The organism is Bacillus sp. CDB3 (assembly GCF_002081505.1).
Lineage (GTDB): Bacteria > Bacillota > Bacilli > Bacillales > Bacillaceae_G > Bacillus_A > Bacillus_A cereus_AT.
Genome location: NZ_ALBR01000014.1, coordinates 1 through 57,221, shown reverse-complemented (window position 1 = coordinate 57,221; position 57,221 = coordinate 1). Strand labels below are relative to the sequence as shown.

The window sequence follows — 57,221 nt, the reverse complement described above, 5'->3', positions numbered from 1 at the left end:
TTGTTTTCCAACCCGTCCCAGGGTCTTCGTTGTGTTTCCAACCACCATCGCCTGGTTCATTGTGCCAACCTACACCAGGATCAGCAACTTTATGGCCACCAGGGTCCTTCGTAAATCCCCCCATGTTCTCCCCTCCTTTATTTAATATACAAATATTGTAGCTCACTTCTTTTATATCTGTAAATTAAAGAAAAGAGCTATGTAAGATAGCTCTTTTCAATCAAATCCTTTTAAACGGTTACTAAGTTTTTTCTTTCATTCACCTCAAAATTAAATCTACTTTTTATCATTTTATTAATTTGTGCTGTTGAGTTAGCAAAGCCTAAACTTGCCTTTATGAAAGAAAATTCATAGTCATTTAATAATTCGATAAATGCAGTATTAACAAAAGATGAATTTAATGCCGTTACTCCTTCAAAAGATACAACAACTTTCTCATTTTGTTTAAAACTGTGTCTTATTAAATCTTGAATGATTTGCCCGTCGTCATTCGAATAGCAACGTCCTACATGATCTAATACATTTATTAGTCCCATCCGAAATCCTCCTCATCTGATATAATATTTTCTATATTATCGGCCTTTAATATTATTTGAATTAAAGTGCCTGGATAATATGATGGTGATACCTCATATTCTACGTCAATGTCAGTGTTTCCTGCTTTACAAGTTAGTATACCATGGTTAGAGTGGATATAGACTTCTCCCCCATTGTCTCTCACGACGTTATCTACCAACGTAGCTAAACCTACACCTCTGTTTCTTGGAGTGCTTCTTGTAGAGAACCCTGCTTCAATTGCCATTTCTAAAGCTTCCCCATCATTTATTAGCGGATATTCCTGTTTAATATTATGTGGAATACCAACACCAAAATCTGATATAGCGATATGTACTGTATTTTCATTACCCTTATTCGGATAATGTTGTGCAAAGATACAACCTGTATTCTCTTGTGCATGGTCTCGAATGTTGTTAAAAATTTCTTCTAATGAAATTCTAATATTGTCAACAGATTCAACAGTAACATCTAGCCTGTGTGACAACCAATAAGAAAACCTTTTTCGTAGGAATTGATAACTATGCTCATATGCAACTAAAGTTAGCGGGATAGTTGTGGGTCTCAAATCGGCATCTACTCTTAATTTCTCTCCGAAATATTGTTCAAAAAATAAAGAGTCATCCAAATACTTAACAGCATCCCTATCACTTAATCTCGGTAATATCTTTTCACATGTAACACCACTTTTATTTAACCATTGAAATAAATTACCGAGTATGGTCACACCAGCTGGTTCAATAAATGTTAGTTGTCGGAAATTAAACACAATCTCTTCATCTTTAGGTTTTAAATCATGGTCAATTACTTCTTCTAACAATTTATACATCGACTGACGATTAAATCCTTTTGGAACCATTACTTCCATACTTCTAAACCCACCCATCTTTTATATCCTATACATGGCAATATGTACTTTATGTCTTTCTCTATTATAGCTTTTTTGTCGAATATTGGAACAAATAAATGAAACAGTTTGCTTAATAAACATCAAATTATACCTTTTACAAAAAATACGCTAACATGCTATCATTCTTATACCACTACCACATATCACAGCTTGTATCTAGAAAATGATTATGACGAGGTGAAAATCATGGCATACTTTCGTAAACGTGGTGAGAAGTGGTCTTTTACTATGGATGTCGGCAAAGACCCACTCACAGGTAAACGGAAACAAATCACTAAAGGTGGTTTCAAGACAAAGAAAGCTGCCCAAGAAGAAGCAGCTAAAGTAACAAATGATTTAGCAAATGGGGATTATGAGAATAGTGATATTCGCTTTTCTCAACTCGTAGAAATCTGGATGCAAGAAAAAGAGTCTTCATGTAGGCCATCAACATTGTATCAATACAAACGCATTCTACGCTCACGTGTTACGCCTGAATTTGGAGTTAAGAGGTTATCAGATATAAAACCTCTGACAGTGCATAATTTTCATCAGAAGCTGCTTAAAGAGGGGCTAACTACAAAATATATTTCATCAGTTGATGTTATGTTAAAACAAATCCTCGATAAAGGCGTAGAGTTAGAAATGATTAACTCCAATCCTGCAAAAAAAGCAAAGCGGCCAAAAGTGAAAAAGAAAGCACAAGCTAGTTGGACAATTGAACAAGCAATGAAGTTTATGGAGTACGCAAAAATAAAAGGCAGTTATTATATTGCATTTGTTTTAGCACTGCATACAGGCATGCGTATCGGTGAGGTATTAGCTTTACAGTGGGATGATATTAATTTCGAGAATAAAGCTATTCATGTGCAACGAACGTTAACACTCGTGGATGGCAAATATGAATTAGGTGAAACAAAAACAGAAGCATCTAATCGTGTGATACCGATGACAGAAGAGTTAACGGAAGAATTGATGGAGTATCAAAATCATAAAAAAGAGAATTCCTTCGATTTATTAATTTGCACAAGAAATAAAAAAATCGTACATCCATATACGATACGTTACCAAATGAAAGCTTTGTGCGAAGCAATAGACGTACCGTATATTAGATTCCACGATATCCGAAGAACGTTTACAACTATTTTAATCGATTCTGGTGCAAATGCAAAGGTTGTTTCGAAATTACTTGGTCATACAAATGTTTCTACAACTTTAAATATTTATACTGATGTTTATGAAGAGCGGCAAATTGAAGTAACTGAAATGCTAGGAAATGTATTAAAAAGTGGTCGAAGTGGTCAAAATGTGGTCAGTGATGAAACTAAAGAAGGTTAACCCCCGTGGTACAAGTGATATAATGCATTTATAGTGTAAGTTTTTTCTTTACACTATAATGAAGTCATCATAGGAAATAATATATAGATTATCACGTTTTCCAAAAAGATGCTACATCGAAAGGAGAGATTACCATAAAAGCCAGTGGTATTGTTGTTGAATATAACCCTTTTCATAACGGTCATGCTTATCATGTGCAACAAACAAAAAAGTTAACACAGTCTGATATTATTATCGCCGTTATGAGTGGTCCTTTTTTGCAGCGTGGTGAGCCAGCACTCATCTCCAAATGGTATCGTACTAAAATGGCCTTAACAAACGGCGTGGACCTTATTGTAGAGCTTCCGTATGCATTTGCAACACAAAAGGCTGAAACATTCGCAAATGGCGCAATTTCCATTTTAAACGCCCTTCGTGTTTCTGAAATTTGTTTCGGTAGTGAAGATGGGCACACTGAAAATTTTTATAATACTATTTCTGTACAAAAAAATGAAGAAGAGACTTTTAATCGTCTTGTAAAACAATTTATGAACGAGGGGAATAGTTACGCAAAAGCAACATCTGAAGCCTTTCTACACATTTTACCATCCGAAAAAAACATCGATATGTCACAACCAAATAACATTTTAGGCTTCCAATACATAAAAGCGATTCTCTCACAAAATAGTTCTATGCAATCGCAAACTATAAAAAGATTTGCCTCTCATTATCATGATGAAACGTTTAATGACCAACATATTGCAAGTGCAACGAGTATTCGTAAACAACTTTTTAGCGAGAATGGTTCATTTACAGCAATTGAGCCTTTTATCCCGAAAGCAACCGCTTCTCTTTTAGCAAATTATAAACAAAACTACGGGTTATTACATAATTGGGAACAATATTTTTCATTTTTTAAATACAAACTCATGACGATGTCTCCAGAGGACTTACGACATATATATGAAATAGAAGAAGGTTTAGAGCATCGTATTTTATCAAAAATACAGGACAGTTCATCTTTCTATTCATTCATGGAAGCATTAAAAACAAAACGTTATACATGGACTAGATTACAAAGAGCTTGTACACATATTTTAACTAATACAACAAAAGAAGAAATACATAAAGCAAATATAGAACAGCATGCACCGTATATTCGTCTACTTGGCATGTCACAAAAAGGACAAACTTACCTTTCAAAGAACAAGAAAAAAATAGAGCTTCCAATCCTTACCCATACAAAAACATTTAACCATCCTACTTTAGATATAGAGCGAAAAGCAAATTCTGTATATTTCTCCATAATACAAGAACCATTACGGACACAAGTACTAAAACAAGACGTAACACACCATCCAATTCGTTACAATGAAACAACTACAACATTTCTATAAGAAAAACCTCTCTATTTCAGAGAGGTTTATTTTTTCCTACCCATTTTTTCCAAATAAGTTAACGCATCATCCAGTGTATCCACCGGTACAATTTTCATCTTTGTTTTAATATCTTTCGCAGCCTCAAGAGCGTCTTTATAATTCGATTTCTCCGCACCCTTTTCATTTGGCGCAAAGAACACTTCAGCTCCCGCATCACTAGCAGCTACTACTTTTTGCTGAATACCACCAATGGGACCAATTTCTCCCTTTTCATTGATTGTACCTGTTCCAGCTATTTCATGTCCGTTTGTTAAATCTTCTTCAACGAGCTGATTATAAATTTCTAAGGTAAACATTAAACCCGCTGATGGCCCCCCTATTTCATGGGAATCAATTTTCACTTTCGGATCTACCACTAACTCTCTTTCTGTAACGATAGAGACACCTATTCCAACGCGGCCATTTCCATTAGGAATTGTCTTTACATTTAAATTTTCTTTAAACTGTTTTCCGCCTCTCTTGTATTCAATATTTACTGTATCTCCCTCTTTTTTCCCTGTCATATACTCAATAAATTGTTCCGTCTTTTCGAATGTTTTTCCGTCGACAGCTATGATAATATCTCCAAGCTTAAGCTTCCCTTCTGACGGCATTCCCTTTGCCACACCAGCAACTAGTACCCCTTTATTTTCAAAAGATACGGAACGATTTGCACGTTTATATGCATTATAAATTGCGGCGTTTTGTGAATCTTTCATTGCATAATTTTGACGAAATTGATATTCTTCATCACTCTCACCTTTTTGCAATATTTCTTCCGCCTTCGAAACGTGTGTATATTTATTAAATTGCGCGGCTATTAAATTCACAACATTTGCAGGCCCCATTGAGACTGTGACAAGCATAAAATCACCCGACTCTTTAGTTCCACCATCAACTTGCACGTACGGCGCTAATTTCGCGGCCATACCTGGTTTTGTCACAAAGTATGGCAAACGCACATAAACAAGTAGCATCGCCAATATAACCCCTATTAAAATTGCATATATAAACCGAAAACGCTTAAACATTATGTTTCTCCTTCCACTGCTCAATTAGTAAATAAATGTTTGAAATATGTTTTTCTGCTTCCACTTCTCCGACCCTAATAATGTCTTCAATATGTGTAAAAGCACGCGAACTAAATTGTTCTACTGCTGGCTGCATCATTAAATCTGATGCTATTTGCCGATTCATCACAAGTTCATGTTGCATGATTTCAATACTCTGCATAATTACATCATAAATCGATGTAATCTCTCCATTCACCTTAATTGGAGATACATCAACAGCAATAACAATATCAGCCCCTAAATCTTTTACAACTGACACGGGAATACGGTCAATTACCCCTCCATCCACTAATAAGCGGCCAGCTATTTTCTCTGGAACAAACACCCCTGGCACAGATATACTTGCTCGAACTGCCTCCGCAATCGGACCGCTTGTAAAAACAACTTTTTCCCCCTTCAAAATGTCAGTAGCCACAACAGCCGTCGGGATATCTAACTCTTCTAAATTTTTATTATATGTAAACATTTTAATCATATCTTTGATACGTTTTCCAGCAATAAATCCCATTTTAGGAACTGTCAAATCCAAATAATATTTCCTTTTAAAAACAGCGGCCAATCTATACAGCCTTTCAACGTCACAACTCGCTGCATAAAATGTACCAATTAATGCTCCTATACTACTACCTGCTACCATATGAATAGGGATGCCAGCTTCCCTCAACACTTTTATTACCCCTATATGAGCAAAACCTTTTGCACCTCCGGATCCAAGTGCTAAACCGATTTTTGGTTCCTTCATTTTTCTCACCCTTTAATTTTTTTCATTCCTTTTTCATACTTATGGTCTAAATTCACCACATATCCACGTATACTGAAATGAACGTTTTTGGGACAAAGGGGGATTTTCTTACATGTACGAAAAATGGAAAACTGCTTTTCTTACCATATCAATGCTGTTTTTAACCTTTTCTCTTGTACTCCACCCCCAAGCTGCTTTGCAAGCTTCAATTCGAGGGTTAAATATATGGTGGGAAGTTGTATTCCCTTCACTACTACCGTTTTTCATCATTGCGGAACTTCTAATCAGTATTGGTATTGTAAAATTTATCGGTGTTATATTAGAACCACTAATGCGTCCATTGTTTCGTGTTCCAGGGGTAGGCGGGTTTGTTTGGGCAATGGGAATGGCTTCAGGATTCCCCGCTGGCGCCAAATTAAGTGCTAGACTACGCAAGAGCAATCAACTAACACAAATTGAAGCGGAACGACTCGTATCTTTCACAAATTCTTCTAATCCGCTTTTTATTTTCGGAGCGGTTTCTATTGGTTTTTTCAATAATCCGAAATTAGGGCTCGTATTAGCAGCAGCACATTATATAAGTAACTTTATCGTCGGGTTACTGATGCGCTTTTATGGTAGTAACGATACTTACATAAAAGAAAAACATACGAATCAAAAACGTGCCTTTCAAAATCCTTTTTCCATTCTCCACCAAACACGTATGCAAGAAAAAAGGCCAATCGGAAAACTACTTGGTGACGCTATCGTTTCTTCTATTCAAACACTGCTCATGATTGGTGGGTTTATTATTTTATTCTCTGTTTTAAATAAAATGATTACTGTTTTCGAAATTACAGAAGCGCTTTCTTTTATTATGCAACATATTTTATCATTCTTCCAACTTACTTCCCAATTTAATATTCCGATATTATCCGGTATTTTTGAAATGACGCTTGGAAGCCAAATGATTAGCCAAATAAATGAAACAACACTTCTTCAACAAGCGATGGTAACAAGCTTCATTTTAGCATTTAGCGGTCTTTCTATTCAGGCACAAGTAGCAAGCATATTAGCGGAGACAGATATCCGTTTTAAACCATATTTTTTAGCTCGAATTATCCAAAGTATTATCGCTCCTATTTTCACTTTTATATTTTGGGAACCATTTTATGAAAAAGTTCATTCTGTCTCGCCTACACAAGAAGATATTCCCGTATTTTTATTGAATCATTCTTTTACACTAAATGATATTTGGACAGCATTTATACACTACGGACCAATCTTCACCTTATTTTGTTTATATTTATATGTTATCTTATTGTTTTTACGTATTTATAAAGAAAAACCCCGTTCACTTTAACGGGGTTTGAAACTTTTCTTTTAAAGCTCGCTCTACAATCGGAGGAACAAGGTCTACTACACTTCCTCCATATCTCGCAACTTCTTTCACAATACTTGAACTTAAAAATGAATATTGATTGTTTGTCATAATAAAAAAGGTTTCTATATTTTCATCTAATTTTCGATTCATTGAAGTAATTTGCATCTCATATTCAAAATCAGAAACCGCTCGCAAACCACGTAATATTGCATTTGCATTACGCATTTTTGCATATTCCACCAATAATCCACTATGTGAATCAACCTTTACATTCGGAATATCCTTTGTCGCCTCTCGAATTAACTCTAAGCGTTCTTCTACCGAAAAGAATGGTTTTTTTGATGAATTATTTAAAACAACTACATATACTTCATCAAATACTTTTGCTCCCCTTTTAATAATATCCAAATGTCCAAGGGTAATTGGATCAAAACTCCCTGAAGAAATAGCTATACTTGTCATTCCGTCCCCTCACCTTCATACTTATAAATCGAAATTGCTGTAATCCCATAGTTTTCTGCTCGTACTTTTACAAGTTCTCCTATAGAGTCAGGTAAAACCACATCATCCCCATGCTCTGCCATAATGATTCCATCTTTATTTAACAATCCATGTTGATCCATCACACTAACTAAAGACACAATTTTTTGAGCTTTATATGGAGGGTCTATTAGTATAAGATCGAATGATATTTCACGCTTTATAAGTGCCTTTACCGCACGTTCCGCATCATTTCGGTACACTTCAGCTTGTTCTTGTAGTCTACAGCTTTCTAAATTTTGATGAATGACTTTTATCGCCTTACTATCTCGGTCAACAAAAATCGCTTTATCAATCCCTCTACTTATGGCCTCAATTCCAAGACCACCGCTACCACCAAATAAATCAAGAGCGATACCACCATCATAATAAGGACCTATCATATTAAAAATAGATTCTTTCACTTTATCTGTCGTTGGACGCGTTGTATTGCCAGGTACCGCTTTAAGTGGGTGCCCTTTACATTTTCCTGAAACTACTCTCATCTGTTGTCACTACCTTTATTTCAATCTATAGAGCGATTACAGCAAATTCATTTCAATTCGGTAACCGCTACCAATTCATACTATTTCATACATTTTTCATTAATCTGTCATTCGACTAATTGAAAACCTCAGTTAAAATAACTGCTCGCTACTTCTTCCAAATTCATTTCACTATTTGCAAGCAACAACCCTCTATGTATATCAGTTCCACTTTACCTTTTTTATCCTATCATAAAATAAAAAAAGAAAAATAAAAAGCCTAACATAAATTTTAATTTCATTATGTATATCTTCATTTAGATTGGACATAAATAAATATAACAACATCACCTTCGATGTTGTTGCCAACCGCGGAGAAGACTTACGTTTCCCCATAAGTTCTTCCTCCGGTTTCTCCTCTCCCTTTTCCTTCTTGCTAGTTCATACTAGTATAAGAAGGGCCCTGCATTGCAGGGTTTTTTTCTTTGTCTACTTTTCATTTAAAAAGTGAGATGGTACAGTAAAAGAAAGAGGAGGAAAAAATATGATTCAACGCTTTATAGAACTCGGAGAAGGCTACTCTGATTTATATGAATTACTTGAAATTGCCAAAGCAAACAAAGAACGTATAACACATATGTTACAATTTGAAACTGTAAAAAACGAAAAAAAGTGTGTTCACTTGTTGTAATACTAAAACCTACAACTACTGGTGATTTCCAGCCATTATACATATGTCGTGAAGGCATTCCTGTACTTGAAAATAAAAAAAGCAAACGTGTTATTTTATTTGAAGAAATGGCAGAACAATTAGGGAAAAAGGTTACTACCTTTACTGTAAAACCGTCGACAACTTTCCCTGAAAAAGAACTATTTTTTAATCATCTAATTGGTATTTTACGAATGAACAATTTCATTCCTCCAATGAAGTAACACGTTATTTTAAGTAAAAAATCCCCCGCTAAATTTAGCAGGGGATTTTTTTATTAGCTATAATCGTATTCCTTTGCCCGATCAGGACGTGAATTTTCGAATTCCGTTTTTAAAAATGGGCGATACGACTGTTCTACTTTTTTTACAAAAGGAAGTTTATTCAATTTTTGCATCATATGCTCAATTTGTTCCATATCACAATATACAACCGCATATTTCAATCGTTTTGATATGTAATGAATGTTACCATATTTCCTTAAAATCTTGGCATGTTTCAATGAATGTAAATAAACAATCATACTTTGTCGTTGCCCGAACATAATCTTCTCCATCTTCTCCTTTTAAAAACTTATATTCTTGTATTTTATGAAAACCAATCAGAAATTTATGACATTAAAGGACAAACTCTGTATACGTTTTCTTCTATATTCTAAAAAACAGGGTAAATTACCCTGTTTTTTTACAACCACAACCGCCTCCGGTACCACAACCACCGCCACAGCCACCCGCATCAAAAAACGGATTTCCTGTTGGAACTTTAACAGAAGGAGATACCTCAGAACCAATTGCTACACTAACTTCATCTAATAACTTTTGTAAAGCAGTTTCTGCTCTTTTAAAGGCTGCAACCTTATCATGCATATCTACAGAACGCTTTAATTCCCTCATTTTCGTCGAAACGAAAGTATAATCAGGATGATATTTACCAAAACGTTGCACTTCTTCATATCGCTCTTTCATCGCTGTAAATTGCTGAATTAGCGTCTGGACTTCTATATCTTCTTGTAAATCCTTATAATACTTACGATAATCTTCTGCTATATCTGAACAGATAATCGCTTTTGCAAGCTGCTCTGCCTTATCTAAAATCAATACGCTTTCCAGCGTCGCTACAATCATGAGAGACACCTCCGAGTATTCATCATAACACATTTAGAACAGAACTACTAATTGAAGTGTCTCACCTAAAAGAAAGATATGATTCTAACTACTTTTCATACAATCCCCTTACACTCTTTATACACTAATATGCTCCGCAATATTATATTTAAGAACATCCCATTTCCCGCTATTCTCTTTCACATAGCTAATACATGCGTTTTTTAACGGCGTTTTAAATGTAATTTCATCTGGTGCAATTGCGTGTAAAATAGCTTTTATTGCATGTGAATGTGCAACAATGATAATACGTTTATCTCCATGTGCTGCTGCAACCTCTTGTAAAGCCGTAAAACAGCGCTCTACAATTTCTTCATCCTGCTCCATTCCTTCTACATTACCATCTGCAATTAACTCTCTAACGGCCGCAACTGGTTTCCCAGAAGCTTCCCCAAAATTACGTTCCATAAATCGCTCATCTAATAAAATAGATGGTAATCCAATAGCCCCAGCAATTTCCTTAGCTGTTTCTTGCGCTCTAATTAACGGGCTACTTATAAGGACATCCCACGATTCCGCTTGCAAGGCAGCTGCGCTTTGACTCGCTTGCTTTTTCCCAACTTCGTTAAGCGGAATATCTTCGCGTCCTTGAATAATCTCTTGAAAATTCCAATCAGTTTGTCCATGTCGTACTAAACAAATTTCCGTCATGCTGCAACTCCTTTTTAAATAATCCGATTCTATTGTAACAAAAGTTTTGCATGACGGACATAGTTTTCACCTTCCAATTACGTCACATTTTGCTGCTTCATATACTGAAACATATCAATCATAATTGAAGCCACCGCTAATTGGTTTTGAAATTTTTCCACTTTATCCGGTATTGTTTTTTTGAAATGCTGCATAGCAGCTAACTCAAAGGCTTCTTTTTCTTCTGGATTACGGGTTAATTTCCGATACCAGTACGGCTGTTCCCGGATATAACGAGTTAAATCCTCATCAGCTTTTATAAACTCCATAATATCTGCTCTCATCCTCTTTCCTCCTAATCCTTTTGAAAGAAAAATGGATTATTTTCAGAAGTACTTTGTTCTTCTTGCGCGCGGTTTCCTTGAAATTGTTGTATAACTTGTTGCACACTACCAATCGCACTCGTTACATTTGCTAAATGTTGCTGCATTTGTTCTACGTCTAGCTTTTTAAAAAAAGAAAGCATTTGTCCCATCACATCAGCAGTTTTTTCTTCTTCAGTTTTTTCTTCTTCAGTTCTATCTTCTTTTTTCACTTTATTTTTTTTCACTGAAGAAAAAGTAGGTGCTCCATCAGGTCTATACGCTGCCCATATTCGATCCTCTTCACCGAGTAAGTACCATTCTTCATAAAATTGCTGCCAAGTTTTTTGGCCACCTCTAACCTCATGAACCATTTTAGGGTGATGGTTTACAAATTCTTTAAACTGCTGAACCGATGGATGCAACGGCCCTTTTGTTGTCGGCATAATCCTCACCTCTTCATGTATATCTACTATATTGTAAGAAAAAAAAGGCGCATGGTTCGCCCATTTTCAGACGATTCATGCACCTTTTTATTTTCGAATAAAGTTTTGAGTATAAAACTTATCATATACCCCAACACCTAATCCAGTGAATTGCTCATTTAATAAATTTTTTCTGTGACCTTCACTATTTAACCAGCCTTGTACCGCTGCAATTCCATCACTATGTTGCGCCGCTATATTCTCACCAGCAAGTTGAAAAGCTACTTGACCACGTTGCAAGCGATCTCCTAACGTACCAAAAGTAGGCGAGTCATGGGAAAAATAATTATTATCCTTCATATCTTTACTATGGCCAAATGCAACGTCTGCCGTTTGTTGATCCCATGTTAACAATGGTAATTCATGACGACTTCGAATAATATTTGTTAAATCTAGAATTTGCTGCATATTTCCATTTTCTACTTGCTTCACTTTTTCTGGAGTCAATGGTTGTTCCGCTATTAATTCTCCTGAATAAACAAGCTGATAGGGTCTTTGGCGTAATAAAGTTTCATCATCCATATAACGAACACCAACAAGCTCATGCGTAAAATGATCAAAGTATAATTGTGCCCATCCATCTTCTACAGGTATTAGTGGTTGTTCCATTACTTCTGTATCAGATAACTCAAATTGATAACTATTTTTCCCTCTTTTTAATGAAATCTCATGTGAAATCGGATTCTTTTTATATACTTCTTCATACTTTTCATTTATATAATAAGGTGTCACCTTAACTTGTTCACCAGCAACATACGCCGTTACAACTTTACGTTCAGCAACTCCAAATTGAACATACTGAGTTAAATCTTGATTATACACCCACCATTCATATCCATAAGCAGACGGCTCTATTCGAGACGGTTCGCCCCACTTTGCTAATAAATTCTCAGAGTCCCCACCAATCATATTTAAAACTGTGTCTGAGGTTTCTTCATTTATTTGCTTTTTCTTTTTCACAATTTTATTTTCTTGCTTAGAGTGAGATGGGGTTAGTATATATTGCGAAACGAGTAATTTCCCGTATAAATCCACAGCTAAAATTAAAAATGTAATGATTACGATACGTAATACTTTTTTCAAACGATATACCTCCTGAACAAAACATAAAATTGAGATATACACAAATCCTTTTCTTTCCTTTTTTGTGTGTACCGTACTCTTTTCACTATATCATATTTTCACGAAAAAAGTCTGGATTATCCCTTTTCTCTCAATATGAATTGCACTTTCTTATTATTCATACTATTATAAAAATAATAACGTAACATTAAGGAGGAGGTATTTTATGCAATTTACAAATACGAAGTTTAATGACGCAGTCGTAGATTTAACTCTTTTAACTGAAATCATGGAAAACAACCATTTTGTACTCGCTGGACAGTGGGATTATGAACGCATTACATATGATTATAAATTTGAAATCTTAAAGGATGTTTATTATTTACGTGTACAAGGTTTTGCTGTTGAGGGTGACATCGGCGGTAGACACGCTCAAGTAAAACTATTACCCCCCTTATTAGGAAAACATTATTATCCTCATGGCGTTGAATATGGTGATGATGAGATTTTCCCAACGAATGTACTTCAAAAAAGCGAACAACTCCTACAAAATATTGAAAAAGAATTGAAAGAATTTCAGATTATTGAATAACAAAAAACGAGAGCATCAATAAGATGCACTCGTTTTTATTTTGTCTGCAAATAAGGGGGTAACTCTTGCAACTGCTCTTTATCCTTTTCACGCTCTCTACGTGCCCATTTAAAGAACACATAGCCAATAATCGTACCGTACACTATTTCCTGGACAATTTTCATAATGATACCGCCTGTTTGTTGGTCTTGTACTACCGGCATCCAATGTAAAAATTCTGGTCCGGTTATATTTAAATCTGATAAAGTACCCGCTGGTACACAAAGTTCCATCGCCTTCATCCAAGCGGCCGGATCCGTATATGTTGCAAATAATGGTGCAGTCGCAAAAATTATTAATGCACAAGCTGGTGTTAATAAAATACCATTAGCAAACATGTAACCAAGCTTCTTTATATCACTTAACGTTTGATATTCCGGCAACGGATTCAACATCGGCCACCACATCATTATTGCTGCAAAAAACAATACAGCAAGGCAAATAGGATGCGCTATTTGACTTTGTTTTACTGTATCAAAAACAACTGGCAAATGATAAAAGGAAAACAGACCGTTAAATACGAACAACGCAATAAGCGGCTTTGCAAAAACCTTTAGCACAATTTGAACGAACTTAAAAGAAGTAATATATTGATATAACCATACAGGTATACCAAGCAGTAATAACGGGGGAACTGCAATATACATTATTGCCATTTCAAACATATGTGCGCTAAATATAATATGACCAATTAAATCAATAGGTCCTCCCTTTACAAAATACAAGAGGACAATCCCAGTCGTAAAATAAAAAATTTGCTTCTTACTTACCTTCGTCGCATTTTCAAATCGCGTTCTATATGGTCCAATAATTAAAAAGTACCCAATAAGAATCGAAAGCATAAATAATAAAAAGATCGGACTCCATAGAGCTTGAAAACCAAATATCCACAAGTTACTCATTGTCACACCCACCTTCTTAAGGTTATCCTTTCACATAATGTGAAGAGGGAGCTGTGACAACACAAGCTCCCTTATTTTTCACTTTTCAAATCCACACGATCGTCATAAAAGCTAAAATTGTAATTAACCCTATTAACAGACCAGAATAAAGAAAGAAACTTGCTGCTTCATGTCCTTTATGACTCATATGCATAAAATAATACAATTGAAAAATTACTTGTACCACTGCTAATAGTAAAATAAACGGTACAGAGAAAGTCGGACTAAAAGTTTTCGGATATGCAACTGCTACAAATGCAACTAATGTTAAAAAAATCATTAATGCAAACGTAATAACTTGATGCTTCATCTCCTCCGCACTTTTTCTCTTCCGATAAACAAGATCAACTTTAGGATTATTCGTTTGCTTTACGGCCATTGTTTATCCCACCATTCCCATTAAATATACTACAGTGAAAATAAACACCCAAACTACGTCAATAAAGTGCCAATAAATTGATGCAACATAAAACTTTGGTGCGTTGTATAAATTTAAACCTCTCTTCGCATTTCTAAAGATTAATGTTAAAATCCAACATAATCCAAACAACACGTGGAGCCCGTGTGTACCAACAAGAGCATAGAATGCAGAACCAAATGCACTACTTCTCATAGTATGCTTAAATTCATGCGTATAATGATAAAACTCATATATTTCAAACCCCAAAAATCCTAAGCCAAGCAACACTGTTACAAGTAACCAAAGTTGCATTTTCTTAAAGTTGAAATTTTTCATATGATACATTGCATATACACTCGTTAAACTACTTGTTAACAAAAGCATCGTCATGATGAAAACGAGTGGCATTTGAAACATCTCTTGAGATGTTGGTCCGCCATTTGTAGAGTTCTTTAACGCTAAATATGTGCCGAATAAGGAAGCGAACAACACCGTTTCGCCTCCAAGAAATAACCAAAAACCGACAAACTTATTTTTCCCCTCAAGGGTTGCTTTTTCAGGCTCTGCTGGAAATGTTTCATTCGTTAATTTTTCATCTACATGCATTATGCCTTGCCCCCCTTATCCTCTAAATCTTCTTTATGAATATGATATCCATGATCATCGACTACTGAGCGAAGGAACATTGTGCCAAATGTAATGATTAAACCAATAATTGCTACTAACAACCAAAACTTATCTTTTCCACCCTGCATATACATCGCACCAAACGCGGCTATAAATAAACCTAAAGAAATGATAAACGGTGAAAACGAAGGGTTTGGCATATGAATATCACCAACTGGTTCCGCAGCTGTCATCTCTTTATTACCTTCACGTTTTTCAATCCAAAACGGATCTAATCCGCGAACAAATGGTAATTGTTTGAAATTATATTCTGGTGTAGGTGCTGGCATTGTCCACTCTAATGTACGTGCATCCCATGGGTCACGACCAGCCTTCTCTTTTGACACTGTTGTTTTAATTACATTGAATAAAAGAACGATTGTGCCAAGAGCCATAAATACTGCTCCAATAGAACTAATCATATTCCCCATTTCTAATCCTTGTCCCTCTAGGTATGTGTAATAACGACGTGGCATACCAATTAATCCAAGGAAATGCTGAATAAAGAACGTTAAATGGAAACCGATAAAGAATAACCAAAATGTTATCTTTCCTAGCGTTTCATTTAATACCTTATTAAACATAAGTGGCCAATAATAATGTGCACCTGCAAGTAAACCAAATACAACACCGCCGACAATTACATAATGAAAATGTGCTACTACAAAATAATTATCATGAAATTGATAATCAGCTGGTGCAGATGCAAGCATAACGCCTGTAACTCCACCCATAACGAATGATGGAATAAAAGCTACCGCCCACATCATTGGTGTCGTAAACCTAATACTTCCACCCCACATTGTAAAGAGCCAGTTAAATATTTTAATACCTGTCGGAACTGCAATTGCCATTGTTGCAACTGAAAAGATAGCGTTCGCAACAGGACCAAGACCAACTGTAAACATATGATGCGCCCATACCATAAACCCTAAAAAGCCGATTAATACAGTCGCGAACACCATCGATGAATAACCAAATAATCTTTTTTTCGAAAATGTGGCGAAGATTTCTGAGAATATTCCGAAAGCTGGGAGTATAAGAATGTATACTTCTGGGTGACCGAAGATCCAGAATAAATGCTCCCATATAATTGTATTCCCGCCCAATGCCGGATTAAAGAAACTTGTGCCAAATAAGCGATCTAGCATTAAAAGACCTAATCCTACAGTTAATGGAGGAAATGCGAATAATATAAGTGACGATGTTACAAATGTTGTCCATGTAAACATCGGCATGCGCATATAGGTCATTCCTGGCGCTCGCATATTAATAATTGTAACTAGGAAGTTAATACCTCCAATTAATGTACCAATACCTGATATTTGCAAGCCGAGTACATAAAAGTCAACACCATGCCCTTTTGAGGCTAAAGCTAAAGATGCATACGATGTCCAACCTGCATCAGGTGCTCCTCCTAAAAACCAACTTAAATTTAAAAATACTCCACCAAAGAAAAACAACCAGAATCCGAGTGAATTCAAAAACGGGAACGCCACATCACGTGCTCCAATTTGAAGTGGTACTGCGGCGTTCATAAATGCAAACACGAGTGGCATAGCTGCGAGGAAAATCATTGTTGTACCGTGCATCGTTAATACTTGATTATAAGCATCCCCAACAAGAAAAGCATTGTTAGGAATCGCTAACTGAAGGCGAATAAATAGCGCTTCTATTCCGCCTATTATAAAAAATACTCCACCTGCAATTAAATAGAGAATGGCAATCTTTTTATGGTCTACTGTCGTTAAATAATCCCATATGACAGCACCCATCCCCTGTTTTTTTGCTACAGAACTCACGTTTTCAACCTCCCCTTCGCAAATGATCCCTCTTTACTTTTCAATCTTTAACGTTTGTAAATATGCATTTAATGCATTAATTTGATCATCCGTTAAATTGCCATATTTACCAGTCATTTTATTACCTGGCTTCATATTTTCAGGATCTTTGAGCCATTTTTTTAAGTTCTCTTCATTGTTTTCGGCAATACCAGCAACTGTATCGCGATCTGCAAAGTTTGCTAGGTTCGGTGCGATACGAGCAGAAGGTGGTCTACTATCATTTGATCCAACCGCATGACAACCAATACAGCTTTTATTAAATATTTCTTGGCCTTCTTGCGCCTTCGTAGAAGCTACTTCTTTTTTTCCATCAATCTTCTTCATATCAGCAAGCCATTTTTTGTACTCGCTTTCATCCAGAGCTTTCACTTTGAATTGCATTAAAGAATGTGATGGGCCACAAAATTCTGTACAAAAACCATTATAAGTGCCCGATTTATCTGCCTTTAACCACATTTTGTTTACATTATCTGTATTTGTATCCATTTTCCCAGCTAAAGATGGAACCCAAAACGAATGTTTAATATCGGCACCCTTCAAATTCAAATACACTTTCTTACCTGTGGGGATGACTAGATCTTGAGAAGTTACTATTTTTTCTGATTTATAAGAAAATTCCCACCAATAAAGATTCGCTGTTACATCAACAACGATAGTATCTTTATCAATATTCTTTTTCTCCATCGCACTTACATCAGCAAGCTTGAATGTATATGTAACAGTCGGAACAGCCAAGATTAACAAAAGAATAATCGGAATAACTGTCCATATAATTTCTAGTTTGTGATTTCCTTCAACTTGCTCTGGAATATAATCTTCCTCACCCTTTTTTTGTCGGAAACGCACAATTACATATAAGAAAATAATAGTAACTACAAGTACTACTCCTATCATGATTGCACTCGCTAATAAGAGCAAATCATATTGCATTTTCGCTACTTCTCCTTGCGGAATTAAAGTAGATTGAAAGGCTTTACCGCATCCCCCTAACAGTAAAGCCAGCAGTGAAACGAACGAAAGCAGTCGCCACTGTTTCTTCATACAAACAACCCCCACTTTCTTTGTGAATTAGATTGTACTTTATAGTTAAGTAAAGTAAATCTCAACGTAAAGAAATCCAATCATGTCGTTGTCTTAGAAGAATGTAACTACAATCATTGACACAAATAAGATTGTTAAGTAATTCAGGGAATAAACAAACATTTTTACGGACCATTTGATGTCATCTTGCTTACGGAAGCCATAAAACCCTAGTACGATCCATCCGATGTTAAGCAATGTTGCAATTACCATGAATGTTATTCCAAGCCCACTCATATAAAATGGTAGTGGTAATAAACATACTGTCCAAATCATAATCTGACGTTTCGTAATATCAAATCCCTGTACAACAGGAAGCATTGGGATTCCTGCATTTCGATATTCATCAACACGTTTCATCGCTAATGCGAGGAAATGTGGGATTTGCCAAATAAACATAATTAAAAATAACATCCAAGCAATTGGATGACTTAAAGACGGATCAATTGCCGCCCATCCAATTAAAGGTGGAACTGCTCCTGATATACTACCTACAACAGTATTTAATGTATATTTTCTCTTCGTCCATAACGTATATAAAACAACGTATGTGAAGGCACCAATAAATGAGATGAAGACTGCCATTGGTGTAGTAAGTAATAAAAATGCAAATCCAAGTAGTAAAATTACAAGTCCAAATGCCAGTGCAAATCCAGGTTTATATTTACCTGTTACCGTTGGACGGTTTTTTGTTCTTTCCATTAATGGATCGATATCTCGGTCAATGTAGTTATTTAAACAACATACCCCTGCCATAATTAATGCAGAACCAACGATTGTGAAAAATAGCTTATCTAGATGGTCCATAACACTTAATCCATTAAAATGTAAAGCCAGCCAAAATCCTGTAAATACAGTAAGTGTATTTGAGTTTACAATCCCCATTTTAACGAGTGCTGATAAATCTTGTAACCGAGTTGTTTCCGGTACACTTGAAACAGCTGACTCATCATGCAGCTCACTTGTTGCATGGCTCATCACTTTAACCCCCTCTTAAACCTATCATCTTTCTTAGCTTTTATTTCATATGAAATATTTCGCTTTATATAGCAATATTATTACAGTAGAAATATTGTTAACCCATTCTACTACTAATCTACGCCCATACTCCAATATATTAAATCATATTTCCCGAACATTTTGTGAAGAAAACATGAACTTTTTGTGTCGAATGTTAAAAAACTTTATTCTACTCTATCCTTATCATAACACGATGTTATCTTCTATAATAAACTATTTTGTCATATTTAGCATGTATTCTCCCTATTTCTTTTTAAAATCGCCTTATTTTCCCCTAAAATATGTATGTTAATCCCCATTTTTTTCTTCGCGATACGTACATTGCCTACACCCTTCATTTCTTTGCTATTTTATTATTTTTTATATATCATAGGACTGTAGCACGTTTTATTCTATACATAATGGAATGAAAATATTTCGCAATAACTTCATAGCAGAAAGATGGTGAAAGAGATTGCAACGCTTTATTAAATGGTTAGCAGTCATTACAAGTCTCGATTTACTAATAGTTTTACTAGGAGGCGCTTTAGTTACAAAAACAGGGTCAGGCCAAGGATGCGGTAAATCATGGCCACTTTGTAACGGTGAATTGATTCCATCTAATTTATCAATGGAAACTATTATTGAGCTAAGTCACCGCCTTACATCAGGATCAGCAGGAATCCTTGTTACTCTTCTTTGTATTTTGTCCTGGAAATATTATAAACATGTGCGCGAAACAAAGACGTTAGCAATTTTATCCTTCGTATTTTTAGTGGCCCAAGCATTAATGGGAGCGGCGGCAGTTGTATGGGGACAAATGCCTGCTGTATTAGCTATCCACTTTGGTATTTCCTTAATTTCATTTGCTTCTGTTATCTTGTTAACGTGTCTTATTTTTGAAATTGATCAAAAATTCGATGCACGTTCTCTTATTATGGACAAAAAAATGAAATTTCATATTTATGGTGTAACAATTTACAGTTATATCGTTGTCTACACAGGAGCTCTAGTACGTCACGAACGAGCTAGCTTAGCCTGTCCAGACTTCCCTTTGTGTAGCAAAAATAGACCTATGCCAACTCAACTACATGAGTGGGTTCAAATGGGACATAGAGTTGCAGCGATGTTAATTTTCGCTTGGATACTATATGCGATGATTATCGCTATTCGCCATTACAAGCAGCAACGTGTAGTATACTGGGGATGGATCATTTCATTTATCCTTGTTACACTTCAAGCTGTAGTAGGAGTTTTAGTCGTATTTACAAATGCTAGTTTAGCAATGGCATTATTACATTCACTCTTCATTTCTTGCTTGTTTGCTGTACTATGCTATTTAGTTATGTTAGGTACAAGAAGTACAGTCAATGCAAAAGAAGCTGAATTGACTTCTAAGCAAAATAAAACAAAGTAAAACTTTAATACCTTGCCGAATTGGCAAGGTATTATTTGTAATAAAAAAAGAGCTGCTTTCACACAGCTCTTTTTCTTTATTTTAATGATCTAATTCAATAAGTAAATCTCCCGTTTGAATTGCATCTCCATCATTTACATATACTTTTTTCACTTTACCATTAAATGGCGCTTGAACTGTCGTTTCCATTTTCATCGCTTCTGTAATCGCCATGGAATCACCTTTTTTCACTTCATCGCCCTCTTTTACAACTACCTTAATAACTGTTCCTGGCATCGTTGCGCTAATGTGGTTTGGATTTTCACGATTCCCTTTCACACGTTGTGCAACTGTCGATTTCACACTTTCATCTTTCACTACGATTTCACGTGGTTGGCCGTTAAACTCCAAGTAAAGCACACGATTTCCATCTGGCTGAGGCTCTCCAATTGATACTAGTTTAACCATCAATGTTTTACCTTGTTCGATTTCCACATCGATTTCTTCACCTAGTCTCATTCCATAGAAGAATGTCGGTGTATCAAGCACAGATACGTTTCCATAAAGCTCAGCAACTTTTTCGTAGTCCATAAATACTTTTGGATACAACGCATATGCGACTACATCAAAAATCGTCACTTCGCGTCCAAGTTTATGGAATAACTCTTCTTGTAAAGCATCGAAATCTACTGGCTCTAATAATTCACCTGGTCTTACTGTTAATGGCTCTTTCCCTTTTAAAATTATTTCTTGTAATTTTTTCGGGAAACCACCATATGGTTGTCCTAAATCTCCCGAGAACATTTCAACAACAGATCCTGGGAAGTCCATAGAATGTCCACGCTCTAAAATATCTTGTTCTGTTAGGTGATTTTGAACCATAAATAATGCCATATCACCGACAACTTTAGATGATGGTGTTACTTTTACAATATCGCCAAACATATCATTAACACGGCGATACATCACTTTAACTTCATCAAAGCGATCTCCTAAGCCAACTGCTTTTGCTTGTTGTTGAAGATTACTATACTGTCCGCCCGGCATTTCATGCATATATACCTCTGTGTGAGGAGCATTCATACCACTTTCAAATGGAGCATAGTATTTTCGTACATCTTCCCAATAATGAGATAGTTTTTCTAATGAGTCTATATTAACATCTGGCTGTCTTTCGTTTCCACCTAACGCATAGTATAGTGTATTCGCACTTGGTTGTGACGTTTGACCAGCCATTGAACTCACCGCTACATCGACAATATCAACACCTGCTTCAATCGCCTTTGTATACGTTAAAATACCATTTCCGCTCGTATCGTGTGTATGCAGATGAATTGGAATCGACACCGTCTCTTTTAATGCTGAAACTAAATCATATGCTGCGTTTGGCTTTAGTAAGCCCGCCATATCTTTAATTCCTAAAATGTGAGCTCCTGATGCTTCCAACTCTTTTGCTAAGTTTTTATAATAATTTAAATCGTATTTACTACGTAGCGGGTCATGAATATCTCCTGTGTAACACATTGTTGCTTCTGCAATTTTACCAGTATCTCGTACAGCATCAATCGCAACTCTCATACCTTCTACCCAGTTTAAGCTATCAAAAATACGGAACACATCAATTCCAGCTTGAGCAGAACATTCCACAAATTTTTGAATTAAATTATCTGGATAGTTTTTGTAACCTACTGCATTTGAAGAGCGAAGTAACATTTGGAATAAAACGTTTGGCATTTTTTCACGAAGATCTAGTAATCGTTCCCATGGATCTTCTTTCAAGAAACGATATGCAACATCAAACGTTGCACCGCCCCACATTTCTGCTGAGAATAAGTTTGGTAACATTCTCGCTGTCGGCTCTGCAATGTGATGTAAATCTTTTGTACGAACACGAGTTGCAAGTAATGACTGATGTGCATCACGGAATGTTGTATCAGTTAAAAGTACACGCTTTTGATCTTGTACCCACTTTACTAATCCATCCGCTCCGCGCTCATCCAAAATTTGTTTCGTTCCATTTTGGATTGGCTCTGAGTGTATCACATTTGGTATACGAGCATCTGGGAAAATTGGTTTCTCTTTTTTCCCTACTCCTGGGAAGCCATTTACTGTTACTGTACCAATATAATTTAACATTTTTGTTCCGCGGTCTTTACGTTTCGGGAACAAGAATAGTTCAGGTGACGCGTCAATAAATGAAGTGTCATATTCTCCTGATAAGAAGTTTTTATGTTTTACTACATTCTCTAGGAATGGAATATTTGTTTTAATACCACGAATACGGAATTCTTTTAAGTTACGTTCCATTTTTGCAGCAGCTTGTTCAAAAGTAAGTGCCCAAGTAGTAACTTTTACAAGTAAAGAATCGTAGTACGGTGTAATAACTGCCCCTTGGAAACTATTACCTGTATCAAGACGAACACCAAAACCACCGCCTGATCGGTACGCCATAATTTTCCCTGTATCCGGCATGAAATTATTTAGTGGGTCTTCAGTCGTTACACGAGATTGGATTGCAAATCCGTGCACAACCACTTCCTCTTGCTTAGGAACACCTACCATTTTACTATGTAATGCATGTCCATCAGCTATTAAAATTTGCGATTGAACGATATCCACTCCTGTAATCATCTCTGTAATCGTATGTTCAACTTGAACACGTGGGTTTACTTCAATGAAGTAAAACTCATCACCTTTTACAAGGAATTCTACCGTTCCTGCATTTAAATAGTTTACATTTTTCGTTAACTTAACAGCAGCATCACAAATACGTTGACGCAAATCATCTGAAAGCGACACGCTTGGTGCAATTTCAACTACTTTTTGATGGCGACGTTGCACAGAACAGTCACGCTCGAATAAATGAACAACATTACCTTCTTCATCTGCTAAAATTTGTACTTCTATATGTTTAGGTTTTTCAACGAATTTTTCAACGTATACTTCATCATTACCAAAGGCTGCTTTTGCTTCTGATTTCGCGCGATTATACGATTCTCTTAACTCTTCACTAGCACGTACTATACGCATACCGCGACCACCACCACCAAGCGATGCTTTAATAATAATCGGGTAATCATACTTTTCAGCAAATTCTGCGACTTCTTCTAATGAATTTACTGGACCATCACTACCAGGAATAACTGGAATTTGTGCTAACTGCGCTTGTGTTCTTGCTTTAACTTTATCTCCAAACATATCTAAGTGCTTACTTTTTGGACCGATAAAGATAATTCCTTCTTCTTCACAACGTTTTGCGAATTGAATATTTTCTGACAAGAAACCATATCCAGGGTGGATTGCATCTACATGATTACTTTTCGCAATCTCAATAATGCCTTCAATATCTAGATAAGCATCAATTGGTTTTTTCCCTTCCCCAACTAAATAGGACTCATCGGCTTTATAGCGATGATAAGAACCGCTATCCTCTTTCGAATAAATTGCAACTGTGTTTAATCCAAGTTCTGAACATGCTCGGAACACACGAATTGCTATCTCTCCACGGTTAGCTACCAATACTTTTTGAATACGTTGCAGCTTTGTCATGATTTTCCCCCTCTATTTTCCTACCACTCTAGAGATAAAATACATACACACTCTAAAGAGCGTGAAGTTCTTCACTTTCTACATTATATTATACTTAGAAAGCTTCACTTTATTTTTATCCATCATACCTTATTTTTCAACAAATGATAAGTTTTCTGATCAATTTGTATCACAAAAATAGTATAGCATACCTCTTCCTTTTCTAACAACCTTATTGTATATCACATTATTTTTAATGTGATATACCTTTAATCTATATAACGAAATAGTATATCACATTAAAAATGAACGAAATAAAAAGCACACTGAGTTCTTCATCCCAGTGTGCTTTTTATTTTACAACAACAAGACGTGGTCCACCTTGCCCTATTTCTGTATTCATTTCATTCTGTAGTTTCTCTTGTCGTTTTACATGACTAGCAATATTTAACAGTATACCCATTGCAAGCAGATTAGCTAATAAAGAACTACCACCATAACTTACAAACGGTAATGGTACCCCTGTAAGTGGTATTAACCCAGACATACCACCGACATTAATAAAAGTTTGAACTCCAAACAAACTTGCAATTCCAATTGCAATTAAACTTCCAAACGGATCTTTACACTTTTGTGCAATTCTAAATGAACGAATAATAATGAGTAGTAAACAAATCAAAATGACAGCTATGCCTATAAAACCAAGCTCTTCAGATATAATTGCCATAATAAAATCTGTTTGCGGTTCTGGTAAGTATCCATATTTTTGTACACTGTTTCCTAATCCTCGACCATTTAGCCCTCCTGAAGCAATTCCAATAAAAGAATTTATTAATTGGAACCCATCATTCTGAGGATCGTTAAATGGATCAAGAAAAACTGAAAAGCGAGCTTTTTGGTATGGACTTAACTTATAATTCCCAATAAAATATAGCGCTGGAATCCATATTATAGACGTTAAGAGGAATCGCTTTATACTTAAATTAACATTAACTCCTGAACAAAAGAACATAATCAGTACAGTTCCACCTATTAGTATATCGGTCCCTAAGTCATTTTGAAGTAAAATTAATCCCATCGCTCCACCGACAACAGCTAGAGGAGGAATTATCCCTTGTACAAAAGGTGTTTGCGTTTCTTGTTTCTTAGCAAAAAAGTTTGCTAACGTAATAATAACCGTTATTTTCACAAACTCAGCTGGTTGTATACCTAATATCCATCCTTTTGCACCATTTACGTCCTTACCGAAAATCAAGGCTGCTAATAATAGACCAATACTCCCTATTCCCATTGCAATCAAAGCTATTCGCTTTCTCCACAACTTATAAGGAATAGCAACGATAATCGCTAACATTATCGTTCCAATAGCTAGAGCAATTAATTGTTTTTTAAAAAAGTAATTTGCTGGCCAGTTATGCCTCGAAATCGCAACAATGGAACTAGAACTATATACCATTATAACTCCCAACACACATAAGATAACAAGAGGAAGTAATAATGAATAATCCATTGATTTCCATACTTTTTTCATTTCATTTCCTCTTTCTGTTTCAATTTAATTATTGTTGTATTCCATATGTATATAGGTTCTTCCTGCTTTATTATACAAATAAAAAGCCCAAACTATTTCAGTTTGAGCCCCCTTATTTGAACCCGTTATTGTTGTTTGTTTGTAAATGCTTCATGAAGTGCAGACAACTCACGTTCGAGCTCTCCTAACATTGCTTTCCCTTGTTCTTCTGCAATAAGACCAAGGCGAACCGCAAAATCGACCTCGCGGGATAGTCCAAACATTTGTGTGTCTAAAACTTCTTCATATAATGGACATTGCGGCATTGTAAGATTGTCCATTTGTACCTTAATAAGTCTTAAAATCTTCTCTGCATCCGCTTGTAGAAGGGCTAGTGCCTTTTCCTGATGATTTGATACTGTCTCAGACGCCAAATTGATTCCCTCCGTTTCCGTCCTACTCTCTCATATCTATTAATATTAGCGATAGTTTTAATAAATTGCAATAGAAACATTTTTTGTGACAACAGTGTCTAATACTATTATACTGAAAAGTGGGAGTATAACACAAATGGGGGAACAACAATGAGCGAAATTTTATTTATTAATGGAAAAGTACGTTTTCCAATCACTATCGATCCAACTGTTTGGATTTTTGATGATCGAAAATTAGATTTGACAACTTACTTTGATGAAACTAGAGAAGAATCATCCGAATTAGAAACATACTTAAAACATACTTCAGAGCATTGGGATCGCGAAATCCGTGATGGCGCTGCCTTCCCACCAATCCAACAAAGCGTAAAGAAATATAAAAAAGAACAGCTTATTAACGGAACATTTGGCATACCACTTCAGCCATTTCTTAAAAATGCTGAAATTTTAGAAGGTGCTACTCAAGTCGAAATTGAAACTACAGACAATTTGATTACACTTCCGTTAGAAACAGCCAATCAAGCAATTCTCGGTTTTTCAAAAGAAGGTAAACCATTAAGAGAAGACGGGCCTGTTCATCTATATTTCCATGATGGATCTAATAGACAAAATCCGATTCGTAACATCCGTAAATTTACTATCATTTAAATTGTATAATTAAAAGGCAAAAAAGGAGTGAGCTGAGGCCCACTCCTTTTTATAATAAATCCGCTGCTAGTTGAGCTAAATTAGAACGCTCTCCTTTAACAAACTTTACATGACCACTAATACGTTGCTCTTTAAACTTCTCTACAACATATGTTAAGCCATTATTATATTCATCTAAATACGGGTGATCAATTTGCTGAGGATCTCCCATTAATACAATCTTACTTTTTTCGCCTACTCTTGTTAATATCGTCTTTACTTCATGCTTCGTTAAATTTTGTGCCTCATCAATTATAATGAACTGGTCTGGAATACTTCTCCCACGTATATAGGTAAGCGCCTCTACTTCAATCGAACCCATTCCAGCTAAAATAGCATCTAGCTCTCCAGGCTTTTTCGTATTAAATAAGTACTCTAGATTATCAAAGATCGGCTGCATCCACGGTCTTAATTTTTCTTCTTTTTCTCCTGGTAAATAACCGATATCTTTTCCTACTGGAACGATTGGTCTCGCAACAAGTAGCTTTTTATATAACCCTAAATCTTCCGTTTGCATGAGCCCCGAAGCTAATGCAAGTAACGTTTTTCCTGTACCGGCTTTCCCTGTTAACGTTACGAGCGGGATATCTTCCCGAAGCAACAATTCTAATCCCATAATTTGCTGCACGTTTCGTGGGCGTATCCCCCACACTTGCTCATTGTGAAAAATAAGTTTCTTTACCTTCTTACCTAAATGATCCACAATCCCAAGTGCAGAACTAGAGCCCCCTAGCGCATCTTTCATTACAACAAACTGATTTGGATAAAAAGGATGATTTGCGATTTCAGATAAAGGTAGTTCACCTTTTTCATAAAAATAGTCTAACTGTTCTTTTGATATATATCCTTCTAAAAAACCCTGAATATATATTTTCCACTTCAATTACTCGATCACTTAAATAATCTTCAGCCTTCAAACCAATTGCATCAGCTTTTACCCTTACGAGCACGTCTTTACTTACTAAAATAACAGACTTCCCGTCCTCTTTTTCTTGTTCTTCTAAAGATAGGTTTTTCGCTACAGCTAAAATTCGATTATCATTTGTTTTTTCTACAAAAATATCTTGTAGTTGAACAAATGAGCGATGATTTAATTCAATACGAAATGTACCGCCGTTTTCTAACGGAATACTTTCATGCAGCTTTCCTATTTCGCGAAATTTATCTATTAACTTAGACACATAACGAGCATTTCGTCCTACTTCATCCATATAACGTTTTTTCGAGTCAACCTCTTCTAATACAACTGCTGGAATCACTACTTCATTTGTTTCAAATGAAAAAATAGATAAAGGATCCTGCAAAAGTACATTCGTATCTAACACATAAATTTTATCCAACCTGTTACCCCCTGACTCCACTTTTAAATTTGTAGAACAAGGGTTTCATCCATAAAATATGGACGAACCATTGTTATAATTATATGTAACGTATAAACGAGGTAGAATCGAAATTCATAGAAATTAAACCTTTTCTTTATTTTTTATTCATTTCTATTCAATATATTACTTTTAATTATTATTTTTCACATTAAATCACAATACTCGATTACAAAAGTTAATGAACGACTTTCCTATTCATCCCATTTATAACTCTTTCATTCCTACCAACACTTGATTATCCAGCTTTTTCGCAGCTCGAAGATCATATGTTTTTTCATATACTGGTTCTGTAGTAAGTTTGGCTCCATAAAACATAACATCACGAACTTCTTGCACATTCACTTCTATTACAGTTAATTTTAGAGGAATCCCTTCCATTCTATCTGTTAAAATTTCGCCTTCACCACATATGGAAAATACGGATTCATTCGCCAATATAGTCAATACTACCCCTGCACTATGCCGTATATTTTCCACAATACGTGAGCGTTGATCTACCGCAAATCGAATACTAGTTTCACTCACTGCATATACCCAAGAAATAGCACTTACGTTAGGAATTTGTTTTTCGAAATCTGTCGTTGCTACCATAACGATACACTCTTTACGTAACGATTGTACTAAATCATCTGTCAATGTAGGCTCTACTACATTCGCCATATCTCCACCTCCAAATAATCTTTCTATATCCCTATCATAACTTATTTTTCGAATTGCGAAAATATTTTTTTTTCCTGCTATTATTCAAAAACATTATGCTTCCATGATATACTTATACTGATAGAATTCGTATTGAGGTGACGAAATGAGAGTCAGATGTATGATTTGTGATAAAAAAGATATGTTAGATGACGAAAATCCTATGGCAAAAAAACTGCGTAATCGCCCTATTCATACATATATGTGCATGGAATGTACGGAACGCATTGCAGAGCGTACTATGGAACGCCATGCAAGTGGTAATTTCCGATTATATCGTGATAAAAAAGTAGAAGACGATTGGTAAACCGTAAATAAGTCCTTAATCATATAGATAAGGACTTATTTGTATTTTTCTGGTTCACGATTCATCTGATCTAAAAAACAATCAATTGCTTCTACTGGAAATCTTGCGCACCTTATTTCCTCATCAATTTCATATGTAATTAAATACATTTCCTCGTTCTTTTCCACTTCTACATTTCGTAATTTATGCTCTTCATATATCATATCTCGAAATAATACATATGTTTCTTGTGCAGCGCTATCATCTGGACGCGCTTCCGCAACAGTTTTAATTGTTAACCAATTATATAGTGCATCTTGTACCGAGCGCATGAAGCTCCCCCTTTTCACCCTGCTTTTTGTTGTTTCGCTTGATGTAAACGTAATCTATAAATTCCAAGTACAATTGCCGCTACAACAAGCCCCTCCCCCATAGGTAAAAAAACTGCAAAGAACGTTAAAACCGTACATCCAATCGCTAATGATATGTATATCACTATATTTTTTATTATCGACAGTTTTCTTGCGAATCCCAAGTTATACACAAGCGCACTTAATATGATAATGATGCCATACAGTAACCACATCCCTAGTTCTGGATTTTCGTCAACTTTACACAATTTCGCAAAAAACGACATTCTTTCTAACACTATTTATCCCCCTTCTCATAAAAAATAAAAACTCTTTATGCACTTAATACAAGAGTAACCCGCGAAAAAAATACTGTCCACAAAAAAGAGTAAATATTCTAAAAAATATACATAATAAAAAACAGCTACCTTTATCAAAGGTAGCTGTTTTATTATTTTACGCTTCTACAGATTTCTTTTTCTTAGCAGCTCTTTCGCGCTCGCTCTTATCAAGAATCTTTTTACGTAGACGAATTGATTCCGGAGTTACTTCACAGTACTCGTCTTCGTTTAAGTACTCTAATGACTCTTCTAAAGTCATTAAGCGTGGTTTTTTCATTGTTGAAGTTTGATCTTTCGTCGCAGAACGAATGTTAGTTTGTTGTTTCATTTTTACAACGTTAACTGTTAAATCATTTTCACGTGTATGTTCTCCGACAATCATACCAGCATATACTTCTGTACCTGGTTCAACGAAGATTACACCGCGATCTTCAACTTGCATAATACCGTATTGTGATGCTTTTCCTGTTTCAAGTGAAACTAGAACACCTTGGCGACGTCCACCAACTTGTCCAGCATGTACTGGTTGGTAGCAATCGAATGTGTGGTTTAAAATACCGTAACCACGAGTTAATGTTAAGAATTCTGTTGTGTAACCAATTAAACCACGTGCTGGAACCATGAAAGTAAGGCGAACTTGACCGTTTCCGTTATTCACCATATCTAACATTTCACCTTTACGTGCACCCATAGATTCCATAATAGAACCTGTGTATTCTTCAGGTACATCGATTTGTACGCGCTCTACAGGCTCACATCTTACGCCATCAACTTCTTTAATAATTACTTCAGGCTTAGATACTTGTAGTTCATAACCTTCACGACGCATGTTTTCAATTAAGATAGATAAATGTAATTCTCCGCGTCCAGATACGATCCATGCATCAGGAGAATCTGTATTATCTACACGCAAACTTACATCTGTTTCTAATTGTGAACGAAGACGCTCTTCAATTTTACGAGATGTAATGAATTTACCTTCACGACCTGCAAATGGGCTGTTATTTACAAGGAATGTCATTTGTAATGTTGGCTCATCGATACGTAATAATGGTAAAGCCTCTTCATGCTCAACCGGACATACCGTTTCACCTACGTTAATGTCTTCCATACCTGAAACAGCTACTAAATCTCCAGCTTTTGCTTCTTCAATTTCTTGACGCTTTAATCCAATATAACCAAATAATTTAGTTACACGGAATTGTTTTACACTTCCGTCAACCTTCATTAATGCAACTTGTTGTCCTACTTTCATTGTACCACGGAATATACGTCCAACCCCGATACGACCAACATAGTCATTGTAATCAAGAAGCGCTACTTGGAATTGAAGTGGCTCTTCGCTATTATCAACTGGTGCTGGAATATGTTCAATGATTGTGTCAAACAATGATTTCATATTCTCTTCTTGATTTGCTGGATTTGAATCTAAGCTTGCTGTTCCGTTCATTGCTGATGCAAATACAACTGGGAACTCTAATTGATCTTCGTTTGCACCAAGTTCGATGAATAAGTCAACTACTTCATCAACTACTTCATCAGGGCGAGCGAAGTCACGGTCAATTTTGTTTACAACAACGATTGGCGTTAAGTTTTGCTCAAGAGCTTTCTTTAAAACAAATCGTGTTTGTGGCATACAACCTTCATATGCATCAACAACAAGTAGAACACCATCAACCATTTTCATGATACGTTCTACTTCTCCACCGAAGTCAGCGTGACCAGGTGTATCTAAAATGTTAATTCGTTTATCTTCATAGTGAATCGCCGTATTTTTTGCTAAAATTGTAATACCGCGTTCTCTTTCTAGATCATTCGAATCCATTGCACGTTCTTCAACGTGTTCGTTTGCACGGAAAGTCCCCGCTTGACGTAATAACTGGTCAACAAGTGTTGTTTTACCATGGTCAACGTGGGCAATAATTGCTATATTTCGTAAATCTTGTCGTTTTTTCAACATGTCCAACTCCTAATGTCTTTTTAATCCTTCTCTATTATAAGAGCGAAGGGGATACTATGGCAATCAAAATAAAATCAAGAATGAAAATATAGTTGTATTCTTACTTTTGTGAAAGTAAAATGAGATTGGAGGGTGAAGAAATGGAACACATTCAATATCGCTTTTTATTAACTGCAATTATCGGTGTTATTTTCTTAATTGGCATCGGTATTATGATTGCTGAAAATAGTCCCATCGGTGTTATCATTTGCATTATCGGCACATTTGTTACAGTTGGATACGGTTTTGTAACAAAAAGAAAAATGCGTAAATCGCAATAACGTTAAAAAGTAAGAAGCTTCTTTTATAGCCTCTTACTTTTTTTGTTACTGCGATACAAATGGTAATAACTCTTCGTATACTCCTGGTTTTGCAACTAACACACTGCTCTTCTCTATGATAGAAAGAGGAGTTCCAGAGAAGGTTGTTACTCTCCCGCCAACTTCTTCTACAATAATCTGTCCCCCGCCAAAGTCCCATGGCGATAAACGCGGTGTTACATACGCATCTAATCTTCCCGTTGCAACATATACCATTTCTAGCGCAGCACAACCATAAGACCTCGTTCCTCTTGCTTTCTTAACAAGCCTCATCATTTTTTTCGTATTCAGCAATGGATTATCAGTAAGCCATATCGCATTTAGAGCTATAATTCCCTGTTCTATTGTTCCTTCTTCTAGCATGGGAATAGGTAAATCATTACAAAAGGCCCCTTCTCCCTTTATCCCATGATATAATTCATCATGAACTGGATCATAAATAAGGCCAATTTTTCCGATACCGTTCTCATAAATTCCAATTGAGATTGCGAAATTTCTTTTTGGTGAACAAAGTTCATCGTGCCGTCAATTGGATCAATTAACCAAACAACCCCATTAGAAGAAGTGATTTCATCTCCATAGCCTTCTTCTCCTAAAATATTATGGGCCGGGAATGTTTCTTTAATTCTCCCAATTAAAAACCGCTCCGTCTCTCGATCCATGTTTGTTACTAAATCCGCTGCATTAGATTTTGTTTCTATAATAAGTGCTTTTTTCAGCGATCCCATTAAACGTTCTCCCGCTTCTCGAATCCACTGTTTTGCGTGTGTATCAATATCTTTCCATATCTCGTGCATGTTTAAACACTCCGATCTATACTGTTCACAGAAAAAACGAACCCTTTATAAGGTTCGCACCAACTAATTTTTTATTCATATACTATTATTACGCTTCTAAACGAATCATTTCAAGTCTTAACACTTCTAATTTTTCTACGCACTCTTCTTTTTTCTGTTTGTCATTCTCCATCATTGCATCATATAAAGTTGCTAATTCATAATCTAGCTCCAAACGTAGCACCGGAATTCTTTTTTCAGCATCTGTTCTCTTTAACGCATTAATCACCTGTCTCATATTATTTGCCTCCTCCCAATATTCGTTTGCCCTCGGACTAGAATTGATTCAATTTTCTGATTTTTTGTTTTATACTATACTATGTTGGATAAATCATCTATGCAACAAAATTATATTTTTTTATTAAAATTTTTTTGTGCTGTTTTTTTTATGAATAGTACAAGCTATGCTAAAATAAAACAAAATAGGAGTTGGAGGAACAATCATGCCACTACAAACATTCACATCAACTGATTTTGAAGTTTTTACTGTTGATGGTCTTGAAGAACGAATGAGCGCAATTAAAACGAATATTCATCCTAAGCTAGAAGCTTTAGGGGAACAGTTTGCAGAATACTTATCAAAACAAACCGATGAAAACTTTTTCTACCATGTAGCCAAACACGCACGCCGCAAAGTCAATCCACCAAACGATACTTGGGTTGCTTTTTCAACAAATAAACGTGGATATAAAATGTTACCACATTTTCAAATTGGTTTATGGGGTACTCACGCTTTCATATACTTTGGTTTAATCTATGAGTGTCCACAAAAAGTGGAGACGGCTCACGCCTTCTTAGAACATTTAAATGATTTAAAAACGAATATTCCAAATGACTTCGTTTGGTCCATTGACCATACTAAACCAGGTGTAAAATTACATAAAACGCTTGAAACGGAAGACTTACAAAAGATGATTGAACGTTTAGCTACTGTGAAAAAAGCAGAATTATTAGTTGGTATTCATATATCACCAGAGGAGTTTTCAGCAATGACCAACGAACAATTCCTTGCTAAGATTGAATCTACGATGCAATCACTCCTTCCTTTATATGCGATCTCTAATCGATAAATCGATAGTAGAAAACGGACAATTTATATTGTCCGTTTTTAGTTGTTATCACATTATAGCACTTTGTATTTTATTTTTCAAAATATTTTTACATTTTTACAATCTTTTTTTCCGCTACTTCTTTTGTCTTTTGAATCGCACGATATATAGAATATCCACTTACTTCTTGAAATTCTTTATCAATTTTTTTCTCCGCTGCCTTCGATGGCACTATCTCTTTAAAACGACGATATAATTCCATCAAGTCTTCTCTCAAAACTCCTTTTTCATATACCTTTTCAATCGCTTCATAAAACTTTACAACTGCTACCATTTCTTCATTTGACCAATCGTAATCAAGTGGATATTGATATTCCATTTTTGCACCTCATTCAGTATTCTTTCTTTTTTCATTATGCTACCTTTAAAAGAACCTTTTATTCTTCACTATAGCCACTCTGCATTATACACCATTTATCCATTTCAATGGAATTGTCTTCCTCTTTGCGGTATGTGAACTACCCACCACTTAGTATCTCTTACGAGCTTACTTGAAGTGGGGGCTTCTCGGTTCATCGTTACTTTTGATAGCTAACGAATTTGTCTGAGGACAGCCGAGCTAACTCCCTTGTTCCAAAGGTTATTTTACTACTATTTATACCAACGCTAATAAGCGTATGGCTTCTTTTTTGATATTGATAGCTGCATTATAATCACGACTTATTGTGAGTCCACACGAACACTCATACATGCGTTCAGATAATGACATTTCTTTTTTGTTTCCACAACGACTACACATCTTTGTAGAAGGAAACCATTTACCTATTTTTACAAGCTGTTTTCCTTGTTCTTGTAGCTTATATGCTAAAAATGTCGTGAACATCCTCCAACCGTTATCCGCTACACTCTTACCAAAGCGAAGTGCTCGTGACATTCCTTTCATATGTAAGTCTTCGATTGCTACAACATCAAAATGAGTAGCCAATTCTTTCGACGTATGATGAAGGAAATTTTTACGTTGATTTGCGACTTTTTCATGCAACTTCGCTACACGGATCCGTTGTTTATTAAAGCGTGCTGAGCCTTGTACACGTCTTGCTAATACTCGTTGTGCCTTTGCTAATCGGTCCAGCATCTGACGATAAAAGCGAGGATAATTGGCTTTCTCATCTTCGCTACTCACATACAATTCAGCCATTGCGAAGTCTAATCCAACTACACTTTCTACTTCTTTTTGAAGGATTTCCTTTTCATATTCGGTCAAGACAGATACGTAACACTTACCGGTTGGTGTCATCGAAATCGTACATGATTTGATGATATGGTTTTGCGGTATCTCTCTATGTTGTTTCAGTCGCACCATTTTTAGTTTCGGTAATTTGATATAGCCATGAAATAACATAATATTTCCGTTTACTCTATTCGTTGTATAGGATTTTCTACTCTTTCTACTTTTGAATGTAGGAAAATCACTTTGACCACTAAAAAAATTCTTATAAGCAGTTTGCAAGTTTAATTGAGCGTTAGCCAATGCTAATGAATCGACTTCTTTCAACCATTCATACTCTACTTTGTATTTCGCAGGAGTAGGGAATTTTTGTTTCTTCAGTTCTTCCTTGTTCTCTTTGTACTTTTTATATACTTCTTTCCGCTCAGCTAGCATTTTGTTATAAACAAAGCGTACACACCCGAAAGTTTTCCGTATCAGATAGGCTTGTTCTTCTGTTGGATACAGACGAAACTTATACCCCTTATTATGCGTTGTCATATCAATTCATCTCACTTTCCCATAAATATTTCTACTTTATCTATGGCGGTGATAACACAACATGAACACTGCATGCTTATCTCATTTCATTGTCATACCAAACATTACCTCTTATAAGATTGATTATATCAGAGGCGAAATAAATAGGAAAACCAATTTCTTTGGCTACGCCAAACCGCAATTCATCTCCCACCTACCGCTTTGCTATCGTCCTTCACACGCTTGAGGAAGGAGACTTCTTTCGGATAATGCGTTAAACATACTCACCTTGAAAATGAGATTTTTCTATACATCTATAATTATTGGTGATATAATGCTTTTGTTTTATAGAAAGTAAAGTGAGACTACCATCCCCAAAAAGCTTTTGTGAATGGCAGGAAAACAAGTCACGTTCTAAAAGTTAGTCATCTTAAATTCCTTTTAGAGTGAGATGAAATCATATAAAACAAATTCTAATAAATATTACGAAGAAGAAGGGGTGTATAGATTGTCCCAATACGAAACACCATTGTTTACCGCTTTAGTTGAGCACAGTAAGCGAAATCCCGTTCAATTCCATATTCCAGGTCATAAAAAAGGACAGGGCATGGATCCAACATTTCGCGAATTTATTGGGCATAATGCATTAGCAATTGATTTAATTAACATTGCGCCACTCGATGATTTACATCATCCAAAAGGTATGATTAAAGAAGCTCAGGATTTAGCCGCCGCTGCTTTCGGTGCAGATCATACTTTCTTTTCTATTCAAGGTACAAGTGGTGCAATTATGACAATGGTGATGAGCGTTTGCGGCCCTGGTGATAAAATCCTCGTGCCACGAAACGTGCATAAATCTGTAATGTCAGCTATTATTTTCTCAGGTGCAAAACCGATTTTCATGCATCCTGAGATTGATCCGAAGCTTGGTATTTCACACGGGATCACAATGCAGTCTGTCAAAAAAGCTCTCGAAGAGCACTCAGATGCGAAAGGCTTACTTGTTATTAATCCAACATACTTTGGGTTTGCTGCAGATTTAGAGCAGATTGTAAAATTAGCTCATTCTTATGATATTCCTGTACTTGTTGATGAGGCTCACGGTGTTCATATCCATTTTCATGATGAACTACCAATCTCGGCTATGCAAGCAGGTGCAGATATGGCAGCAACAAGTGTTCACAAATTAGGAGGGTCTTTAACCCAAAGCTCTATTCTTAATGTAAAAGAAGGCCTTGTGAACGTAAAGCATGTCCAATCCATTATTAGCATGCTTACGACAACATCAACTTCTTACATTTTGTTAGCATCCCTTGATGTTGCTAGAAAACGTCTTGCTACAGAAGGAAAAGTTCTCATAGAACAAACAATAAAATTAGCTGAACATGTTCGTGATGCTATTAATGCTATTGAGCATCTTTATTGTCCTGGAAAAGAAATGCTAGGAACAGATGCTACTTTTAACTATGATCCTACAAAGATAATTGTATCTGTAAAAGATTTAGGTATTACTGGCCATGAGGCTGAAGTATGGCTTAGAGAACATTACAACATTGAAGTAGAACTCTCTGATTTATATAACATACTTTGTCTTATCACTTTTGGAGATACCGAAAGTGAAACTGATACACTTATCACAGCATTACAAGATTTAGCAACAACATACAGAAATAGAGTAGATAAAGGTGTTCAAGTACAAGTAGACATTCCAGAAATACCTGTGCTAGCACTCTCTCCTAGAGATGCTTTTTATTCAGAGACAGAAGTCATTCCATTTGAAAACGCAGCAGGTCGTATAATAGCTGATTTTGTTATGGTTTATCCGCCAGGGATTCCAATCTTTACTCCAGGGGAAATTATTACACAAGAAAACTTAGAGTATATTCGTAAAAATTTAGAAGCAGGGTTACCTGTACAAGGACCCGAAGATATGACGTTACAAACATTACGTGTTATTAAAGAGTACAAGCCTATCAGTTGATAGGCTTTTCTTTCACCTTTTTTTCCTTTTCTCATACGATATTAAAGAATGTAACGTATAGGTGGGGATACTATTATGATTGTAATAGGCCGTTCTATTGTACATCCTTATATCACAAATGAATATGAGCCCTTTGCAGCTGAGAAACAACAAATTTTATCCATAATGGCAGGAAATCAAGAAGTTTATTCCTTCCGAACAGCTGATGAACTCAGCTTTGATCTTAATTTACGAGTTAACATTATTACTTCCGCGCTAGAACTTTTTCAAAGTGGATTTCAGTTTCGTACATTTCAACAATCTTTTTGCAACACTCAGTTTTGGGAAAGAACATCACTTGGCGGATTTAAACTACTTCCAAACATACCGCCTTCCATTGCCATCCAAGATATTTTCAAAAACGGAAAACTATATGGAACTGAATGCGCAACCGCTATGATAATTATTTTTTACAAAGCATTACTATCATTGTATGAGGAAAAAACTTTCAACCGGCTATTTGCAAACCTTTTACTTTATACATGGGACTATGATCATGATTTAAAGCTCATAACAAAAACGGGTGGCGATCTTGTTCCAGGCGATCTCGTTTACTTTAAAAATCCACAAGTGAATCCAGCTACAATCGAGTGGCAAGGAGAAAACACAATCTATTTAGGAAATTTCTTTTTTTACGGACATGGCGTAGGTGTAAAAACAAAAGAGGAAATTATCTACTCATTAAATGAACGACGAGTCCCTTATGCATTTATTTCGGCTTTCTTGACTGATACTATTACTCGTATCGATAGTCGTATTATGAGCCACTACAGTTCACCTAGCACACCACAAACATCAATAGGATTTATTCCAATTAGAGATGATGCAATCGTTGCAACAGTCGGACATACAACTACAATCTATTAAAAAAACGCCTACATGTGTAGGCGTTTTTTCTTCATTATTAAGCTTTTGAGTGTTCCTTTTGGTCACATTCGCAATGAGATCCACATTTCCCATAAAGTACTGTTGATTTTTCATCTTCAAAATGTCCGATTGTACCTTCACATACTTGGCATACGATTGTTCCCATTTTTCATTTCCCCCTGAGTTTTAATAATAATCTACTTATTTATAATTAAGCTTTCGCATTGTCTCTATTAGCACATTCACAATTTGTACCACATTTCCCGTAAAGCACTGTCGTTTTTTCATCTTCAAAATGTCCGATTGTACCTTCACATACTTGGCATACGATTGTTCCCATTTTTCATTTCCCCCTAAGTTTATGGTCCTAAAAACTTTTAGCTGTCCATTTCCTATCAATTATTGGGCTTTTGTATGCTCTGTGTGATCACATCCGCAAGATCCACATTTCCCGTAAAGTACCGTTACTTTCTCATCTTCGAAGTGTGCAATTGTACCTTCACAATCTTGACATACGATTGTTCCCATTTTTCATTTCCCCCTAAGTTTATAATCCCAAAAACTTTTTGTAACCGCTTAACTTTCTGTCTTTATTTTAATATGTTATACTTTTTACGTCAATAGGTTTTTAGTATAACACATTAAATATTTTAAAATTAAATTAGTATGCGATATTAACACAAAAAAACAGTCATATCTCATACGTACGACTGTTTCTTGTTAATTATTCTTCATACTCCGCATGCAAAGAAGTGGACGGAACAAGAAATTTAAAAAACTGAGCTAACTCCTCTGCCTCCTCTTCCGATCCTAACTTAAAAGTTTCTTGTATATAAGGAACATTTTCCACATCATCTCGTCCAAGCAAAGTAGATCTCCCTGTTTGCATACAAACAATAAGTGGCTTTCCAAAAAACATATTTGTATAAATAACTCCAAAATCATAACGTGTATCATGCGTCATAAATCCTAAAAATCGTACCTTCACACTTTCATGCTCATCATACAATTTTTCAAACATCAGTTTCCACCTTTCTCAATAACACTTCCTACTCAATAATATATTAAACAAAAAAAGTAATACTCCTTTTAATTGTCAAAAAATTCAGTAGGATGTAGAATGATATTATTCTACTAAACTAGGGGGTAAATTTGTATGCAACACGCCTTTATCACACTTGTACCTAAATCCAATCAACAATCTGTTTCAATAGAGGATGTCAAACACCTTTTTCATAACTATAAAACCGTTACTTCCAAGACTGGTGATCAAATTAATTACGCCTATACAAATACAGCTTTTCCTTATGAAATATTAGATACATCAGCAACAACATTAAAACTCCAATCAAGTCACGACCGATATAATTCTATTTATGTGGGAATTGGAATAGAAAAGGAACAATCTTTCATACAGATTTCTTTACCCACCACAGCAACATTTGGCGATAAAGGAAAAGCAAATGAATTTAGCCGTTTTCTAGCGAAGAAATTGGAAGGAGAGTTACAATTATTTAATGGAAGAACAATGTATTTCTATAAACGTTAATTTAAAAAATAGAGAATATGATTAAAAAAAATATGCAATTTGAACATGTAAGGAATAATGCCTGTTTCCTTACGTGTAATACAAAACATGCAATCACATATGCCAAATAAAGAAATACGAAAAAGAGAATTACTTTATAATGAAACTTATCACCATTCGATAATGTTAATACGATGGAAAAACCACTCCATAATAGAAAATGATAAAATATAACATGTAATATTCTCATGGAACCTTCTCCTTTGACATGCTCTATTTTATTAATATATGGGATTAAGTTTGAATCAATTACATATTATATGAAAGTATATACTGCTTTTGGATTAACGTATGTTCTGACGATTCATTTAAAGTATTATATATATTCATTCGACAAGTACATATAAAGACCTTGCAAGCCATTATATTAAAAATAACCCATCTCTTTAAATAAGAGATGGGTTATTTACATTACTTAAATTATTTTACAATGTGAATTGGCATTCCAAGAGCAACTTCAGCTGCTTCCATTGTGATTTCACCTAATGTTGGGTGAGCATGGATTGTTTGAGCGATATCTTCTGCTGTCATTCCTGCTTCGATAGCTAAACCAATCTCAGAGATAATATCAGAAGCGCCTGCACCTGCAACTTGTGCACCTACAAGAAGACCATCTTCTTTACGTGTTACAAGTTGTAAGAAACCGTCAGTGCTGTTTAATGATAACGCACGACCGTTTGCAGCGAATGGGAACTTAGATACAGCTACTGTCATTCCTGCTTCTTCAGCTTGTTTCTTAGTGTAACCAACAGATGCTAATTCTGGATCAGTGAAGCATACTGCAGGAATTCCAATGTAATCGATAGCTGATGCATGGCCACTAATTGCTTCAACAGCTACTTTACCTTCGTAAGAAGCTTTGTGAGCTAATGGTGGTCCAGGAACGATATCACCGATTGCATAGATATTTGGTACGTTTGTACGGCATTGCTCATCGATTTCGATGATACCGCGGTCAGTCATTTTAACTCCAACTTGCTCAAGACCGATTTCTTGAGTGTTTGGACGACGACCTACAGTTACTAATACGTAATCTGCTTCTACAGTTTGGATTTCACCTTTAACTTCGAAGCTAACTTTTACGCCAGTTTCTGTTTCTTCAACGCCTTTAGCCATAGCTTTTGTATGGATATTTACGTTACCTTTCTTTTGAAGAGCACGTTTAACAACAGAGCTCATTGCTTTTTCGAAACCAGCTAAGATTTCGTCGCCAGCTTCTACTACAGTAACTTCTGTACCGAAGTTAGCATATGCAGTACCTAATTCCATACCGATGTAACCGCCGCCGATTACAACAAGTTTTTTAGGAATTTCAGGTAAGCTTAAAGCGCCTGTAGAGTTGATAACACGTTTAGAGTATTTGAATCCAGGAATTTCGATTGGTGTAGAACCAGTTGCAAGAACAGCATTTTTAAACGTATAAGTTTGTGCTGCATCTTCAGTCATTACGCGTAATGTGTTAGCATCTACGAAGTAAGCTTCACCGCGAATGATTTCAACTTTGTTACCTTTAAGAAGGCCTTCAACACCGCCAGTTAATTTCTTAACTACGCCGTTTTTCCATTCTTGAACTTTTGTAAAGTCAACTTTTACGTTCTCTGCAGTGATACCCATGTCATCAGAATGCATTGCATTCTCATAACGGTGACCTGCATTGATTAACGCTTTTGAAGGAATACATCCAACGTTTAAGCATACGCCACCAAGGTTAGCTTTTTCAATGATTGCTACCTTTTGACCTAATTGTGCTGCACGAATTGCCGCAACGTATCCACCAGGACCTGCACCAACAACGACTGTATCTAATTCAATTGGGAAATCTCCTACTACCATTGTTATTACGCCTCCATTACTAATAATTGTGGGTCATTCAATAGACGTTTAATTTGGTTTAATGCTTTTTGAGCAGTTGCGCCGTCAATTAAACGATGGTCAAAGCTTAGAGATAATGCTAATACTGGAGCTGCAACGATTTCACCGTTTTTCACAACTGGTTTCTCAGCGATACGGCCGATACCAAGAATTGCTACTTCTGGGTGATTGATAACTGGAGTGAACCATTGTCCACCTGCAGAACCAATGTTTGTAATTGTGCAAGAAGCACCTTTCATTTCAGCTGGAGCTAAACGACCGTCACGTGCTTTACCAGCAAGTTCATTAATCTCGTTAGAGATAGTAAAGATAGATTTACGATCTGTATCTTTAACAACTGGTACTAATAGACCTTTGTCTGTATCAGCTGCGATACCGATGTTGAAGTAATGTTTATGAACGATTTCTTGAGAAGCATCGTCTAAAGCAGTATTCAACATTGGGAATTCACGTAATGCAGATGTTAAAGCTTTTACAACGTATGGAAGGTAAGTTAATTTAATACCTTTGTCAGCTGCAACAGCTTTGAACTTCTTACGGTGAGCAACAAGTTCTGTTACATCTACTTCGTCCATTAATGTTACGTGAGGAGCTGTATGCTTAGAGTTAACCATTGCTTTCGCAATCGCTTTACGGATACCACTCATTTTCTCACGAGTTTCTGGATATTCACCAGCTGGGATTGGTTGTGCTTTTGGTGCTTCTTCTTTCGCTGCTGCTGGAGTAGCTTCTACTGCTGCTGGAGCCTCAGTTGCAGCTACAGTTTGTCCACCATTTGCAAATGCATCGATGTCAGTTTTCACAACGCGACCGTTCTTACCAGAACCAGCTACTTTATGAATATCTACACCTTTTTCACGAGCATATTTACGAACAGATGGCATAGCGATAACGCGCTCATTTACTACTTCTGCAGTTGCTGCTGGAGTAGCTTCCGCTGCTGGAGCTTCTACTGCTGCTTCTTCAGCTTTTGGAGCTTCATCATGATCGTCACCTTTAAATTTAAGGTTTTCGTATCCAGGAGCATCAAATTTAATTAATGTATCTCCTACAATTGCAACTGTTCCTTCTTCTACAAGTACTTCAAGTACTTTACCTTTAACAGGAGAAGGGATTTCTACTACTGCTTTATCATTTTGTACTTCAAGAAGTACATCGTCTTCATTTACTTCATCGCCTGGTTTAATAAACCATTTTACGATTTCACCTTCGTGGATACCTTCACCGATATCTGGTAGTTTAAATTCAAATGCCACGGAATTCAGCCCCCTGATTCATTTCATTATTATGGAATATGTGCAAAAGAAACCAGCATGTGCTGATTTCTTTTGCACATGAAAAACTAAAAATTAGAAGTTCATTACTTTGTTAACAGCTTCAACAATATCTTTATGGTTTGGTAACCATACGCTCTCAGCTTGAGAGAATGGGAATACTGTATCAGCAGCTGCAACACGTACAACTGGAGCTTCTAAGTTTAAGATTGCACGGTCGTTAATTTCCGCTACAACGTTAGCTGCAATACCAGCTTGTTTTTGAGCTTCTTGAACTACAACTACGCGACCTGTTTTTTCAACAGAAGCGATGATTGTTTCGATATCTAATGGTTGAACTGTACGTAAGTCAACAACCTCTAAAGAGATACCTTCTTTTTCAAGTTCTTCAGCAGCTTTTAATGCAGCATGAACCATAGCACCATAAGCGATAACAGATACATCTGTACCTTCACGTTTGATATCAGCTTTACCTAAATCAATTGTGTAATCGCCTTCTGGTACATCTTGACGGAATGAACGGTACAATTTCATATGCTCTAAGTAGATAACTGGATCGTTGTCACGAATCGCAGAGATTAAAAGACCTTTTGCATCGTATGGAGTAGATGGAATAACAACTTTTAGACCAGGTTGTTGTGCCACTAATCCTTCTAAGCTATCAGCATGTAGTTCAGGAGTATGAACACCACCACCGAATGGAGAACGAATTGTTACTGGAGCAGTCCAACGTCCACCAGAACGGTAACGCATACGAGCTAATTGACCAGAAACTGAATCCATTACTTCATAAATGAAACCGAAGAATTGGATTTCTGGAACTGGACGGAAACCTTCAAGTGCAAGTCCAACTGCAAGTCCACCAATACCAGACTCTGCAAGTGGAGTATCCATTACACGATCTTCACCAAATTCAGCTTGTAAACCTTCAGTAGCACGGAATACTCCGCCGTTTACACCAACGTCTTCACCAAACACAAGTACGTTAGGATCATTTTTCATTTCAACGCGTAAAGCATCAGTGATTGCTTGAATCATTGTCATTTGAGCCATGGCTTACTTCGACTCCTTTTCTTTGTAAATTTCATATTGTTCAGCTAAGTTGTAAGGCATTTTTTCGTACATGATTTCCATTAAATCAGTAACTTTTTGTTTTGGAGCTTGGTCAGCCTTAGCAATTGCTTGTTTGATATCTTCTTTTGCTTCTTCGATTACTTTCTCTTCAACTTCTTGAGACCATAGGCCTTTGTTTTCTAAGAATGCACGGAAGCGTACGATTGGATCTTTTTGTTCCCATTCGTTTTCGATATCTTTTGTACGGTAACGAGTTGGGTCATCACCAGCCATTGTATGTGGACCATAACGGAATGTTAAAGTCTCGATTAAAGTAGGGCCTTCACCGTTTACTGCGCGCTCACGAGCGAAAGCAGTTGCTGCGTATACAGCTAATGGATCCATACCGTCTACTTGAATTCCGTAAATACCTGCTGCTACTGCTTTTTGTGCTACAGTTTTAGCTGCAGATTGCTTTTCTACTGGAGTAGAGATTGCATAACGGTTGTTTTGTACAACGAAGATTGCTGGAGCTTTGAATGCACCCGCAAAGTTCATACCTTCGTAGAAGTCACCTTGTGAAGCACCACCGTCACCAGTGTAAGTAATTGCAACAGATTTTTTACCACGTAATTTCATACCTAACGCAACACCAGCAGTTTGGATGATTTGCGCACCGATAATGATTTGTGGAGCAAGTGCATTTACATTCTCAGGCATTTGGTTACCCATGAAATGTCCACGAGAGAATAAGAATGCTTGGTATAATGGTAGACCGTGCCATACTAATTGTGGCACATCACGATATCCTGGTAAGATGAAATCTTCTGCTTCAAGTGCGAAATGACTTGCTAATTGAGAAGCCTCTTGTCCAGCAGTTGGTGCGTAGAAACCTAAACGTCCTTGACGGTTTAAAGAAATAGAACGTTGATCTAGTACGCGAGTATACACCATACGGCGCATTAATTCTTTTAATTGATCATCAGATAATTCAGGCATAGCTGCTTCATTCACAACTTCGCCTTTTTCATTTAAAATTTGTAATGTTTCAAATTGAGCTGCAATAGCTTTCATTTGCTCATCAACATTAAATAGGGTCTTTTTTGTTTTAGTACCCATTCCGTTCACCTCTTCCTCTCTTGAACCATATTCTGAAACGCTTTCACTATCTATTAGCTAGACTGAAAGCGCAACAATGTAAACCAACAAATTTGTCTGTCGGTTGAGAATAATTTTGTGTACCTAACAATCTGTACTAATGTTTTTTCAAAAACATATTAATACAATCTTGATCACGTTTTTTAGTTTACAACTATTCTAATTACGATGTCAATTACTTTGAATACGTTTTTTTATAAATAATATGCAGGTTTCCTCTATACAAACGTGTTTTTATTTTTCACATCTGTATTAGTAAGCAATAACCTACTGTTATATTATTCCCTTTTTAACTTATTTTTTCTCTTAGAATAATATGTAAACGATTTAATTCTCTTTAGTTTTTCTCTCTTCTCAATAAAATTATACAAACACTTCTTCCTTTTATAGGTAAATACCTATACATTTCTGACCCGTCCTCCATACATTATAGTAACCGCAGTATAGCGGGAAATGCTAAAGGAGGTCATCTCATGTACGGATACTCATATTGCTATCCAACAACTTGTTCATATCCTTCCTACGGTTATGGCGGTTCTTGTGGCGGGTCTGGATGCGGCTTCGCCTTAATTGTTGTGTTGTTTATCCTTTTAATTATCGTTGGTGCTGCTTGCATTCGCTAATGTAAATTGAAACAACTATGGAAAGAAACAGACGGCTTTGCCGTCTTTTCTTTTTAATACATAACTTATCTATAGAAGATTTGTTTCCAAATAGCTCTTCCTTACTTGCCGATGACTTTTTTTATCTCCTTTGGTAGACTAAAGAAGAAAGGAGAGATTACATATGCTTACAATGAACGAGGTAATTCGTGAAGGAAATCCTATTTTGCGCGACGTCGCAGAAGAGGTCTCCTTACCTGCTAGCGAGAAAGATACAAATACCCTTAAAGAAATGATTGAATTTGTAATAAATAGCCAGGACGCTGAAATGGCTGAAAAATATAATTTACGCCCCGGAATCGGATTAGCGGCTCCGCAAATCGGTATTTCAAAGAAAATGATTGCGGTTCATGTAACTGATACGAACGGTACGTTATATAGCTACGCATTATTTAATCCAAAAATCATTAGTCATTCTGTTGAACGTACATATTTACAAAATGGTGAAGGCTGTCTATCTGTAGACCGTGAAGTACCTGGTTATGTCCCTCGTTACACAAGAATTACAGTAAAGGCAACAACTATTAACGGGGAAGACGTAAAACTACGATTAAAAGGTTTACCAGCAATTGTATTCCAACATGAAATCGACCATTTAAACGGTGTTATGTTCTATGACCATATTAATAAAGACAATCCATTTGCGGCTCCCGATGATTCAAAACCTCTAGAGCGATAATGATAAAAAGGCGGAAGTTAACCTTCCGCCTTTTTATTATCTGAAATGGGTTCCATATTCACTTATAACAATCCCGCCCATTTTAATCCATGATATATACCGTCTTCACTTACATCGTTTGTCACATGATTTGCAAGTTTTTTCAAGTCTTCATGACCATTTCCCATCACAATACCTGTGCCTACTGCTTCAATCATTTCTAAATCGTTTAAGCCATCCCCAAATGCATACACTTGTTCACGGTTAAATCCTAATTTTTCAATGAACTTCTCAATCCCTTTTGCCTTAGAACCACCATTTGGAATGATGTCCATTGAATACGCATGCCAACGAATAAAATGAAAATCTGGATACTGATTAATGAACTTTTCCTCTTCATTTACTTCACAGAAAAGAAGCGTTTGATAAATATCACGTTTCTCATAAAAATCAGGTTCATATGCCGGATGATCAAATTGCAAGCTTCCAAAACCTTCTTTTACATAATCATGATATTCCACTGACGCTCTCATCTCTTGATGGTCAAGATATACAAGTGGATATCCTTCTTGTTTTGCAAACTGGGTAAACTTATGTAGAGCCGCTGGGTGTAACGGATTATTACATATTGTCTCACCTTCAAATACAACGTACTGTCCATTAAAACTAACATAATTATGTATATTGAGTTCCTTACGAATATCTTCAAACATAAATGGCGCACGCCCTGTCGCGATTGCTACGTGCACACCTTTTTCTTGTAAATCTTTTACTGCATCACGTGTAGATTGCGGAATTTTTTTATCATGATCTAATAATGTTCCATCAATATCAAAAAAGACAATTTTATCATTCATTTGTCAAAATCCTTTCTGGCACTCTATATTCCTATTTTGATTATCACTTTTCAAATTTCAAAAAAAAGTATAACATATTAAACATCTGTGAAGAAAGCGTTCACTTTCTGACCTTATTTATGAAATATGCATATAATATTAGTAAAAAATGTGGATACTTGTTCGGATGAATTTTCTTTTCTATTCTTCCTCATACTATATCTATAACTAGCGGCTACTAATCGTTACTACAGGATAACTTACACTATACTAAAAAGAACAAGATTCACTATTCACTTCTAATCTTCTTTCTTGTACGGGAGACGGAGTTATCATTAGTAACATGCATGTTTAAAATCAGGAAAGGAAGGAGTAATCATGCTGAAGAAGCTGAAGAAAAAGCTCAAGCGTTATTTAAACGATTTAGTCCGTAAGAAGACAATCGCTTAAATTGTGCCCATTTCGGGCTTTTTCTTCATTCTCGTTCGAAAAAACATGAAAATCATGACTGTTTGCTTTATAATAAGTAACAGATAATGCAAAACATAGACAAGGAGAGGTTTTCCCAATGATTTTTAAAGTATTTTATCAAGAAAAATTAACTGAGGTCCCAGTACGTGAAAATACAAAAGTTTTATATTTAGAGGCTACGTCTCAAAAGGATGTTCGTAAAAAATTACAAAAGTTCGCATATAATATCGAGTTCGTTCAGTCTGTTACTGGTGCTCATCTTGAATATGAAAAACAAAACGCTGATTTAATATTAGCGGAGATCGTATAGTCATATGAAATTCCTAAAAAATGATCAAGCTGCCGTTTTTGCCCTCGGTGGTCTTGGTGAAATCGGTAAAAATACATATGCTGTTCAATTTCAAGATGAAATTATTATAATTGACGCTGGAATTAAATTTCCAGAAGACGAACTCCTCGGGATCGATTATGTAATACCAGATTACACTTATTTTGTGCGAAACGAAGATAAAATTAAAGGGTTATTCATTACACATGGTCACGAAGATCATATTGGTGGAATTCCTTATCTATTACGTCAAGTAAACATTCCAATTTACGGCGGAAAATTAGCAATTGCCCTAATAAAAAACAAATTAGAAGAGCACGGATTACTTCGTAAAGCGAAACTTTATGAAATTCAAGAAGATGATGTTATTAAATTTAAAAAGACATCTGTTTCCTTCTTCCGTACAACTCACAGTATTCCAGATTCATACGGAGTTGTTGTGAAAACACCTCAAGGACAAGTCGTTCATACAGGTGATTTCAAATTCGATTTCACACCAGTCGGTGAGCCAGCAGATTTAACAAAAATGGCCGAAATCGGAAAAGACGGTGTACTTTGTCTCTTATCTGATAGTACAAACAGTGAAGTACCAAACTTTACGATGTCTGAGCGTCGTGTTGGTGATAGTATTCAAGATATATTCCGCAAAGTAGAAGGTCGTATTATCTTCGCAACCTTTGCATCAAATATCCATCGCTTACAACAAGTTGTTGAGGCCGCTGTTGAAAACAATCGTAAAGTAGCTGTATTTGGTCGAAGTATGGAAGCAGCTATTGAAATCGGACAAAACCTTGGTTATATCCGATGTCCAAAGGATACATTCATAGACACATCTCAGCTAAACCGCCTACCAGCTAATAAAGTTGTTATTTTATGTACAGGTAGTCAAGGAGAGCCGATGGCAGCACTTTCACGTATTGCCAATGGTACACATCGTCAAATTCAAATTATCCCTGGCGATACAGTTGTTTTCTCTTCTTCACCAATCCCAGGCAATACAATTAGTGTAAGTCGTACAATTAACATGTTGTACCGTGCTGGCGCTGATGTAATCCATGGTAAACTCTCAAATATTCATACGAGTGGACACGGTGGACAAGAAGAACAAAAGTTAATGTTACGTCTTATTAAGCCGAAATATTTCATGCCAATTCATGGTGAGTATCGTATGCAGCGTATGCATATGAAATTAGCTAATGATTGTGGTATTCCAGAAGAAAATTGTTTCATTATGGATAATGGAGATGTTCTTGCTTTACGTTCTGATGAAGCAAGCGTAGCTGGGAAAATCCCATCTGGCTCTGTCTATATCGATGGAAATGGTATTGGAGATATCGGGAATATCGTATTACGTGATCGTCGCATTCTTTCTGAAGAAGGACTTGTTATTGTAGTTGTAAGCATTGATATGAAAGAATTTAAAGTTGCAGCAGGACCTGATATCATCTCGCGTGGTTTCGTTTATATGCGTGAAAGCAGCGATTTAATCAACGATGCTCAAACATTAATTACAACACATTTAGAAAAAGTAATGGAGCGAAAAACAACACAATGGTCTGAAATTAAAAATGAGATTACAGACACATTAGCACCATTCCTATACGAAAAAACGAAACGCCGTCCAATGATTTTACCAATCATTATGGAAATATAAGAAAAAGGACAATGCCTCCTCGGCATTGTCCTTTTCTCTTATCTTAAAAAATGCTTAAAACGATCTACTTCATCGTCATGACCAATTACAATTAATATATCTCCCGCTTGAATGTTTTCTGTAGCTCGAGGAGATACGATAACTTCTTTTCCACGTTTAATTGCTACAATGTTCAAACCAAACTTCGCACGAATATCTAATTCAATTAAAGAGTGCCCATCAATTTTTTTATTTGCAATAATCTCTACAATACTATGCTCATCTGAAAGCTCTAGGTAATCTAACACATTACTTGATGCGATATTATTAGCAATCCTTTTTCCCATATCTCGTTCTGGATGCACAATATGATCTGCCCCTATTTTACTTAACACTTTTTCATGATAGTCATTTTGAGCTTTCACAGTAATATTTTTCACACCTAATTCTTTCAAAATTAACGTTGTTAAAATACTTGAATTTAAATTATCTCCAATAGCAACGACTACATGATCAAAATTGCGAATACCAAGACTTTTTAATACCATCTCATCTGTAGAATCTGCAATTACGGCATGCGAAGCTATATTTGCAAACTCATTAATTTTATCCTCATCTGAATCAATTGCCATTACTTCCATACCTAATTGAGCGAGTTCTCGGCAAATACTTCCACCAAAACGTCCAAGCCCAATAACAGCAAATTCTTTCTCTTTTTCGCCCACAGGAATTCCTCCAATAACATCAAATACTATGTACTTTTATTGTAACATACTTTAGATTCGCTACAAAAACCTGTATATAATTCTTATTTTTGTTTTTGCATATAAAAATACTGTTGTAAATAAAATGCGATACCGAAAATTAACATACCGAATACAAATATATTTCCAAATGAACTAAATGTTTCAAAAACGAACAATAACGTTTCTTGTCCGAAAAAAGCAAATAATAGTTGTGTAAATGCGAATAACAATGCCAATATATAATGATGTTGATGGAATAAATAATGTGTTGCGCCTAAAAAAGCTATAAACGAAACAATAAAAATCCACCAAGTTTCTAAAAACAGTTGCCAATTGGTAAATTGATATCCATTTACTAATATCGCAATAATTCCTATAACTGCCATCGTCGGCACACTCCATAATAATGCACGCCCTCTAAAGAAGCGCGTACCTTTTGCATCGCCTTTTTCATTTGCAATGTATGTTAGCACGACAGTACTTATATACAAAACAGACAGGATTGTTAAAACAATAATAAGCCAAAAATGTAATTGATAATATTCATGTTCTATATTCGTCACGATTGCAGCTAACATACATGGAATTAGCATTCCCGTCCAACCATCTACTTTTCTTTCATTCCAAAATACCGTATTACCAATCCGAATTCCTAATAGCATAAAAATAATGATACCTAGCACAAATAATGTAGTCTTATTCCCTACTAAGCTCGTTGAGAAAGCAATTAATCCAATAAATAAAAAAAGAACAAACCCATTCATAATTTCTAGTACAGGTGACAAATATCTTTTCACCCATTTGTATGTTTCTTCATATTCACTATTATTCGCTAAACGATAGGCGTAAAAACTTATCCCAAAATAAACCGCCGCAATAATAACATATGCATATAAGACGAAACATAAAATCGCACTGCTAATTTGCACGTAATTCCCCACCCTTTTTTCTATGTATCACATTAATTTTACACACTTTTCATACTAAAAGTAAACATATATAGGTAGTTAAATAATTATCTTCTCTATTAGCAATAATTAATAATGAGCAGTGGCTAAAAACCCCCTGCTCATTATTAAAACACCAAATGTAACTTTACTCATTTGTATGAAAATGTCTAACACTAACAAATATGAAAGATATTTTCGTCTCGGAACTAAGAAGTCCCCACTCTAAACTGTTACACAATTAGCGCGGAAGTTCACTTTCGATTTCCCTTCCACTTCACATATTGATTTAAAAATACAATCGCTTTCTCAATAGCCTCTTCGTCTGGTTTTAATTTCGCATGATGTAAACCATATTCTGAATTTACTCCAAGCCAAAACATAAATCCAGGTATCTCTCGAAGCATATAACCAAAGTCTTCACCTGTCATTGCCTCCGTGCATGTAATTACATCTATATTCGTTTGTTCACGAGTAAATTGCATAAACTCTCTCGTTAACTCTTCATGGTTATACACTTGATGATACATCGCTCCGTAGTCAATAACAGCTTCACATTGAAAAGCAGCTTCTATTCCCGCAACAATTGCCTCAATTCGGCTTTTAACACGTTTCATTGAATCCACTGATAACGTTCGAATTGTTCCTTCTAAACGAGACTTTTCTGCGATGATGTTTTGGACTGTACCACCAGTGATTTTCCCAATTGTAATTACCGCACTGTCAAGAGGGTTCACATTACGACTAATAACTGATTGTAGTTGTGTAACGAGATGACTCGCTGCAACAATCATATCATTTGCTGTATGCGGATATGCAGCATGTCCACCTTTTCCTTTTAAATCAACGTATAACTCTGATGTATTCGCAAATAATAAACCTTCTTTTGTAGCAATTGTTCCCACAGAGTATTCAGGCGCAATATGAAGCCCAAGAATCATATTCGGCTTCCATTCTTTTAACTCTTCACTTTCTAACATAGGAAGTGCACCACCTGGACCTTCTTCAGCTGGTTGGAATATAAACACAAGATCATCGTCTATTCTTTCGCTTACAGCCGCTGTTAGAAGGCCTAAACCAATTGTTGTATGCAAATCATGCCCACACGCATGCATCATTCCTTCATGGATAGAAGAGAAGTCATATTCCGTTTCCTCTGTAATTGGTAGACCGTCTATATCTGCACGATAACCTATTATTTTTTCTGGATTTTTCCCATTTACTTTAACAATTACACCTGTTTTCCATGTTTTCACTTCCAAATATTCATTAGGAAGCATTCCTATATAATCTAAAATATACTGTTGTGTTTTCCACTCTTTAAATCCGATTTCCGGAATTTTATGTAAATCTCTACGAACTTGGACAAACTTGCTTACTGTCATTTTTACACCTCCATCTATAAAAAGCGTAAGAGCACATTCATGCTCTTACGCTTTTTGTTTTTTATTTCTCTGGGTTTAATTGACGAAGCTCTTGTTTAATTTCAGTTTTTGCCTTTGTCTTCTCATCAATTTCTTTAATTACACGTGCTGGAGTTCCCGCAACAACTGTATATGGAGGTACATCTTCTGTTACAACTGCACCCGCTGCTACAACTGCACCTTTACCTACTGTAACGCCTTCTAGAACAACTACATTTGCACCAATTACAACATCGTCTTCAACGATAACTGGTTTTGCAGAAGGTGGCTCAATAACACCCGCAAGTACAGCACCTGCACCTACGTGACAGTTTTTGCCAACTGTTGCACGTCCACCAAGCACTGCGTTCATGTCGATCATAGTACCTTCGCCAATTACAGCACCGATATTAATTGTTGCATTCATCATGATAACAGCGTTGTCACCAATTTCAACATTGTCACGAATAATTGCGCCTGGCTCAATACGAGCTGTAATACCTTTTAAATCAAGCATTGGAATTGCAGAATTACGACGATCGTTCTCAACTACATAGTCAACAATGTGCTTGCTATTTTCATCAAGAATTGTCTTAATTTCAGACCATTCTCCGAATAATACACCAGATTTTTTATTTACAAATGCTTGTACTGTTTCAGGGAATGTTACTTCTTTTAAATCCCCTTTTATGTATACCTTTACAGGAGTTTTCTTTTCACTCTTTTGAATAAACGAAATAATTTCGTTAGCGTCCATCATTTTCATTCTTGTTGCCTCCTAAATCCATTTATAATGTTACTCTACCAAACGATAGGGCGAGTAGCAAGACAATAATCTTATTTTTCCATTTGAATTTCTTCTATAATTTCTAAAAATGCTTGTACTTGCTTCAACTGCCTTGCCGATTCACTCGTCAATAACCATGTTTCTCTCGTTAATTGAACAGGTGTTTTATACATGTTTTCCTGCACTTCTTTTAAAACAGTCGAAGGTAAAAGAGCATAGCCTATACCATTTAAAACAAGCTGTTTGCACGTTTCAATTTGGTCAACTACAATCGTTCGCTTAGGTGGATTGGAAAATAATCCATACCACCAATTTTGTATTTGTCCATAGTAGGTCGAATCACTTTTAAATTGAATAAAAGGTCTATTTGTCTCTTTTAACATTGTAATATCTTTTATTTCTTTATCAACTAAGTATAATTCATCTTCAAATAATTGTTGCTTCTGACCTTTATATTCTTGTGTCCCTCTTAATATGGCGACGTGAACGTCTCCTTCATAAAATTGCTTTTGCACTTCACTACTCCAGCCAGTAAACAGAGATATCTTCACAGAAGGATACTTATGCACAAATTTTTTCAAAACAGGTGGAAGCCAATATTGACCAATGACTGACGCAACAGCTATTTTTAGCGTACCGTATGTTTCCGTTCTAAAAAGAGCCAGTTCACTTTTAATATCCTCTTCTTTTTGTAACATTTCTTTTGCATAATTTGCAACTTTTTCCCCTTCAGGTGTAATTGTCAATCCTTTTTGTGAACGAATAAAAAATTTCATTCCCCATTGTTTCTCCATAGATTGTAATCGTTGACTAAGCGCAGGTTGGGAAACAAATAAACGTTCCGCCGCTTTTCTCATATTTGATTCCTGAGCTAACACAACCATCATTTGAAAATCATCGATTTGCAACTTTCTCCCTCTTTCCTTAGCTTCCATACACCTAATTTTAATAAGCATTTCATCTTTAATTTAATTGAACAATTTTATACATTAGAACGGTTTGTTAGTTCAAACTTTTCTTATGTTTTATGTCTTTTTAAATATAATACATACACAACTGATATGCACGAAAAAAAGTGACTTCTCCTTTTCTGTGAAGTCACTTTTCCTGTGTTATCGATTATGCTGTCTCACTTTTTTATTCAACAATTTTAAAATAGCTCGACGTGTCAAAATACCCTCGAAGTAACCTTCTTCATTGACAGCGCAAATAAAAGGATGATCAATTGTCATTTCTAAAGCTTTTGCAAAGGAATCTTCTAACATAAGAACTGGAATCTCTTCCTTCATCACTTGTTCCACTTTCATATTCTCAAGTCTTTCAAACTCAATGCGCTCTAATCCTAAAATACCATCTAAAATCATTGCAGTACTAATCAACCCATGTAATTTATACGTAGGGTCTAAAACAGGAATCGCCGAATATCCAGATTTCACAAGAACGAGTAAAGCATGTTCTAAACCATTCCCTATTTGGACATGTGCTACTTTTTCTGATGAAATCATTAAATCCTTCACAAGAATTTGTTGAAACTCATCTTTCGGAATACTAATCATGTTACATCCCCCATTTTCCCTTTTTCCTGCTTATATTCTCTGATCCTATTCACATTTTATGATAGCGTTTTCATATTATTATTTTGTCCTGACATTCTTCTAATAAAAAAGATACACAGCTATTTTAGCATACAACATAAAAAAAAGACTACCATTCCGGTAGCGCTTAATACCCTTTATTTTTTAATCGGTAAAACAATCTTGTGATTTTTTTATATTGTGTCACATCTGTCTGTTTTAAACCATTCTCAATGTCTGTAAGCTCCACCGCTAAAATTTCGCTCGCATAATTTTGCTGAAACAGAATATCCAACAATAAATCTTCTTCTTCTCTCGTTAAAACAAATTCCTTTTCCATATGTCCCTCTCCTTGCCCTCACATCATCACTTTTATTATATAAAATTTTCAACTTATTTAATAGATGTAATATTCAGTTTTTAATAAAGATATTTAATAACTGCGAATATATAGAAACCATTTCACATTATTTCGTATACCTGTTCGCATAACTAAACGCCGCATAAGCATCCGGTTTAATTTTTGCTGTTAATCCCATCGCTTGAATTTTCTTCGTCATATCTAAAATAAATTCTTTTGTTAAACCATCATTCCCAATATCTAAATGAATTTCCATTATGAACCCCGCTCCATCTTGAGCGTATGGGTGCAATAAATCCCAGATTGTTTGTATATGATTTGGAGTAAATAGACAGGCAATTTCTTGACTAAACTGCGTTTCTAAATATATTTTCTCTCGCAAAGTTGCTGGCTTATTTTTTACTGATTTGTGATGCAAACATCCCCATGCTCCTTTTCCAACCCGATGAATATGTATCGCTGTAATAAACCTCGTATCCTTTTGATGTGCTTGTGAGTCTGTCCCAATAGATAAGCGATATAAATTTCGCGGATCCTTTTCAATGAAACTACAAATGCGGTTAAATACCATATCAAAATTCAAATGTCTCTCAGAAACATTATAAAATGTATGTTCACCGTCCACATAGTCACGTCCTTTCAATTAGACAGACCTTTCGTATTCTCATTGTATGGGACAAAAACAAAAATTATAACTCACTACCCTTTATTCGTTTCAATATTTCGGATTACATAATGACAAAACCTACACGTATAAATTACATTTTGATTAGACTGAGCAGTTAATACATGATTAATTTCAGCATGACTGTGACAATTAGGACAAATAACAATCGGTAAGCGTTCCATCCTTTTCACCTCCTATTACTATTTACTACCATTGTAGGAAAAATAAAAAATTCCTATACATATACATTTGTGGAAGTTCTTTTGTTTGATTGCGACTTCCACTACCTGTATAGCCTATTAATTAATATAACTAAAAAGAGCACAGCGAGACGTACGTACGTTAGTTACGTTACGTACGTACGTAGTAGTAGTAGTAGTACGTACGTACGTACGTACGTACGTACGTACTACGTACGT

General features: G+C 35.8%; 63 protein-coding genes and 4 pseudogenes (1 of these 67 running past the window's edge). 17 read left to right on the top strand and 50 right to left on the bottom strand.

Annotated features, from left to right (window positions below):
* The 3 genes from CDB3_RS31550 to CDB3_RS04595 all read right to left on the bottom strand — a co-directional run.
* Positions 1 to 124: the 5' portion of a hypothetical protein gene (locus CDB3_RS31550; protein WP_179139664.1), read on the bottom strand. Its footprint begins 26 nt before the window's first position; only the first 124 of its 150 coding nucleotides appear in the window; its start codon is at positions 122 to 124; its stop codon lies beyond the left edge, outside the window.
* A gap of 106 nt (positions 125 to 230) precedes the next feature.
* Positions 231 to 536 carry an STAS-like domain-containing protein gene (locus CDB3_RS04600; protein WP_128853605.1) on the bottom strand — a complete coding sequence of 102 codons (306 nt, stop codon included), beginning with the start codon at positions 534 to 536 and terminating at the stop codon, positions 231 to 233.
* A complete protein-coding gene (locus CDB3_RS04595) occupies positions 527 to 1,441 on the bottom strand; it encodes an ATP-binding protein (protein ID WP_256869603.1) in 915 nt (304 codons plus the stop codon). Before CDB3_RS04595 ends, CDB3_RS04600 begins: the two co-directional genes overlap by 10 nt.
* Before the next feature lie 210 nt (positions 1,442 to 1,651).
* On the opposite strand from CDB3_RS04595, the gene CDB3_RS04590 reads away from it, so the two are divergent.
* Positions 1,652 to 2,782: a site-specific integrase gene (locus tag CDB3_RS04590; protein ID WP_128853604.1), complete on the top strand. Its 1,131-nt coding sequence runs from the start codon at positions 1,652 to 1,654 to the stop codon at positions 2,780 to 2,782.
* A 149-nt stretch (positions 2,783 to 2,931) separates the two neighbouring features.
* Positions 2,932 to 4,158, top strand: coding sequence for a nucleotidyltransferase (locus CDB3_RS04585; protein ID WP_128853603.1), 1,227 nt, complete (start codon positions 2,932 to 2,934; stop codon positions 4,156 to 4,158).
* Between the two features lie 26 nt (positions 4,159 to 4,184).
* Here CDB3_RS04585 and CDB3_RS04580 read toward each other — a convergent pair whose 3' ends face one another.
* Positions 4,185 to 5,210 carry a SepM family pheromone-processing serine protease gene (locus CDB3_RS04580; protein ID WP_128853602.1) on the bottom strand — a complete coding sequence of 342 codons (1,026 nt, stop codon included), beginning with the start codon at positions 5,208 to 5,210 and terminating at the stop codon, positions 4,185 to 4,187.
* Positions 5,203 to 5,994, bottom strand: a complete 792-nt coding sequence (locus tag CDB3_RS04575; RefSeq protein ID WP_128853601.1) for a patatin-like phospholipase family protein — start codon at positions 5,992 to 5,994, stop codon at positions 5,203 to 5,205. Before CDB3_RS04575 ends, CDB3_RS04580 begins: the two co-directional genes overlap by 8 nt.
* Before the next feature lie 112 nt (positions 5,995 to 6,106).
* Between CDB3_RS04575 and ylbJ the strand changes: the two genes are divergently transcribed.
* Complete coding sequence (gene ylbJ, locus CDB3_RS04570; RefSeq protein ID WP_128853600.1) at positions 6,107 to 7,336, top strand: sporulation integral membrane protein YlbJ; 1,230 nt, start codon at positions 6,107 to 6,109, stop codon at positions 7,334 to 7,336.
* Here the strand turns inward: ylbJ and coaD are convergent.
* Together coaD and rsmD are read right to left on the bottom strand one after the other, a co-directional pair.
* A complete protein-coding gene (gene coaD / locus CDB3_RS04565; protein WP_000200601.1) occupies positions 7,328 to 7,819 on the bottom strand; it encodes a pantetheine-phosphate adenylyltransferase in 492 nt (163 codons plus the stop codon). The genes ylbJ and coaD overlap by 9 nt on opposite strands.
* A complete protein-coding gene (gene rsmD / locus CDB3_RS04560; RefSeq protein ID WP_001266992.1) occupies positions 7,816 to 8,382 on the bottom strand; it encodes a 16S rRNA (guanine(966)-N(2))-methyltransferase RsmD in 567 nt (188 codons plus the stop codon). The genes coaD and rsmD overlap by 4 nt, the downstream gene beginning before the upstream one ends.
* Positions 8,383 to 8,905: 523 nt before the next feature.
* Between rsmD and CDB3_RS04555 the strand changes: the two are divergent.
* Positions 8,906 to 9,294: pseudogene (locus tag CDB3_RS04555) on the top strand (DUF7147 family protein).
* Between the two features lie 53 nt (positions 9,295 to 9,347).
* Here CDB3_RS04555 and CDB3_RS04550 read toward each other — a convergent pair.
* The 6 genes from CDB3_RS04550 to CDB3_RS04525 form a co-directional block, all read right to left on the bottom strand.
* A complete protein-coding gene (locus CDB3_RS04550; RefSeq protein WP_002088292.1) occupies positions 9,348 to 9,614 on the bottom strand; it encodes a YlbG family protein in 267 nt (88 codons plus the stop codon).
* Positions 9,615 to 9,741: 127 nt separating this feature from the next.
* Positions 9,742 to 10,194 carry a YlbF/YmcA family competence regulator gene (locus CDB3_RS04545; protein WP_070144653.1) on the bottom strand — a complete coding sequence of 151 codons (453 nt, stop codon included), beginning with the start codon at positions 10,192 to 10,194 and terminating at the stop codon, positions 9,742 to 9,744.
* A 117-nt stretch (positions 10,195 to 10,311) separates the two neighbouring features.
* Positions 10,312 to 10,884 carry a histidine phosphatase family protein gene (locus tag CDB3_RS04540; protein ID WP_097830895.1) on the bottom strand — a complete coding sequence of 191 codons (573 nt, stop codon included), beginning with the start codon at positions 10,882 to 10,884 and terminating at the stop codon, positions 10,312 to 10,314.
* 77 nt (positions 10,885 to 10,961) lie between these two features.
* Positions 10,962 to 11,207: a YlbE-like family protein gene (locus tag CDB3_RS04535; RefSeq protein WP_097830894.1), complete on the bottom strand. Its 246-nt coding sequence runs from the start codon at positions 11,205 to 11,207 to the stop codon at positions 10,962 to 10,964.
* A gap of 11 nt (positions 11,208 to 11,218) precedes the next feature.
* Positions 11,219 to 11,671, bottom strand: a complete 453-nt coding sequence (ylbD, locus tag CDB3_RS04530; RefSeq protein WP_128853599.1) for a YlbD family protein — start codon at positions 11,669 to 11,671, stop codon at positions 11,219 to 11,221.
* Positions 11,672 to 11,758: 87 nt separating this feature from the next.
* Positions 11,759 to 12,793, bottom strand: coding sequence for a CAP domain-containing protein (locus CDB3_RS04525; RefSeq protein WP_128853598.1), 1,035 nt, complete (start codon positions 12,791 to 12,793; stop codon positions 11,759 to 11,761).
* Between the two features lie 205 nt (positions 12,794 to 12,998).
* On the opposite strand from CDB3_RS04525, the gene CDB3_RS04520 reads away from it, so the two are divergent.
* A complete protein-coding gene (locus CDB3_RS04520) occupies positions 12,999 to 13,364 on the top strand; it encodes a YugN family protein (protein WP_097830891.1) in 366 nt (121 codons plus the stop codon).
* A gap of 35 nt (positions 13,365 to 13,399) precedes the next feature.
* Here CDB3_RS04520 and ctaG read toward each other — a convergent pair whose 3' ends face one another.
* The 6 genes from ctaG to cyoE all read right to left on the bottom strand — a co-directional run bounded on the left by ctaG (position 13,400) and on the right by cyoE (position 19,312).
* Positions 13,400 to 14,305: a cytochrome c oxidase assembly factor CtaG gene (ctaG, locus tag CDB3_RS04515; protein WP_128853597.1), complete on the bottom strand. Its 906-nt coding sequence runs from the start codon at positions 14,303 to 14,305 to the stop codon at positions 13,400 to 13,402.
* 85 nt (positions 14,306 to 14,390) lie between these two features.
* Complete coding sequence (gene ctaF, locus CDB3_RS04510; RefSeq protein WP_098498823.1) at positions 14,391 to 14,723, bottom strand: cytochrome c oxidase subunit IVB; 333 nt, start codon at positions 14,721 to 14,723, stop codon at positions 14,391 to 14,393.
* Between the two features lie 3 nt (positions 14,724 to 14,726).
* The gene (ctaE, locus tag CDB3_RS04505; RefSeq protein ID WP_000557861.1) at positions 14,727 to 15,350 is read right to left on the bottom strand and encodes a cytochrome c oxidase subunit III; all 624 of its coding nucleotides are present in this window, start codon (positions 15,348 to 15,350) and stop codon (positions 14,727 to 14,729) included.
* Complete coding sequence (gene ctaD, locus CDB3_RS04500) at positions 15,350 to 17,185, bottom strand: cytochrome c oxidase subunit I (protein ID WP_175472357.1); 1,836 nt, start codon at positions 17,183 to 17,185, stop codon at positions 15,350 to 15,352. Before ctaD ends, ctaE begins: the two co-directional genes overlap by 1 nt.
* 60 nt (positions 17,186 to 17,245) lie before the next feature.
* On the bottom strand, positions 17,246 to 18,295 hold the full coding sequence (gene coxB, locus CDB3_RS04495; protein WP_071746861.1) for a cytochrome c oxidase subunit II: 1,050 nt from the start codon (positions 18,293 to 18,295) through the stop codon (positions 17,246 to 17,248).
* A 93-nt stretch (positions 18,296 to 18,388) separates the two neighbouring features.
* Positions 18,389 to 19,312, bottom strand: a complete 924-nt coding sequence (cyoE, locus tag CDB3_RS04490; RefSeq protein WP_128853596.1) for a heme o synthase — start codon at positions 19,310 to 19,312, stop codon at positions 18,389 to 18,391.
* Positions 19,313 to 19,808: 496 nt separating this feature from the next.
* On the opposite strand from cyoE, the gene ctaA reads away from it, so the two are divergent.
* A complete protein-coding gene (gene ctaA, locus CDB3_RS04485; RefSeq protein WP_097830887.1) occupies positions 19,809 to 20,750 on the top strand; it encodes a heme A synthase in 942 nt (313 codons plus the stop codon).
* Between the two features lie 81 nt (positions 20,751 to 20,831).
* On the opposite strand, the gene pyc is transcribed toward ctaA, so the two are convergent.
* The 3 genes from pyc to CDB3_RS04465 all read right to left on the bottom strand — a co-directional run bounded on the left by pyc (position 20,832) and on the right by CDB3_RS04465 (position 26,201).
* A complete protein-coding gene (pyc, locus tag CDB3_RS04480; RefSeq protein ID WP_128853595.1) occupies positions 20,832 to 24,278 on the bottom strand; it encodes a pyruvate carboxylase in 3,447 nt (1,148 codons plus the stop codon).
* 331 nt (positions 24,279 to 24,609) lie between these two features.
* A complete protein-coding gene (gene ftsW / locus CDB3_RS04470) occupies positions 24,610 to 25,788 on the bottom strand; it encodes a putative lipid II flippase FtsW (RefSeq protein ID WP_128853594.1) in 1,179 nt (392 codons plus the stop codon).
* A gap of 125 nt (positions 25,789 to 25,913) precedes the next feature.
* Positions 25,914 to 26,201, bottom strand: a complete 288-nt coding sequence (locus tag CDB3_RS04465) for an Fpa/YlaN family protein (protein WP_000135698.1) — start codon at positions 26,199 to 26,201, stop codon at positions 25,914 to 25,916.
* Between the two features lie 150 nt (positions 26,202 to 26,351).
* Here CDB3_RS04465 and CDB3_RS04460 point away from each other — a divergent pair, with 150 nt between their 5' ends.
* The gene (locus tag CDB3_RS04460) at positions 26,352 to 26,849 is read left to right on the top strand and encodes a peptidyl-prolyl cis-trans isomerase (protein WP_128853593.1); all 498 of its coding nucleotides are present in this window, start codon (positions 26,352 to 26,354) and stop codon (positions 26,847 to 26,849) included.
* A gap of 49 nt (positions 26,850 to 26,898) precedes the next feature.
* Here CDB3_RS04460 and CDB3_RS04455 read toward each other — a convergent pair.
* A pseudogene (locus tag CDB3_RS04455) lies at positions 26,899 to 28,228 on the bottom strand (PhoH family protein).
* A gap of 246 nt (positions 28,229 to 28,474) precedes the next feature.
* Entirely contained in the window at positions 28,475 to 28,930 is a 456-nt protein-coding gene (locus CDB3_RS04450) for a PNPOx family protein (RefSeq protein ID WP_128853592.1), read from the bottom strand.
* 145 nt (positions 28,931 to 29,075) lie between these two features.
* On the opposite strand from CDB3_RS04450, the gene CDB3_RS04445 reads away from it, so the two are divergent.
* Entirely contained in the window at positions 29,076 to 29,276 is a 201-nt protein-coding gene (locus CDB3_RS04445; protein WP_002094429.1) for a YlaI family protein, read from the top strand.
* Positions 29,277 to 29,311: 35 nt separating this feature from the next.
* Here the strand turns inward: CDB3_RS04445 and CDB3_RS04440 are convergent, their stop codons facing one another.
* The 3 genes from CDB3_RS04440 to typA all read right to left on the bottom strand — a co-directional run bounded on the left by CDB3_RS04440 (position 29,312) and on the right by typA (position 31,906).
* Entirely contained in the window at positions 29,312 to 29,587 is a 276-nt protein-coding gene (locus CDB3_RS04440) for a hypothetical protein (protein ID WP_128853591.1), read from the bottom strand.
* A gap of 14 nt (positions 29,588 to 29,601) precedes the next feature.
* Positions 29,602 to 29,904, bottom strand: coding sequence for a YlaH-like family protein (locus CDB3_RS04435; protein WP_128853590.1), 303 nt, complete (start codon positions 29,902 to 29,904; stop codon positions 29,602 to 29,604).
* A 157-nt stretch (positions 29,905 to 30,061) separates the two neighbouring features.
* On the bottom strand, positions 30,062 to 31,906 hold the full coding sequence (gene typA / locus CDB3_RS04430) for a translational GTPase TypA (protein ID WP_071746870.1): 1,845 nt from the start codon (positions 31,904 to 31,906) through the stop codon (positions 30,062 to 30,064).
* 140 nt (positions 31,907 to 32,046) lie between these two features.
* Between typA and CDB3_RS04425 the strand changes: the two genes are divergently transcribed.
* Positions 32,047 to 32,226, top strand: coding sequence for a DUF5325 family protein (locus CDB3_RS04425; protein WP_071746871.1), 180 nt, complete (start codon positions 32,047 to 32,049; stop codon positions 32,224 to 32,226).
* A 45-nt stretch (positions 32,227 to 32,271) separates the two neighbouring features.
* On the opposite strand, the pseudogene CDB3_RS04420 reads toward CDB3_RS04425, so the two are convergent.
* A pseudogene (locus tag CDB3_RS04420) lies at positions 32,272 to 33,062 on the bottom strand (inositol monophosphatase family protein).
* An 88-nt stretch (positions 33,063 to 33,150) separates the two neighbouring features.
* Positions 33,151 to 33,339 (bottom strand): hypothetical protein, encoded by a 189-nt coding sequence (locus CDB3_RS04415; RefSeq protein WP_001250167.1) that lies wholly within the window; start codon positions 33,337 to 33,339, stop codon positions 33,151 to 33,153.
* 205 nt (positions 33,340 to 33,544) lie between these two features.
* Here CDB3_RS04415 and CDB3_RS04410 point away from each other — a divergent pair, with 205 nt between their 5' ends.
* The gene (locus tag CDB3_RS04410) at positions 33,545 to 34,171 is read left to right on the top strand and encodes a YktB family protein (RefSeq protein WP_071746873.1); all 627 of its coding nucleotides are present in this window, start codon (positions 33,545 to 33,547) and stop codon (positions 34,169 to 34,171) included.
* Positions 34,172 to 34,259: 88 nt separating this feature from the next.
* Here the strand turns inward: CDB3_RS04410 and CDB3_RS04405 are convergent, their stop codons facing one another.
* Positions 34,260 to 34,529 (bottom strand): UPF0223 family protein, encoded by a 270-nt coding sequence (locus tag CDB3_RS04405; RefSeq protein ID WP_097830879.1) that lies wholly within the window; start codon positions 34,527 to 34,529, stop codon positions 34,260 to 34,262.
* Between the two features lie 199 nt (positions 34,530 to 34,728).
* Positions 34,729 to 35,918 (bottom strand): annotated as a pseudogene (locus tag CDB3_RS04400) (RNA-guided endonuclease TnpB family protein).
* A gap of 487 nt (positions 35,919 to 36,405) precedes the next feature.
* On the opposite strand from CDB3_RS04400, the gene speA reads away from it, so the two are divergent.
* Positions 36,406 to 37,878, top strand: coding sequence for an arginine decarboxylase (speA, locus tag CDB3_RS04390; protein ID WP_128853588.1), 1,473 nt, complete (start codon positions 36,406 to 36,408; stop codon positions 37,876 to 37,878).
* Between the two features lie 75 nt (positions 37,879 to 37,953).
* Positions 37,954 to 38,784: a protein-glutamine gamma-glutamyltransferase gene (locus tag CDB3_RS04385; RefSeq protein ID WP_097830877.1), complete on the top strand. Its 831-nt coding sequence runs from the start codon at positions 37,954 to 37,956 to the stop codon at positions 38,782 to 38,784.
* Positions 38,785 to 38,821: 37 nt separating this feature from the next.
* Here the strand turns inward: CDB3_RS04385 and CDB3_RS04380 are convergent, their stop codons facing one another.
* The 4 genes from CDB3_RS04380 to CDB3_RS04365 all read right to left on the bottom strand — a co-directional run bounded on the left by CDB3_RS04380 (position 38,822) and on the right by CDB3_RS04365 (position 39,805).
* On the bottom strand, positions 38,822 to 38,950 hold the full coding sequence (locus CDB3_RS04380) for a GapA-binding peptide SR1P (protein ID WP_000536797.1): 129 nt from the start codon (positions 38,948 to 38,950) through the stop codon (positions 38,822 to 38,824).
* 45 nt (positions 38,951 to 38,995) lie between these two features.
* On the bottom strand, positions 38,996 to 39,124 hold the full coding sequence (locus CDB3_RS04375; RefSeq protein ID WP_000536808.1) for a GapA-binding peptide SR1P: 129 nt from the start codon (positions 39,122 to 39,124) through the stop codon (positions 38,996 to 38,998).
* Between the two features lie 59 nt (positions 39,125 to 39,183).
* Complete coding sequence (locus CDB3_RS04370; protein ID WP_000536778.1) at positions 39,184 to 39,312, bottom strand: GapA-binding peptide SR1P; 129 nt, start codon at positions 39,310 to 39,312, stop codon at positions 39,184 to 39,186.
* A gap of 196 nt (positions 39,313 to 39,508) precedes the next feature.
* Positions 39,509 to 39,805 (bottom strand): DUF3055 domain-containing protein, encoded by a 297-nt coding sequence (locus CDB3_RS04365; RefSeq protein ID WP_000462037.1) that lies wholly within the window; start codon positions 39,803 to 39,805, stop codon positions 39,509 to 39,511.
* A 135-nt stretch (positions 39,806 to 39,940) separates the two neighbouring features.
* On the opposite strand from CDB3_RS04365, the gene CDB3_RS04360 reads away from it, so the two are divergent.
* A complete protein-coding gene (locus tag CDB3_RS04360; protein WP_098765134.1) occupies positions 39,941 to 40,333 on the top strand; it encodes a DUF1885 family protein in 393 nt (130 codons plus the stop codon).
* Position 40,334: 1 nt separating this feature from the next.
* Here the strand turns inward: CDB3_RS04360 and CDB3_RS04355 are convergent, their stop codons facing one another.
* The 5 genes from CDB3_RS04355 to pdhA all read right to left on the bottom strand — a co-directional run bounded on the left by CDB3_RS04355 (position 40,335) and on the right by pdhA (position 45,690).
* Positions 40,335 to 40,562 carry a hypothetical protein gene (locus CDB3_RS04355; RefSeq protein ID WP_128853587.1) on the bottom strand — a complete coding sequence of 76 codons (228 nt, stop codon included), beginning with the start codon at positions 40,560 to 40,562 and terminating at the stop codon, positions 40,335 to 40,337.
* Between the two features lie 230 nt (positions 40,563 to 40,792).
* On the bottom strand, positions 40,793 to 42,205 hold the full coding sequence (lpdA, locus tag CDB3_RS04350) for a dihydrolipoyl dehydrogenase (RefSeq protein ID WP_061678278.1): 1,413 nt from the start codon (positions 42,203 to 42,205) through the stop codon (positions 40,793 to 40,795).
* 5 nt (positions 42,206 to 42,210) lie between these two features.
* Entirely contained in the window at positions 42,211 to 43,500 is a 1,290-nt protein-coding gene (gene pdhC / locus CDB3_RS04345) for a pyruvate dehydrogenase complex dihydrolipoyllysine-residue acetyltransferase (RefSeq protein ID WP_000863416.1), read from the bottom strand.
* 93 nt (positions 43,501 to 43,593) lie between these two features.
* Positions 43,594 to 44,571, bottom strand: coding sequence for a pyruvate dehydrogenase complex E1 component subunit beta (pdhB, locus tag CDB3_RS04340; RefSeq protein WP_000068162.1), 978 nt, complete (start codon positions 44,569 to 44,571; stop codon positions 43,594 to 43,596).
* Positions 44,572 to 44,574: 3 nt separating this feature from the next.
* Complete coding sequence (pdhA, locus tag CDB3_RS04335) at positions 44,575 to 45,690, bottom strand: pyruvate dehydrogenase E1 component subunit alpha (RefSeq protein ID WP_000536893.1); 1,116 nt, start codon at positions 45,688 to 45,690, stop codon at positions 44,575 to 44,577.
* 512 nt (positions 45,691 to 46,202) lie between these two features.
* Here pdhA and CDB3_RS04330 point away from each other — a divergent pair.
* Both CDB3_RS04330 and def read left to right on the top strand, forming a co-directional pair.
* Positions 46,203 to 46,352, top strand: coding sequence for a YjcZ family sporulation protein (locus CDB3_RS04330; RefSeq protein ID WP_025147739.1), 150 nt, complete (start codon positions 46,203 to 46,205; stop codon positions 46,350 to 46,352).
* 163 nt (positions 46,353 to 46,515) lie between these two features.
* A complete protein-coding gene (gene def, locus CDB3_RS04325; RefSeq protein WP_128853586.1) occupies positions 46,516 to 47,070 on the top strand; it encodes a peptide deformylase in 555 nt (184 codons plus the stop codon).
* A gap of 62 nt (positions 47,071 to 47,132) precedes the next feature.
* Here def and CDB3_RS04320 read toward each other — a convergent pair whose 3' ends face one another.
* Positions 47,133 to 47,906 (bottom strand): Cof-type HAD-IIB family hydrolase, encoded by a 774-nt coding sequence (locus tag CDB3_RS04320; protein WP_128853585.1) that lies wholly within the window; start codon positions 47,904 to 47,906, stop codon positions 47,133 to 47,135.
* Positions 47,907 to 48,453: 547 nt separating this feature from the next.
* Here CDB3_RS04320 and CDB3_RS04310 point away from each other — a divergent pair.
* Together CDB3_RS04310 and rnjA are read left to right on the top strand one after the other, a co-directional pair.
* Positions 48,454 to 48,666, top strand: a complete 213-nt coding sequence (locus tag CDB3_RS04310; protein WP_000576437.1) for a DNA-dependent RNA polymerase subunit epsilon — start codon at positions 48,454 to 48,456, stop codon at positions 48,664 to 48,666.
* A 4-nt stretch (positions 48,667 to 48,670) separates the two neighbouring features.
* Positions 48,671 to 50,338 (top strand): ribonuclease J1, encoded by a 1,668-nt coding sequence (gene rnjA / locus CDB3_RS04305; RefSeq protein WP_000670372.1) that lies wholly within the window; start codon positions 48,671 to 48,673, stop codon positions 50,336 to 50,338.
* 38 nt (positions 50,339 to 50,376) lie between these two features.
* Here rnjA and CDB3_RS04300 read toward each other — a convergent pair whose 3' ends face one another.
* The 9 genes from CDB3_RS04300 to CDB3_RS31545 form a co-directional block, all read right to left on the bottom strand.
* Positions 50,377 to 51,042, bottom strand: coding sequence for a potassium channel family protein (locus CDB3_RS04300; RefSeq protein WP_000504032.1), 666 nt, complete (start codon positions 51,040 to 51,042; stop codon positions 50,377 to 50,379).
* An 83-nt stretch (positions 51,043 to 51,125) separates the two neighbouring features.
* Complete coding sequence (locus tag CDB3_RS04295; protein WP_097830872.1) at positions 51,126 to 51,992, bottom strand: cytochrome C oxidase assembly protein; 867 nt, start codon at positions 51,990 to 51,992, stop codon at positions 51,126 to 51,128.
* Positions 51,993 to 52,264: 272 nt separating this feature from the next.
* A complete protein-coding gene (locus CDB3_RS04290) occupies positions 52,265 to 53,395 on the bottom strand; it encodes an N-acetyldiaminopimelate deacetylase (RefSeq protein ID WP_128853584.1) in 1,131 nt (376 codons plus the stop codon).
* 61 nt (positions 53,396 to 53,456) lie between these two features.
* Positions 53,457 to 54,179, bottom strand: coding sequence for a 2,3,4,5-tetrahydropyridine-2,6-dicarboxylate N-acetyltransferase (dapD, locus tag CDB3_RS04285; protein ID WP_097830870.1), 723 nt, complete (start codon positions 54,177 to 54,179; stop codon positions 53,457 to 53,459).
* Between the two features lie 71 nt (positions 54,180 to 54,250).
* Complete coding sequence (locus CDB3_RS04280; RefSeq protein WP_128853583.1) at positions 54,251 to 55,135, bottom strand: transcriptional regulator CcpC; 885 nt, start codon at positions 55,133 to 55,135, stop codon at positions 54,251 to 54,253.
* A gap of 177 nt (positions 55,136 to 55,312) precedes the next feature.
* Entirely contained in the window at positions 55,313 to 55,756 is a 444-nt protein-coding gene (gene cbpB / locus CDB3_RS04275; protein ID WP_000623577.1) for a cyclic-di-AMP-binding protein CbpB, read from the bottom strand.
* Between the two features lie 166 nt (positions 55,757 to 55,922).
* Positions 55,923 to 56,114 (bottom strand): antirepressor AbbA, encoded by a 192-nt coding sequence (abbA, locus tag CDB3_RS04270; protein WP_071771533.1) that lies wholly within the window; start codon positions 56,112 to 56,114, stop codon positions 55,923 to 55,925.
* Positions 56,115 to 56,241: 127 nt separating this feature from the next.
* The gene (locus tag CDB3_RS04265; protein WP_071771534.1) at positions 56,242 to 56,760 is read right to left on the bottom strand and encodes a ribonuclease H-like YkuK family protein; all 519 of its coding nucleotides are present in this window, start codon (positions 56,758 to 56,760) and stop codon (positions 56,242 to 56,244) included.
* A 74-nt stretch (positions 56,761 to 56,834) separates the two neighbouring features.
* Positions 56,835 to 56,984 (bottom strand): hypothetical protein, encoded by a 150-nt coding sequence (locus CDB3_RS31545; protein ID WP_071746889.1) that lies wholly within the window; start codon positions 56,982 to 56,984, stop codon positions 56,835 to 56,837.
* Between the last annotated feature and the right edge of the window lie 237 nt (positions 56,985 to 57,221).

Excerpts from the sequence above, each read along its gene's own strand:
- def (WP_128853586.1), top strand. The coding sequence starts at position 46,516 with ATGCTTACAATGAACGAGGTAATTCGTGAAGGAAATCCTATTTTGCGC.
- CDB3_RS04410 (WP_071746873.1), top strand. The coding sequence starts at position 33,545 with ATGCCACTACAAACATTCACATCAACTGATTTTGAAGTTTTTACTGTT.
- CDB3_RS04290 (WP_128853584.1), bottom strand. The coding sequence starts at position 53,395 with ATGACAGTAAGCAAGTTTGTCCAAGTTCGTAGAGATTTACATAAAATT.
- CDB3_RS04590 (WP_128853604.1), top strand. The coding sequence starts at position 1,652 with ATGGCATACTTTCGTAAACGTGGTGAGAAGTGGTCTTTTACTATGGAT.
- CDB3_RS04450 (WP_128853592.1), bottom strand. The coding sequence starts at position 28,930 with ATGGCGAATGTAGTAGAGCCTACATTGACAGATGATTTAGTACAATCG.
- abbA (WP_071771533.1), bottom strand. The coding sequence starts at position 56,114 with ATGGAAAAGGAATTTGTTTTAACGAGAGAAGAAGAAGATTTATTGTTG.
- pyc (WP_128853595.1), bottom strand. The coding sequence starts at position 24,278 with ATGACAAAGCTGCAACGTATTCAAAAAGTATTGGTAGCTAACCGTGGA.
- lpdA (WP_061678278.1), bottom strand. The coding sequence starts at position 42,205 with ATGGTAGTAGGAGATTTCCCAATTGAATTAGATACAGTCGTTGTTGGT.
- CDB3_RS04330 (WP_025147739.1), top strand. The coding sequence starts at position 46,203 with ATGTACGGATACTCATATTGCTATCCAACAACTTGTTCATATCCTTCC.
- cbpB (WP_000623577.1), bottom strand. The coding sequence starts at position 55,756 with ATGATTAGTATTCCGAAAGATGAGTTTCAACAAATTCTTGTGAAGGAT.
- CDB3_RS04355 (WP_128853587.1), bottom strand. The coding sequence starts at position 40,562 with ATGAGAATATTACATGTTATATTTTATCATTTTCTATTATGGAGTGGT.
- CDB3_RS04280 (WP_128853583.1), bottom strand. The coding sequence starts at position 55,135 with ATGGAAGCTAAGGAAAGAGGGAGAAAGTTGCAAATCGATGATTTTCAA.
- CDB3_RS04580 (WP_128853602.1), bottom strand. The coding sequence starts at position 5,210 with ATGTTTAAGCGTTTTCGGTTTATATATGCAATTTTAATAGGGGTTATA.
- CDB3_RS04385 (WP_097830877.1), top strand. The coding sequence starts at position 37,954 with ATGATTGTAATAGGCCGTTCTATTGTACATCCTTATATCACAAATGAA.
- CDB3_RS04545 (WP_070144653.1), bottom strand. The coding sequence starts at position 10,194 with ATGATTGTAGCGACGCTGGAAAGCGTATTGATTTTAGATAAGGCAGAG.
- coxB (WP_071746861.1), bottom strand. The coding sequence starts at position 18,295 with ATGAAGAAACAGTGGCGACTGCTTTCGTTCGTTTCACTGCTGGCTTTA.
- CDB3_RS04440 (WP_128853591.1), bottom strand. The coding sequence starts at position 29,587 with ATGCGCTCGGTACAAGATGCACTATATAATTGGTTAACAATTAAAACT.
- rnjA (WP_000670372.1), top strand. The coding sequence starts at position 48,671 with ATGAAATTCCTAAAAAATGATCAAGCTGCCGTTTTTGCCCTCGGTGGT.
- ftsW (WP_128853594.1), bottom strand. The coding sequence starts at position 25,788 with ATGAAAAAAGTATGGAAATCAATGGATTATTCATTATTACTTCCTCTT.
- CDB3_RS04380 (WP_000536797.1), bottom strand. The coding sequence starts at position 38,950 with ATGGGAACAATCGTATGCCAAGTATGTGAAGGTACAATCGGACATTTT.
- CDB3_RS04415 (WP_001250167.1), bottom strand. The coding sequence starts at position 33,339 with ATGAGACAGGTGATTAATGCGTTAAAGAGAACAGATGCTGAAAAAAGA.
- CDB3_RS04535 (WP_097830894.1), bottom strand. The coding sequence starts at position 11,207 with ATGAGAGCAGATATTATGGAGTTTATAAAAGCTGATGAGGATTTAACT.
- ctaG (WP_128853597.1), bottom strand. The coding sequence starts at position 14,305 with ATGAGTAACTTGTGGATATTTGGTTTTCAAGCTCTATGGAGTCCGATC.
- CDB3_RS04405 (WP_097830879.1), bottom strand. The coding sequence starts at position 34,529 with ATGGAATATCAATATCCACTTGATTACGATTGGTCAAATGAAGAAATG.
- ylbJ (WP_128853600.1), top strand. The coding sequence starts at position 6,107 with ATGTACGAAAAATGGAAAACTGCTTTTCTTACCATATCAATGCTGTTT.
- pdhA (WP_000536893.1), bottom strand. The coding sequence starts at position 45,690 with ATGGGTACTAAAACAAAAAAGACCCTATTTAATGTTGATGAGCAAATG.
- CDB3_RS04595 (WP_256869603.1), bottom strand. The coding sequence starts at position 1,441 with ATGGGTGGGTTTAGAAGTATGGAAGTAATGGTTCCAAAAGGATTTAAT.
- CDB3_RS04540 (WP_097830895.1), bottom strand. The coding sequence starts at position 10,884 with ATGACGGAAATTTGTTTAGTACGACATGGACAAACTGATTGGAATTTT.
- rsmD (WP_001266992.1), bottom strand. The coding sequence starts at position 8,382 with ATGAGAGTAGTTTCAGGAAAATGTAAAGGGCACCCACTTAAAGCGGTA.
- CDB3_RS04370 (WP_000536778.1), bottom strand. The coding sequence starts at position 39,312 with ATGGGAACAATCGTATGTCAAGATTGTGAAGGTACAATTGCACACTTC.
- CDB3_RS31545 (WP_071746889.1), bottom strand. The coding sequence starts at position 56,984 with ATGGAACGCTTACCGATTGTTATTTGTCCTAATTGTCACAGTCATGCT.
- CDB3_RS04460 (WP_128853593.1), top strand. The coding sequence starts at position 26,352 with ATGAGCGAAATTTTATTTATTAATGGAAAAGTACGTTTTCCAATCACT.
- CDB3_RS04445 (WP_002094429.1), top strand. The coding sequence starts at position 29,076 with ATGAGAGTCAGATGTATGATTTGTGATAAAAAAGATATGTTAGATGAC.
- cyoE (WP_128853596.1), bottom strand. The coding sequence starts at position 19,312 with ATGAGCCATGCAACAAGTGAGCTGCATGATGAGTCAGCTGTTTCAAGT.
- coaD (WP_000200601.1), bottom strand. The coding sequence starts at position 7,819 with ATGACAAGTATAGCTATTTCTTCAGGGAGTTTTGATCCAATTACCCTT.
- CDB3_RS04375 (WP_000536808.1), bottom strand. The coding sequence starts at position 39,124 with ATGGGAACAATCGTATGCCAAGTATGTGAAGGTACAATCGGACATTTT.
- CDB3_RS04425 (WP_071746871.1), top strand. The coding sequence starts at position 32,047 with ATGGAACACATTCAATATCGCTTTTTATTAACTGCAATTATCGGTGTT.
- dapD (WP_097830870.1), bottom strand. The coding sequence starts at position 54,179 with ATGAAAATGATGGACGCTAACGAAATTATTTCGTTTATTCAAAAGAGT.
- ctaD (WP_175472357.1), bottom strand. The coding sequence starts at position 17,185 with ATGGGTGCTGTCATATGGGATTATTTAACGACAGTAGACCATAAAAAG.
- CDB3_RS04360 (WP_098765134.1), top strand. The coding sequence starts at position 39,941 with ATGCAACACGCCTTTATCACACTTGTACCTAAATCCAATCAACAATCT.
- CDB3_RS04575 (WP_128853601.1), bottom strand. The coding sequence starts at position 5,994 with ATGAAGGAACCAAAAATCGGTTTAGCACTTGGATCCGGAGGTGCAAAA.
- pdhB (WP_000068162.1), bottom strand. The coding sequence starts at position 44,571 with ATGGCTCAAATGACAATGATTCAAGCAATCACTGATGCTTTACGCGTT.
- CDB3_RS04310 (WP_000576437.1), top strand. The coding sequence starts at position 48,454 with ATGATTTTTAAAGTATTTTATCAAGAAAAATTAACTGAGGTCCCAGTA.
- CDB3_RS04600 (WP_128853605.1), bottom strand. The coding sequence starts at position 536 with ATGGGACTAATAAATGTATTAGATCATGTAGGACGTTGCTATTCGAAT.
- CDB3_RS04365 (WP_000462037.1), bottom strand. The coding sequence starts at position 39,805 with ATGTTTGAAAAATTGTATGATGAGCATGAAAGTGTGAAGGTACGATTT.
- ylbD (WP_128853599.1), bottom strand. The coding sequence starts at position 11,671 with ATGCCGACAACAAAAGGGCCGTTGCATCCATCGGTTCAGCAGTTTAAA.
- CDB3_RS04320 (WP_128853585.1), bottom strand. The coding sequence starts at position 47,906 with ATGAATGATAAAATTGTCTTTTTTGATATTGATGGAACATTATTAGAT.
- CDB3_RS04550 (WP_002088292.1), bottom strand. The coding sequence starts at position 9,614 with ATGTTCGGGCAACGACAAAGTATGATTGTTTATTTACATTCATTGAAA.
- typA (WP_071746870.1), bottom strand. The coding sequence starts at position 31,906 with ATGTTGAAAAAACGACAAGATTTACGAAATATAGCAATTATTGCCCAC.
- CDB3_RS04520 (WP_097830891.1), top strand. The coding sequence starts at position 12,999 with ATGCAATTTACAAATACGAAGTTTAATGACGCAGTCGTAGATTTAACT.
- ctaE (WP_000557861.1), bottom strand. The coding sequence starts at position 15,350 with ATGCATGTAGATGAAAAATTAACGAATGAAACATTTCCAGCAGAGCCT.
- ctaF (WP_098498823.1), bottom strand. The coding sequence starts at position 14,723 with ATGGCCGTAAAGCAAACGAATAATCCTAAAGTTGATCTTGTTTATCGG.